The organism is Candidatus Neomicrothrix sp. (genome assembly GCF_035329545.1).
Taxonomy (GTDB): Bacteria; Actinomycetota; Acidimicrobiia; order Acidimicrobiales; family Microtrichaceae; genus Microthrix; species Microthrix subdominans.
This window is the reverse complement of sequence record NZ_DAOLGP010000030.1, coordinates 1-48305: the sequence shown is the minus strand read 5'-3', so window position 1 is coordinate 48305 and position 48305 is coordinate 1. Positions and strand designations below refer to the sequence as shown.

General features: G+C 65.5%; 39 protein-coding genes. 13 read left to right on the top strand and 26 right to left on the bottom strand.

Going from position 1 to position 48305, the window contains the following annotated elements; all coding sequences use genetic code 11:
- The first annotated feature begins 56 nt into the window (after positions 1–56).
- The 3 genes from PKD89_RS14885 to PKD89_RS14875 are packed head-to-tail and all read left to right on the top strand — an operon-like array spanning position 57 to position 3143.
- Positions 57–545, top strand: coding sequence for a cytidine deaminase (locus tag PKD89_RS14885; protein ID WP_289010497.1), 489 nt, complete (start codon positions 57–59; stop codon positions 543–545).
- A 29-nt stretch (positions 546–574) separates the two neighbouring features.
- Positions 575–1435: a phytanoyl-CoA dioxygenase family protein gene (locus tag PKD89_RS14880; RefSeq protein WP_289010496.1), complete on the top strand. Its 861-nt coding sequence runs from the start codon at positions 575–577 to the stop codon at positions 1433–1435.
- Entirely contained in the window at positions 1422–3143 is a 1722-nt protein-coding gene (locus tag PKD89_RS14875) for a hypothetical protein (protein WP_289010495.1), read from the top strand. Before PKD89_RS14880 ends, PKD89_RS14875 begins: the two co-directional genes overlap by 14 nt.
- A gap of 4 nt (positions 3144–3147) precedes the next feature.
- Here PKD89_RS14875 and PKD89_RS14870 read toward each other — a convergent pair whose 3' ends face one another.
- Positions 3148–4098, bottom strand: a complete 951-nt coding sequence (locus PKD89_RS14870; protein WP_289010494.1) for a hypothetical protein — start codon at positions 4096–4098, stop codon at positions 3148–3150.
- Positions 4095–5954, bottom strand: coding sequence for a glycosyltransferase family 39 protein (locus tag PKD89_RS14865; RefSeq protein WP_289010493.1), 1860 nt, complete (start codon positions 5952–5954; stop codon positions 4095–4097). The genes PKD89_RS14870 and PKD89_RS14865 overlap by 4 nt, the downstream gene beginning before the upstream one ends.
- 70 nt (positions 5955–6024) lie before the next feature.
- Here PKD89_RS14865 and PKD89_RS14860 point away from each other — a divergent pair, with 70 nt between their 5' ends.
- Together PKD89_RS14860 and PKD89_RS14855 are read left to right on the top strand one after the other, a co-directional pair.
- Positions 6025–7911, top strand: a complete 1887-nt coding sequence (locus PKD89_RS14860) for a hypothetical protein (protein WP_289010492.1) — start codon at positions 6025–6027, stop codon at positions 7909–7911.
- Positions 7912–7982: 71 nt separating this feature from the next.
- Positions 7983–8684 (top strand): hypothetical protein, encoded by a 702-nt coding sequence (locus PKD89_RS14855; RefSeq protein ID WP_287378398.1) that lies wholly within the window; start codon positions 7983–7985, stop codon positions 8682–8684.
- Here the strand turns inward: PKD89_RS14855 and PKD89_RS14850 are convergent.
- Together PKD89_RS14850 and PKD89_RS14845 are read right to left on the bottom strand one after the other, a co-directional pair.
- Positions 8681–9235, bottom strand: coding sequence for a hypothetical protein (locus PKD89_RS14850; protein WP_289010491.1), 555 nt, complete (start codon positions 9233–9235; stop codon positions 8681–8683). The two genes, PKD89_RS14855 and PKD89_RS14850, sit on opposite strands and share 4 nt — an antisense overlap.
- Entirely contained in the window at positions 9208–9609 is a 402-nt protein-coding gene (locus PKD89_RS14845) for a hypothetical protein (RefSeq protein ID WP_289010490.1), read from the bottom strand. The genes PKD89_RS14850 and PKD89_RS14845 overlap by 28 nt, the downstream gene beginning before the upstream one ends.
- An 82-nt stretch (positions 9610–9691) precedes the next feature.
- Here PKD89_RS14845 and PKD89_RS14840 point away from each other — a divergent pair, with 82 nt between their 5' ends.
- Positions 9692–11281: a recombinase family protein gene (locus PKD89_RS14840; protein WP_289010489.1), complete on the top strand. Its 1590-nt coding sequence runs from the start codon at positions 9692–9694 to the stop codon at positions 11279–11281.
- A gap of 62 nt (positions 11282–11343) precedes the next feature.
- On the opposite strand, the gene PKD89_RS14835 is transcribed toward PKD89_RS14840, so the two are convergent.
- Together PKD89_RS14835 and PKD89_RS14830 are read right to left on the bottom strand one after the other, a co-directional pair.
- Complete coding sequence (locus PKD89_RS14835; protein WP_289010488.1) at positions 11344–12234, bottom strand: hypothetical protein; 891 nt, start codon at positions 12232–12234, stop codon at positions 11344–11346.
- 168 nt (positions 12235–12402) lie between these two features.
- Positions 12403–12957 (bottom strand): recombinase family protein, encoded by a 555-nt coding sequence (locus tag PKD89_RS14830; protein ID WP_289010498.1) that lies wholly within the window; start codon positions 12955–12957, stop codon positions 12403–12405.
- Positions 12958–13610: 653 nt separating this feature from the next.
- On the opposite strand from PKD89_RS14830, the gene PKD89_RS14825 reads away from it, so the two are divergent.
- From PKD89_RS14825 to PKD89_RS14810, 4 genes are all read left to right on the top strand, one after another.
- Positions 13611–15587, top strand: a complete 1977-nt coding sequence (locus PKD89_RS14825) for a type I restriction-modification system subunit M (RefSeq protein WP_289010487.1) — start codon at positions 13611–13613, stop codon at positions 15585–15587.
- Positions 15584–16786: a restriction endonuclease subunit S gene (locus PKD89_RS14820; protein WP_289010486.1), complete on the top strand. Its 1203-nt coding sequence runs from the start codon at positions 15584–15586 to the stop codon at positions 16784–16786. The genes PKD89_RS14825 and PKD89_RS14820 overlap by 4 nt, the downstream gene beginning before the upstream one ends.
- Positions 16787–16790: 4 nt before the next feature.
- The gene (locus PKD89_RS14815; protein ID WP_289010485.1) at positions 16791–19790 is read left to right on the top strand and encodes a type I restriction endonuclease subunit R; all 3000 of its coding nucleotides are present in this window, start codon (positions 16791–16793) and stop codon (positions 19788–19790) included.
- 730 nt (positions 19791–20520) lie between these two features.
- Positions 20521–20772: a hypothetical protein gene (locus PKD89_RS14810; protein ID WP_289010484.1), complete on the top strand. Its 252-nt coding sequence runs from the start codon at positions 20521–20523 to the stop codon at positions 20770–20772.
- A gap of 52 nt (positions 20773–20824) precedes the next feature.
- Here the strand turns inward: PKD89_RS14810 and istB are convergent, their stop codons facing one another.
- The 3 genes from istB to PKD89_RS14795 are packed head-to-tail and all read right to left on the bottom strand — an operon-like array spanning position 20825 to position 23105.
- The gene (gene istB / locus PKD89_RS14805) at positions 20825–21607 is read right to left on the bottom strand and encodes an IS21-like element helper ATPase IstB (protein WP_289010483.1); all 783 of its coding nucleotides are present in this window, start codon (positions 21605–21607) and stop codon (positions 20825–20827) included.
- Positions 21604–21822, bottom strand: a complete 219-nt coding sequence (locus PKD89_RS14800) for a hypothetical protein (protein ID WP_287390560.1) — start codon at positions 21820–21822, stop codon at positions 21604–21606. The genes istB and PKD89_RS14800 overlap by 4 nt, the downstream gene beginning before the upstream one ends.
- Positions 21822–23105 (bottom strand): Mu transposase domain-containing protein, encoded by a 1284-nt coding sequence (locus PKD89_RS14795; protein ID WP_324332514.1) that lies wholly within the window; start codon positions 23103–23105, stop codon positions 21822–21824. Before PKD89_RS14795 ends, PKD89_RS14800 begins: the two co-directional genes overlap by 1 nt.
- A 459-nt stretch (positions 23106–23564) precedes the next feature.
- Between PKD89_RS14795 and PKD89_RS14790 the strand changes: the two genes are divergently transcribed.
- Entirely contained in the window at positions 23565–24164 is a 600-nt protein-coding gene (locus PKD89_RS14790) for an antirestriction protein ArdA (protein ID WP_289010481.1), read from the top strand.
- 281 nt (positions 24165–24445) lie between these two features.
- Positions 24446–25792 (top strand): hypothetical protein, encoded by a 1347-nt coding sequence (locus PKD89_RS14785; RefSeq protein ID WP_289010480.1) that lies wholly within the window; start codon positions 24446–24448, stop codon positions 25790–25792.
- Positions 25793–25965: 173 nt separating this feature from the next.
- On the opposite strand, the gene PKD89_RS14780 is transcribed toward PKD89_RS14785, so the two are convergent.
- From PKD89_RS14780 to PKD89_RS14700, 17 genes are all read right to left on the bottom strand, one after another.
- Entirely contained in the window at positions 25966–27624 is a 1659-nt protein-coding gene (locus tag PKD89_RS14780) for a hypothetical protein (RefSeq protein WP_289010479.1), read from the bottom strand.
- A gap of 275 nt (positions 27625–27899) precedes the next feature.
- Positions 27900–28466 (bottom strand): MobC family plasmid mobilization relaxosome protein, encoded by a 567-nt coding sequence (locus PKD89_RS14775; RefSeq protein ID WP_289010478.1) that lies wholly within the window; start codon positions 28464–28466, stop codon positions 27900–27902.
- A gap of 323 nt (positions 28467–28789) precedes the next feature.
- The gene (locus tag PKD89_RS14770; protein ID WP_289010477.1) at positions 28790–29065 is read right to left on the bottom strand and encodes a hypothetical protein; all 276 of its coding nucleotides are present in this window, start codon (positions 29063–29065) and stop codon (positions 28790–28792) included.
- The gene (locus tag PKD89_RS14765) at positions 29058–29273 is read right to left on the bottom strand and encodes a hypothetical protein (protein WP_289010476.1); all 216 of its coding nucleotides are present in this window, start codon (positions 29271–29273) and stop codon (positions 29058–29060) included. The genes PKD89_RS14770 and PKD89_RS14765 overlap by 8 nt, the downstream gene beginning before the upstream one ends.
- A 152-nt stretch (positions 29274–29425) precedes the next feature.
- The gene (locus tag PKD89_RS14760; RefSeq protein WP_289010475.1) at positions 29426–32071 is read right to left on the bottom strand and encodes a hypothetical protein; all 2646 of its coding nucleotides are present in this window, start codon (positions 32069–32071) and stop codon (positions 29426–29428) included.
- A 359-nt stretch (positions 32072–32430) separates the two neighbouring features.
- Positions 32431–32736, bottom strand: a complete 306-nt coding sequence (locus tag PKD89_RS14755; RefSeq protein ID WP_289010474.1) for a helix-turn-helix domain-containing protein — start codon at positions 32734–32736, stop codon at positions 32431–32433.
- Positions 32737–33786: 1050 nt separating this feature from the next.
- Positions 33787–34593 carry a hypothetical protein gene (locus tag PKD89_RS14750; RefSeq protein ID WP_324332513.1) on the bottom strand — a complete coding sequence of 269 codons (807 nt, stop codon included), beginning with the start codon at positions 34591–34593 and terminating at the stop codon, positions 33787–33789.
- 838 nt (positions 34594–35431) lie between these two features.
- Positions 35432–36529 (bottom strand): redox-regulated ATPase YchF, encoded by a 1098-nt coding sequence (gene ychF / locus PKD89_RS14745; RefSeq protein ID WP_289010472.1) that lies wholly within the window; start codon positions 36527–36529, stop codon positions 35432–35434.
- Positions 36530–36625: 96 nt separating this feature from the next.
- Positions 36626–37660 (bottom strand): GNAT family N-acetyltransferase, encoded by a 1035-nt coding sequence (locus tag PKD89_RS14740; RefSeq protein ID WP_287378405.1) that lies wholly within the window; start codon positions 37658–37660, stop codon positions 36626–36628.
- A gap of 337 nt (positions 37661–37997) precedes the next feature.
- Positions 37998–39248: an HNH endonuclease signature motif containing protein gene (locus PKD89_RS14735; RefSeq protein ID WP_289010471.1), complete on the bottom strand. Its 1251-nt coding sequence runs from the start codon at positions 39246–39248 to the stop codon at positions 37998–38000.
- Positions 39249–39511: 263 nt separating this feature from the next.
- Positions 39512–41161: an MFS transporter gene (locus tag PKD89_RS14730; protein ID WP_289010470.1), complete on the bottom strand. Its 1650-nt coding sequence runs from the start codon at positions 41159–41161 to the stop codon at positions 39512–39514.
- A 64-nt stretch (positions 41162–41225) separates the two neighbouring features.
- Positions 41226–41783, bottom strand: coding sequence for a MarR family transcriptional regulator (locus PKD89_RS14725; protein WP_287378411.1), 558 nt, complete (start codon positions 41781–41783; stop codon positions 41226–41228).
- A 117-nt stretch (positions 41784–41900) separates the two neighbouring features.
- A complete protein-coding gene (locus PKD89_RS14720) occupies positions 41901–43385 on the bottom strand; it encodes an ABC transporter substrate-binding protein (RefSeq protein WP_289010469.1) in 1485 nt (494 codons plus the stop codon).
- A 13-nt stretch (positions 43386–43398) separates the two neighbouring features.
- Complete coding sequence (locus PKD89_RS14715) at positions 43399–44340, bottom strand: carbohydrate ABC transporter permease (protein ID WP_289010468.1); 942 nt, start codon at positions 44338–44340, stop codon at positions 43399–43401.
- Positions 44333–45247, bottom strand: coding sequence for a carbohydrate ABC transporter permease (locus PKD89_RS14710; protein ID WP_289010467.1), 915 nt, complete (start codon positions 45245–45247; stop codon positions 44333–44335). The genes PKD89_RS14715 and PKD89_RS14710 overlap by 8 nt, the downstream gene beginning before the upstream one ends.
- Before the next feature lie 43 nt (positions 45248–45290).
- Positions 45291–46496 carry an ABC transporter ATP-binding protein gene (locus tag PKD89_RS14705; protein WP_289010466.1) on the bottom strand — a complete coding sequence of 402 codons (1206 nt, stop codon included), beginning with the start codon at positions 46494–46496 and terminating at the stop codon, positions 45291–45293.
- Positions 46497–46642: 146 nt separating this feature from the next.
- Positions 46643–47344 (bottom strand): queuosine precursor transporter, encoded by a 702-nt coding sequence (locus PKD89_RS14700; RefSeq protein ID WP_289010465.1) that lies wholly within the window; start codon positions 47342–47344, stop codon positions 46643–46645.
- 460 nt (positions 47345–47804) lie between these two features.
- Here PKD89_RS14700 and PKD89_RS14695 point away from each other — a divergent pair.
- Positions 47805–48305, top strand: a 501-nt coding sequence (locus PKD89_RS14695; protein WP_289010464.1) for a fibrinogen-like YCDxxxxGGGW domain-containing protein, incomplete at its 3' end; no start/stop codon positions are given.

The window sequence follows — 48305 nt, the reverse complement described above, 5'->3', positions numbered from 1 at the left end:
TGACACAGTCGAAGCCCAATGACACAGTCGAAGCCCAATGACACAGTCGAAGCCCAATGACACAGTCGAAGCCCCATGAACACGGCCGAAGCCCGGTGAGCGACGGTGCGGCCGGGTCGTGGGATCGGCTGATCGCTGCGGCGGTCGAGGCCACCGAGCGCAGCTACGCGCCGTACTCGGGCGTGCGCGTCGGCGCCTCCGCCGAAACGGCCGACGGCCGCATGCTCGTCGGCTCCAACACCGAGTGCGCGTCGATCGGCCTGTCGCTGTGCGCCGAGTGCGCGGTGATCAGCGACCTGGCCCGCACCGGTGGGGGCCGGCTGCGGCGACTGGTGGCCGTCGGCGCCGACGGGGTGCCCCTGCCCCCCTGCGGCCGCTGCCGCCAGCTGATCGCCGAGTTTACCGACGGGCTGATCGTCATGCTGGCCGATGGGCCCCACCCGATCGACGACCTGTTGCCCTGGGGCTTCGGCCCGGCCGACGTCGCCCGGCTTGCCGACGGCACCGGCGAGGACGACGGCCGCCACGCCGCGACGTCGACCTGAGGCGCGGTCCAGCTGGCAGACTGCCCGCCATGACCCCTACTCCGACGTCGACGGCACGGCGGGATCGCTTGGACCGTGACGGCTACCTGGTCGTCGAGGACTTCTTCTCCCGAGAGGAGGCGACGGCGCTCGTCGATCGCGCCACCGAACTGGTCGTCGCCTTCCAACCGGACGAATCGACCAAATCGATCTTCTCCACCAACGAACAGACCCGCACCTCCGACGACTACTTCCTGGCCTCGGGAGATCGGATCAGCTTCTTCTTCGAGCCGGAGGCCTTCGATGCCGACGGTGGGCTGCGGGTGCCCCTCGATCGGGCGATCAACAAGTTTGGCCACGCCCAGCACGACCTCGATCCCGTCTTCGACGACTTCAGCCGCCACCCCCGCATGGCCGAGCTGGCCGATTCGCTGAGGGTGGGCGGCCATGCGCTCATCCAGTCGATGCTCATCTTCAAACAGCCCGGCATCGGCGGCGAGGTGTCCTCGCACACCGACCACACCTTCTTGTGGACCGAACCCCAGTCGGTCGTCGGGTTCTGGTTTGCCCTCGAGGATGCCACGCTGGACAACGGCTGCCTGTGGGCGCTGCCCGGCGGGCACCGCAGGGCACCGGCCAGGCGGTTCCGGCGGGCCTCGCAGGGCGGCACCACGATGCAGGTGCTCGGCCCCGAGCCCGCACCCGGCGAGGGGTTCATACCCCTGGAGGTCGAGGCCGGCACGTTGATCGTGCTCGACGGGCTGTTGCCGCACTACAGCGAGGCCAACCGGTCGCAGCGCCGCCGGGCGGCCTACACCCTTCACGCCATCGATCCGGGCGCCGAGTACCCGGCCGACAACTGGCTGCAGCGGGGCCACCTGCCCCTGCGGGGGTTCCGTGACCGACGCTGAGCCGCCGACGGGGAACGCCAGCGGCGGGTGGACGCTGCCCCGTGAGGCAGGCTGGCTGATCGCCGGATTTGCTGCCCTCATCCCGGCCTGGGGCCTGCGAGGCGCACCGGGTCCCCTGTACGAGGAGGGCTTCAACGTGTTGCACGCCGAGCTGGTGCTCGGCGGGCAGACCCCCGGCGTGGACTTCCACGCCCTGTACGGTCCGCTCGGCCCCTGGCTGATGGCCGGCTGGTTCAAGCTGGTCGGCCCCTCGATCGGCGCACAGCGCGTGATCGGTGCGCTGTTGTTGATCGCCATCGTCCTCGGCGTCCGACAGCTGCTTCGACCGTGGGGACGCAACGTGGCCACCGTCGCTGCCGTGGTCACGTCGATCGTCGTGTACGCCCAAGGCAGCCTGATGGCGGTGTCCTGGTGGTACGGCTACGCCGCAGTGATCTGGGGTGTGCTGTTGGTCAGGAGCGCCGGGCCGGCAACGAGCCCCGAAGAGGGCGACGTGCGGCCCACCCCCTGGGAAACCGTCCGGCTCGTCGCCGGCGGACTGTTGTTCGGGCTCGCGCTTGGAGCCCGGGTCGATCTCGCGCTCGCCGTGGCAGCCGCCGGGGGCGCCGCGCTGTGGGCACACCACGACCGGACCGCGTTCCGAGGCGTCCTAGGAAGGGTCGCCGCAGGTGGGGCCGTCGGCCTCATACCCCTGGCCGCCTACACCTGGATTGCCGGACCGGGCCGGGCGTGGCGGGTGCTCGTGGTCGATCCGGTGTTCACGCTCCGGCCCTACCGAACCCTGCCGCCACCCTCGTTCTTCGAGCTCCAGGGGTTGAATCGCAGCCTGCGCCTGGCCCCCGATTGGCCGCTGCCCGCTCCGGGCCTGGCGACCCAGCTGGCGTTGTGGTTCTGGATCTCGGTGGCCGCCGTCGCGTTGTTGGTGACGGTCGCAGCCATCTTCCGCCGGGAACAACCCGCCCTGGTTCCGGTGGCTGCGCTCGCACTCGCGACGTTGCCCCAGCTCCTGCAGCGACCCGATCCTGGCCACCTGGTGCTCGTCACCGCCATCCCGCTGGCGGCGCTGCCGGTCAGTTGCAGCCTTGCGGTCGGACTGTGGCGACGGCGCCGTGCCGGGGCGACGGGCGGCACCGCGCCCGGAAGCGTCCCGGCCAGGCCGATGGGGTCCATCGGACCCGCATGGTTGGCCCTGACCCCGGCAATCGTGATCCTGTTGATTCCCGCCCTCACCCTCGGCCCCTGGCTGCGGGCGGTCACGGGTGAGCCCGGCCGATCGGCGACCGACGTCACCGTTGGCGACCGGTCGCTGCTGGTGCCGACCAGCCTCGGTCCCCCGATCCAGCAGGTCGTCACCGAGTTGGCAGCTCGAGCCCAGCCGGGCGACCTGATGATCGTGGCACCGGGCGATCTGACGCGCGCCTACAACAACTGGACGGCGCTGTACACCTTGTTCCCCGAGCTCACGGTGGGCACGTACCACTCCGAGATGGACCCAGGTTTCACCAACGTGAAGGGATCGACCCTGCCCGACGAGTTGGCACGGGCCGACTGGGTGCTGGTCTCGCCGGCGCTGCCGCAGTTGCGGGAGGACAACCGATCCGCCGAGGCGGGCGACCCTGCTGCGCAGCGAGTGTTCAACCGGCGGTTCTGCCCGGTGGTCGAAACCCAGGTGCTGTCGCTGTGGGGCGTCTGCCCCACCGAGGGCTGACCGATCACAGAGCGTCGAAGTCCAGCAGCTCGAACGTGTCGAAGTTGATCTCCTCGGTGGCCACGATCTCGGGGTTGGCCACGTAGGTCAGAAACAGCGGAGCGGGCCGAATTCTTTTGGGTAACGGGGTTCCCACCATGGCGACATCCGCGTTGAGCCCGACGTGGATCACCGCGGGGGTGCGGTGCGCGCGGGCCAACGAGGCCACGGCCGACGGGCCCAGCCGGATCGGCCGGTCGGATCGCTCCCTCGCCCACACCTTCAGCAACGCCACGACGGGAATGCCCGCTGCCTTGCGGACCGTGCTGACCACCCAGAACCTCGGATGTTCCGAGATGGTCAGGGCCGTGCCGGGAAAGCCAAGGCGCCAGCGCAACAGCTCGGCATTCCACCCGTAGCGAACGCCAAAACGGGACGCCACATCGGCGTCGGCGGCCAGACGTTCGGGCAGCTCTCCGCCGAGCAACTCGGGCGTCACCGCCCGGTGAGTCCACGCTGGGTCGGGACGCCCGGCACTCAACAACGCGCGCACCGGCAGCTGCGCGACCACCTTGCCGCCTAGTCGTGTCGTGGCCCTCATCGACGCTTCGTTGGTCACGCCGTAGTAGGCCAGCGAGCCGGCGGCGAACCCCCACGTGAGCATCTTGAGGGAGAGGTCCGCGTACACCCCGGTCCCGCGTAGACGGGCGGCGGCCGAACTGTTCACCGACAACGTCGCAGGCAGCGTGTTGTTCAGGGCGGTGCGCATCGGCAGCCACAGAAAGGCCTGGTGAGCCACGATCTCGCCATCGATCCGGGCCTGTACGCAGATGGGCGTCTGCGGCGCCGCCCCATACATCTGCTTCAGGTAGGCCGTGGTCTCGAACCTCGGCGCGTCCAGCACGGAGTGCAGGAACGGCGCCAACTCCCCCAGCAGGGCGTCGTCCGGCGGATCGATGGTGATGCGTGCCTTCATCGGTCCCTCACGGTCTCGTTGGCATCATCGTCCGTGCCCTCGCCCTGTAGGGGTCCCAGAACCGACAGCGTGGGTTGACGCTGCGACCACCAGCGGACCAACGGCACGGCGACCAGAACGCAGGCCACCACATCCAGTCCCAGCCGATACCGAGGGATGCCCAGCGAAGCCGCAATCACGAGGACCACCAGCACCGTCACGGCGGCGAAGGGCCAGATCGGTCGTCGCCCTCGAAGCTGGACGGCGCCCAGCACCGCGACCGGGGCCATCACCCACCAGCTGATCACGCCAGCCCACGCCTGCCACGATTCGCGTCCCTCGACCAGCGTTTCCAGCTGCGCCGTTTGATTCGGCCTGTAGACACCCATGGCCCGCCCGACCCGTGCCGCCCCCAGCAATGGAAGGTCGTCCATCCGCTCGCCGTAGTAGCGCAGCGCGCGGGCGGTTGCCCCGGCGTCCAGCTCCACCTCGCTGAAGCCGGAAACCGGGTTGGCGTGGACCAGCAGATGCTGACCCGGTTCCAAGATCAGGTCCGGGTCGACCACCGGCTTGTCGTCCACCCAAATTCCGACCCCTCGCGAGCCATCGGGCAGGAACCCGGAGAGTTTGTCGTACTCGGCTCGAACCAGCTCCACGCTGGCAACCGGCGTGGTCGCGGTGCGCTCCGGGCGTTCCATGGCGTGGCTGAGCACCGGGTTGTCGGGGTCCATCACCGCCTCGGCGTATCCGGGCACCAACACCAGATCGTCCACCGCCTCGGTCAGCGGTATGCGCTCGGAGATCGTCGTCTCGGGCGTGCACAGGGTCCAGAACCCCTTGAACTCCCCGTAGGTCACCTTGTCGCACGCCCCGCTCCACAGCACCGATCCACCGCCGATCGAAACCCCCGTGCCCCCCTTGAACCGGGCGTTGTTCAGCGCCGACCATCCGACGAGCGGCACCGCCACGATTGCCAGCGACAACCCGGCCAGCAACAGTCGCCTGCCGAGCGACGGGGTCCGCGCCGCCATCACCAACCCGGCCAGCAACAGCGCCGCCAGAGCGACACCCTCCAGTCGGGTGAACGACAACACAAGCATCGCCCCTCCAAGTTGGACGAAGCGCAGCGGCTCGGGCCGGTCGGCCGCTCGAAGGGTGGCCAACAGCACCAACGGCAGTGCGACCACGTAGAGGGTCTCGACGTTCATCATGGTGGCGTTCACCCACACCGCCGGCACGACCGCTGCCAGGAATGCCGCTACCAACCCAGTGCGCTCGTCCACCAGCCGTCGGCCCAGGAGGCCCACGATCGGGATCGCTCCCAAGGCCAAAGCCGACAGGGCAACCCTCGCCAGCAGCGAGGGGTTGCCGGCGAGCAGCGACACCACCACCAGGATGGGAACGGCCACCTCGGCGACTCGTCGCACCGGTTGAGCCACCCGGTGCCGGATGAACCAGGCGACCAACGCACCCACGACGAGGAAGATCAGCGCACGTACCAGCAGTGGACGCTCGCCCAGCCAGAGCACGCCGGCCAGGTAGGTGACCACCGCTGGGGGTTTGCCGACGAACGGTGCCGAGATTCCTCCGGCCAGTTCGTAGGCGATGGGGCTGGCCAGGCCATTGCCCCAGGCCATCAGCCGGGCCATGACGAAGACGCCCGCCGCGTCCCCGCCGATGGAGAAGCAGCCCGTCTGGCCCCGCGCCGGCGGACACAGCGGCCGAAACACCATCAGGTCCAACAGCACGATCGCCGAGCCCACCGCCGTGATCCACGCCAGTCCCTGACGAAATCCGCTGCTGAGCGGCAGCTCGGCCGGGCACGACTCACGGTCGAGCGTCTCGGCTTGGAGGAGTTCCTCGTTGGTTGAGGTCACGATGACCGAAGTATAGGAAGCCTCATCGATCCGACCGGGGCGTCTGGGCGACGGACTCTATGATCGCTCGGTGACCAAATTGGACGGGGCCGGCGACACTCAGGCCGGGACGCCAGGGCACTCCTCCGGCGGGGTCGCTCGTTCGCCGCAACCCCCCCAGGCGCCTGCGTTGACGCGCTCGCAGCGAACGGTGGCAGCAATCTGGGCGGTCGGGCTGGCGATCCGTCTCTGGGACGTTTTCGGTTATCGCCCGACTTGCGCGCCCGGCTCGTCCATCGGCGTGCTCGGGGCGTCGTGCTACACCCTCAAGGGCGATGCAGCCGGCTTCTTCGGAGCGGCGCACCTCGTTCGGCTCGGCGAGGTGGGCATGAACCCGTTGCTCTACAACGTCTCCGGAGGGCGGCTGGTCGCCACCGCGTCCAAGCCGCCGTTGGGGGTTGCCTGGCTGGCGCTGGTGGGGTGGCTGGGCGATTCTCCGTGGCTGGGCCAGACCATCGTCTCGGTGCTGCTGGTCGGTGTGATTGCGCTGACGGTCAGGCACTTCTGGGGCCGAACCCGAGCGTTGATCGTCGTCGAGATCGGCACGGTCCTCTATGTGGCGCTGAGGCTTCTCGACGGCACCACCGTCGCATCAGCCCGGTTCTACTCGGTGCTGCTGGGCTCGATGGCGGTGCCGCTGATGGCGGCCGTCGGTCGGCGCGCCGCCCCCGATGGGTGGGGTGGTCGGGTCGGCATCGTCACGGCAGCGATCGTGGCAATCCACCCCGCTATCTGGGTGGGCGACTCGATGCTGAACAACGAGACCGTGCTCGTCGTGGTCCTGCCGCTGTTCCTGTTGGCCTGCTACCGGGCGTTGGACATGCCGGGCCGAAACACCTCGGTGACGTTGGCGATTACCTTCGTCCTGGTCGTCCTGACCAGGGTGGAACTCGCCGGCCTCGGGGTCTTCGTGCTGCCGTTCGTGTGGCTGCGGGCCTCGCCCGACTGGCGGACCCGGCTCCACAGCGCGCTGGCCTTCGGCGTGACCGCCGTGGTGCTGGTCGGCGTCTACTCCGGCTGGAATCGGCTCCGACTCGGAGGTGGCTCCCCCGGTCCCAGTTCGGTGGTGGGCTACGTGCTGAACGCCGGAAGCTGCGACCCGGTGTTTGTCGGGGACTACAAGGGCCTGTGGTACCCCTGTTGGTTCAATCCCCAGACGGCGACGGCCATCGAAGGCGACACTCGCGTCGCCGACGTGGTCGATCGGCTGGTCGGCAAACCCGGCTACACCGATCAGCTCACCGATCCCGAAGTGGGTGCCGTGGGACTGGCCGAGGACCCACCCCCGGTCGAGCTCTTCGACGGCTTTGAGCGCCTCGAGGACATCCAGCCGACGTTGACGGCCAACTACGGGATGCTCCCGAACGGCTCGGCCGGGGTCGGAGTGTGGGTGAACGACCAACCTGTGATCGACCCCGATACCCCGGTCGAGCCCGGCGACGAGATTCGGTTCCGGTTCAACTTCTACTTCCTGATGACCGACGAGGCCCTCACCGCCGACACGCTGACGCCACCAACCTTGAAGTACATACGCGACCATGTGGACGGCCTCTCAACGGTCATGGCCGCCCGCCTTGGCAGGATCACCGGCGTCTATCGAACCAGCGAGACGATGGCTGCCGACCAACTGCTGGAGGACCACGGATGGCTGCCGTCCCGGCTCGGCTTCATCGGCCTGTGGTTGCAGACGCCGTTCGCGATCGCCGGCGCGGTCGTGTTGTTTCGCAGGCGCCGCCCACTGGCTCCACTCGTCGGGCCGATTCTCAACGTCGCCCTGGTGACCATGGTGGTGTTCGGGCTCAGCCGGTACCGACTGAGCGCCGACCTCACCATTGCGATACTCGCAGCGGTCGGCCTGATCGCCGCAAGCCATCGCTTCGGCCCCAACCGGGAGACCTCCTCCCGACCCGACAACTAACCTGAGCGCCTCGCTCGCCGGTTTGAGTCGAAACCCCCGGCATATCGCAGGCGCCCCTAGGAGCACGAACCATGTCCAAAGAAGCTCGCCTCATTGCGGCCGTCGTCGCAGTGGTCATCGTGATCGTCGGGGCGTTGGTGGTCTTCGGGGGCGACGACGACGCGGAGGTGCAGGCCTCCGACACGAGCGCAGCGGCCGGGAGCGCTGCCACCTCCACCTCCACCTCGGCCCCGGACGCATCGCAGGCTCCCGAAGCATCGACCACCACCGCCGCCGCGTCACCGACAACCGCTGCCGTGCCCGATACCAAGGCCCCCGCCCCCGAAGCTCCCGTGGAAACGGTGGCACCCGGCTCGGTGAGCGTCAGCAACACCGCGCCCTGGCAGATACGCCTCTCCGCCAGCACGGTTCGCAACCGCTTCGACGCAGCCGAGTCCAGCGACGACCTGTGCACGCAACTCGTCGCGCTCACCTCGCTGCCCGATCTCAACTCCCTCCCCAGCCAGTCCAAGGACGACCTGGCGGAGTACTTCACCAGATGGCAGGCGTTGGCCGCGAAGACCGCTCCCACCACCGAGGGCACGCTGGCCCAGCGTCTTCGGGCCGCCCAGGATGCGATGCTGACCGTCGAGCAGACCGTCAACGACAACGGTGGCACGTTCACCGAGGCCGCTGTCGACAAGCTCCTTGGCGAAGACAGCAGCGAGCTCACCCAGCTGTTGGCCCTCTTTGTTTTGGCCGGCGACCAGTGCCCGACCCCCGCCGACGCCTAACGGTCCCCTCCCAACGACAGCACCAGGTCGTATACCCGGCGCTTGGGCACTCCGAAGTCGGCGGCCACCGCCTTGGCCGTCCGCGACGGCGATTCCCCGCGCTCCAGGGCGGCCTCGATGGCGCCGAGCAGCTGGGCGTCGGTCGCTTCGGTGGGTGCCTCGGCCTCGATGACCAGCCATCCGGCCTCGTCCCCATCGGCAGGCGGCTCGGACCGCAGCTCGGTCACGATGCCGAGTTGCCACCCATGCATCACCTCGGCGGCATCGCCCGGGTCGAGGCGCAGGTCGCCGTGCGGGTCGGCGACCCAGGCGGCGCCGGTGTTCGCGTTCAGCCGGTCGAGGACGGCGCCGAGGCCACCCGGGCTGACGGCGAGCACGGCGGTCATCGAGCGGTCGAGGACGGCCAGGTCTGCCCCGGGGTCGAGGAGCACGGCGAAGCGGGCGCTGTCCAGGCCGGATCCGGCCAACGCCGCCAGCGCCCGCTCCATCCGTTGACGCTCCCGATCACCCTCCGACCGGCGGCTCACGCTGCGGCCGATCCGCTGGGGCATCCCCACTCGATGTCCAACGGCGACCCTGGGGCCAGCCCGAGGCGGTCGGCCGCCAACGGGTGAAGCTCCAACGTGCACGGCGCAGCCCACGACCACCGGCCCACCTTGCCGGGGTTCAACACGTCGACGCCCCGCACCCGCAGCCCGCAGGGCCGGCCTCGGCGCGCTCCTCGCCGGGTGACCCCAGCGGTCACGACGGCAATCGGACCGTCCATGCCGAAGGTGTGTACCTGCGGGGTGCGCCCCAACCACAATGCCGTCGGCACTTCAACGTCGTTGAGCAGCCCAGGCAGCGCGAGCAACCCTCGGGCCCTCCCCCACGGCCCGCCGGCCCGACGCAGCAACAGGTGTGCTCCGGTTGCGGTGATGGCCACGCCGGCCACCCGCTCACACGTTGAAGCGAAACTCCATCTCGTTCCGAATCCACGCAACCTCTGGCTGGTAGCCTTTACTGCCATGAGCGACCAACCTATCCACGCCGCCATCTACCTGCGGATCAGTCTCGATCGTGAGATGGACGGGTTGGCCATCGAACGCCAGCGCAAGGACTGCGAAGCCATCGCTAGCCAGAAGGGCTGGGATGTTGTCGACGAGTACGTCGACCAATCCAAGAGCGCCACCAGCAAAACGAAGAAACGCCCCGCGTACGACAAGCTGGTCAGCGATTACGCAGCTGGCAAGTTCTCCGCGATCATCTGTTGGGACCTCGACAGGCTCACGCGCCAACCTCGTCAGTTGGAGGACTGGATCGACGCCGCCGAGGATCGCGGGCTCCTGCTCGTGACGGCCAACGGCGAGGCTGACCTCACGACTGATGGCGGGCGAATGTACTCCCGGATCAAGGCTGCTGTTGCCAAGAGCGAAGTGGAACGCAAGTCCGCTCGACAAACTCGGGCACATCGCCAGCGGGCAGAACAGGGTCGGCCGCCCAAAGGCGTACGCCCTCTCGGCTACGGCCTCAACGGAGACGTGATCCCACACGAGGGGAAGGCCGTCAAGGCGATATACACGGCGTTCGCCAATGGCTCAACGCTTCGTTCAATCACAGCTGCGCTGTCGAGCCGACACATCGCGAAGAGCAAGAACGAAGGAAACAGTGAAGAGGCTCAACACGAACCAAACCTCGCCGCCGTGCCTGCCCTCCCCCGACAAACCCGCACTCTCACCGAGGAGCGCAACAGAAGGCGGAGCCAAGAGAACAAGACTCGTCGCTCAAATGACCAGTTGGAGATCCGTGCTGTCCCAGACGACGGCCCCTGGTCTCCCAGCACTGTTCTCGGCATCCTGCGAAACCCACGCTACGCAGGCTTCAGCACCTACACCCAGACGAACCCATCCTCCGCGAAGAATGCGGGAAAGCGCCGCTCTTGGAGTGCATCGATACTCAGAAACGACGTCGGCGAGCCGGTGCGCGGGCAGTGGACCGCCATCGTGGACGAGGACCTGTGGTGGACCGTTCAGGAAAAGCTAGACGACCCGCAGCGCATCACCAACCGCAAGGGCACCGAGCGCCGCCACCTCGGTAGCGGATTATTCCTGTGCGGCATCTGCGTCAAACCAGTACGAACACACTCCCGGCGCTACCGCTGCGCAGGCCACGTCATGCGCAGTCGCGAGCAGGTCGACCGCTTTGTGCTGGACACCGTCCGTGACCGCCTTGCGAAACCCGACCTTCAGAATCTCCTACCTGCCAACGACGAGCCCAGGCTGAAAGCCATTAAGAACGAGATCAGCACTCAGCGGGGGAAGGTCGCACGGGCACAGCGTGACTACGACGACGAGGTGATCGAAGGAAAGGATCTGAAACGTATTCGCGAGCGCGCCGAAGCCGAGATTACAAAGCTCGACGTCGAGCGCGCTCGGCTGACAGCTAGTTCTGCGACCAGCCAGACACTTAACGCCGCCGACCCCGTGGCGGCGTTCGACGCCGCCGACCTCGGCGTACAACGGGATGTGATTGACATCCTGGTGGAGGTACGGCTCTATCCGCATCCGCGGGGCGTGAAGGAGTTCAACCCCGCAACCGTCGCGATCACTTTGCGGTAGCGCACCCGACCCCCCTCTGGCGAGACGCCATCGGAGCAGCCTTCAACGAGCGGTGTCTGGCTTTACGCGGGTGGGGTCTCCGAAAGGGGCATCTTCGCGGCTCCATCGGTCAACGGCTCCGTAGGCAGGCCGCGAGCCACCCGTATGATGTCAACAATCAGCTCGCGGTGGGTCTTGATGTCGGCTGGCCCCAGCTGTAAGCGGTACTTCTTCCATCGCCTGTCATAGACAAGTGTCGGGATCCCTGCTTCCTCCAGGCGCGTATCCAGTTCCTCTGTTCGATCGATCCGAGCTTCCAGGGCCATGAACTTCTTCCGTGGCCTGAACGTAATGAAGTTGTCCGCCACACCATCGCGCTGTAGCCCGATGTAGTACTTGTTGTATTTCAACGACAGTCCTGGGCCTTGATCGTTGATCCGTTCAAGCAGCTGGTCAGCCATCTTCAGGATTGGCGGAGCGCTCTTCTGCAGCCAGTAACCGCGATCTGTTTCCTGCCCCGGTTCGTCCTCCTCTTCCGGGGCTGGCAAAGCGAGGTCCAGCACTTTCGTCGCGTGAAGGGTGAGCACTCCCTCCACTTCCAAGGCGCTCATCTGGACGGCGATGAGCGGGATGGCTTGGTTGAACAAGTTGATGACGTTGAGGAAGCGCCCGGTGATCTCCTCCGCGACGATCACCGCGATGTGCTCGTACTGCGGGAACCGCCGCCGCTCGTTGTCCCAGTACTCCAGCGTGCGAATGATATGGCTTTCGTCAGTAGCTCCAAGCTGGATCTCGACTTCGAATCGCGTGCCACTCTCCGGATCGAAGAGCAGAACGTCGAGGCGGCCGGCCCTGGGCTGGCGACGCTCCACGTCCTTGACATCCAGATCCCCGAGTCCCAAAAGGGCCACGTCGCTGACGATTTGCTGCTGCAGCCACGCCTCGTTGAAAGCGGGGTGGGCCTTCAGACTCACACGGGTGGACTTTCGATACTCCACTGCAGACTCCCATTTCGTGCACCAGACTGCCCCACCGGGCGCTCGAACCCACGCTAGGCCAGGGACCCGAGCCGGGATGCCAAACGTCGCGATTTGAGAAGCCCTCGTCGTCCGGCGCTAGCGGATCCACCTCATGGTCACCGCTCAGGCTTTCACTTCGGCATACTTGCCGGTGCCACTCAGAGCCGCGTAGAGCGTCTGCCTCGACACCCCGAGGTCCCGAGCGATCTTCGCCTTCGGCACGTCCGCCTCGATCCGCTCCCGGGCGTGAGCGATCTGCTCAGGCGTGAGCTTCAAGGCACGCTCGTAGACGCCGTTCCGTTTCGCGATGGCGATACCCTCAGCCTGGCGCTCCCGGATCGTGGCCCTTTCGAGCTGGGCGACCGCAGCCAGGATCGTCAACATGAACTCGCCCTGCGGGGTGTCGGTGTTCAGCGCCGGGTTGTCCACAAACTCGAGGGCGACCCCCTTCGCCTGGAACTGCTCGATGAGATCGAGGAGGTCCCTCGTTGACCGAGCGAGCCGATCCGGCGACTTCACCCGTACCTTGTCGCCGTCGCGAACGTAGGCCAACAATTCCTTCAGCTGCGCCCGGTCATCGACATTCTTGCCGGAGACCTTCTCCGAGAACAAACGGCCGACATCGCTCAACACCTCGACTTGCCGTGCCTCGTTCTGGTCGGCGGCGCTTACGCGCACATACCCGACGATCTGGCCCTTTTGTCCACTCACCTCTAGACCCCTCTACGTTTCTGTCCAATAATACCTCAACCACACCCTGTTAGACAGCAGATAGTACAGGCACCAGAGTGTCCGCTCAGGTACACCCTGACGGACGTGGTCGCATTATGTTTGACTAGGGAGACCGTCAGTCGAAGATTTGGAGTCACCATGAAAGAAGAAAACACGGACAGAGGCTCGGGCCCAGAGGAAGTTCCCACCGAGGACTCTGCAGACGAGGGCAGCGGGATAACCATTCACTCCGAACAGGTTCAATCTGCCGAAGAACTGGCTGGGCACTTGGACTGGATGTTCGAGGTGGGGGAACCCCTTTAGCTGACGCGAACTGTCGTTGCTGGCGTTCGACGAGACCGTAACAAGGCCCGCAGCTTTCAACGTCGTAGCCTGCCTCAGCATCAGCTCAGTCGCTTCGGCATTACGTCTGGCGGCTTCTGCCAACGAGCGCACCCCCACACAGCGAAGTGGCCCTGCCAGCCATGTCGAGCACAGGGCTTCTGTTCAGAAACCTGGGGTTCATCGGTGCCCCGATCCGCAGGCCGATGCGCTGGGCTGACGGTCGCCCCTGGCTGGCACATATGGTGAGCCCAACGCTCCACCAATGAAGGGAAGTCATGGCTCCGGTCGGTTTTTCGGACAAAGTCACGTTCGTCTGGAGGGTCGCCGACAAGCTCCGAGGCACGTTTAAGCCGCACGAGTACGGCTCGGTGATGCTCCCCCTGCTGGTCTTGCGGCGGATGGACGCAGTGTTGGCCCCGACCCGGGAGGCGGTCCTGGACCAAGCGGTTGCTCTGGGTGTGCTCAAGGGTGACCGCAAGACCCTCGGCAAGAGCGTCGATGAGGGTGTGGACCTGATGCTCAAGCGGACGGCGGGCCAGCGGTTCTACAGCTTGTCGCCGTTGACGTTCACCGCGATGCTCCAAAACGACAAGGAGCTCGCCGAGCAGCTCGCCAGCTACATCCGGCGCCTGTCCAAGGACGCCTATGTCGTCATGGAGGCGTACAACGTCGACGACAAGATCGCCCGAATGGACCGCGCCGGCATCCTCTACGGCGTCCTTGCGGACTTCGCCGACCTCGATCTGCGCCCGAACGCAGTGAGCAACGAGACGATGGGCTACATCTTCGAGGAACTCCTGCGGAAGTTCTCCGAGATGAGCAACGAGACCGCTGGTGAGCACTACACCCCCCGAGAGGTCATCGACCTCATGGTCGCCCTCCTCCTGCACGGCGAAACCTCCGCAGAGCTGACCAAGAACCCCAAACCGGTGCGCACCGTCTACGACCCTGCCGCCGGCACGGGCGGCATGCTCACCGGCGCCCTCCACGGGATCACCGCCGCCAACGACGGAGCGACGGTCAAGGTCTACGGGCAGGAACTCAACGACGAGACCTGGGCGATCGCCCAGTCGGACCTGATGATGCAGGACACCGACCCCAAGCAAATGGCCAGCGGCAACTCTCTGACCCAAGACGCCTTTCAGGGCCAGCACTTCGACTTCATCCTGGCCAACCCGCCCTACGGCGTCGACTGGAAATCGTACGCCCAGCCGATCAAGGACGAGCACGAGAAGCAGGGCTTCCACGGCCGTTTCGGCGCGGGTCTCCCCCGCGTCTCGGACGGATCCTTCCTCTTCCTGCAACACATGCTGGCGAAGATGAAGCCCAGTGGTTCGCGCGTGGGCATAGTCCTGTCCGGCTCGCCCCTCTTCTCCGGAGCGGCAGGATCCGGTGAGTCGGAGATCCGACGCTGGATCCTCGAGAACGACTGGCTCGAGGGGATCGTCGCCCTACCCGACCAGATGTTCTACAACACCGGCATCTCCACCTACGTCTGGATCCTCACCAACAAGACGGGGGAGGACGACGCCGGCCTGGTGCGCCTGGTCGATGCTCGCGAGATGGGGACCAAGATGCGTAAGTCCCTGGGGGACAAGCGCAAGGAGCTCACCCATGACGCGATCACCCGAATCACCCAGCTGTACGGCGATGCAATCGGCGAGGACGCTGACGAGTTGAAGGTGAAGGTGCTGTGCCGCGAGGAGTTCTGCTTCCAACAGATCACCGTCGAACGCCCCTTGCACCGACGGTGGGAGGTCACCCCCGAGGCAATCGCGATCGAGCCCTTCGACGCATACGCGCACCTGGTCGGCCAGCGCTTCGCGACGGAGAGGGCGCTACTTACCGAAGTGTCTGAGCTGAAGCCAGCGCAACGGAGGACCTTTGCGAAGGCGTGCGCGATCACCGATCCAGAATCGCCGATCATCACGAAGAAGGCCGGCAAGCCCGAACCCGACCCCGAGCTGCGAGATCAGGAGAACGTGCCGCTGCCCAAGGGCTTCTTCGACCTCGACGATGCCGAACGCGACGACGTTCTGCGCAAGTCGGCCGAGACCCACCTCACCTCCGAGGTCCACCCCTACGTACCGGACGCCTGGATCGACCACGCCAAGACAAAGGTCGGGGTCGAGATCCCATTCACCAGCCAGTTCTACGTGTATGAACCGCCCCGACCGGTCGAGGAGATCGCCAACGAGATCAAGGAACTGGAATCTCAGATCCAGAACTGGATGAAAGACCTTCTCTCGTGAGCTGGCTGGATGACCTGCCCGACGACTGGTCGCGGATCAACCCGCGACGCCATTTTCGTGATAGGCGTGAGCCATCCCTTCCCGACGACCGTCACTTGACTCCGTCACAGCATTACGGCGTGCTTCCGCAGGACGAGTACATGGCGCGCACGGGATCGCGGGTGGTCCTGAACCTGACTGGCTCGGACAACATGAAGCACGTTGAACCAGGGGATGCGATTGCGCACTTGCGGAGCTTCCAGGGCGGGTTGGAAACGTCCGCACTAGCGGGGAAGGTCAGCACGGCGTACACGGTGATTGAGCCGCTAGACGGTATCGACCCCGATTTCTACCGCTGGGTCTTCAAGTCTTCAGCGTTCGTGAGTGCGCTGGCAGCTGGCGTTCAACAGCTAAGAGATGGGCAGTCAATCAGGTTCGCCGACTTTGCGAAGGTTGACCTACCCCGACCCCCGATTGATGAGCAGAGACGGATCGCTGACTTCCTCAACGACAGAGTCGCCCGGCTCGATTGGATCATCGAGGCCAGACACGCGCAGATGGTTCTGATCGTGGAGAGGGTTGAAGGACTGATTGCGCGTGAACTGTCGCCGCTGTCGCCGCTCGATGCCCATCAGGAAAAACACTCTCTTCGAGTTCCTCAGTCGTGGTCGACGCCGCGCCTGTCGTACATTGTTAATATTGGGAGCGGCTCCGGTATCACGTCTGAAGAAATCGAGCCACAGGGAAATTTTCCTGTTTATGGGGCGAACGGCGTGCGAGGTTTCGCCTCGTCATTCACTCATGCTAACGATCGAATCTTGGTTGGGCGCCAGGGTGCGTTGTGTGGCAACGTCACCCTGGCGGGGGGTCCCTTTTGGGCGTCGGAGCATGCGCTGGTCTGCGAGCCGCTAGTGCCCTTCGACATGAACTGGATGTTGGAAGTCTTGCGCTCCATGAACCTAAGACAATATTCGCGGAGCGCTGCACAGCCGGGAATCAATGCCAGCCTTGTCGGGTCAATGAGAGTTCCTTGGGTAGACATTGGTCATCAACAGGTGCTGGGGCAACGTAGCTCTGCATGGCACGACGGAGGCGCTACTGCCCGCAAACAAGGTGTCCAGTCAGTTGAGCTTCTGGCAGAGTACAAGACATCGCTCATCACGGCCGCGGTGAAGGGCGAACTGGACGTGACGACTGCTGGTTCCAACATTCCGGGATGAACAAATGAGCAATACGACTGAAGCGACTTTCGAGGGCAACATTGAGGCCCACCTGGCCTCCCACGGTTGGACGAGGGTGCCCTCCTCGTCCTATGAACGGGAGCTGGGGTTGTTCCCCGAAGAGGTCATCGCCTGGGTGCAGATGTCGCAACCGAAAGCGTGGAAGCAACTCGTCACCCGCCATGGCGGAGAGACCACCGCCAGGCAACGGTTCGTCAAAGTCGTCGCTGATGCGATCGATCACCGAGGAACGATCAGCGTCCTGCGGGGCAGGGTCAAGGACTCCGGTGTCACGGTGCGCATGTGCGCTTTCAAGCCGGCCAACACCCTCACACCAGAATTGGCTGACCAGTACGCCGCCAACCGCCTCGGTGTCATCCGGCAGCTGCACCACTCCGAGTCCAACCCGGGGTCATCACTCGACCTGACGTTGGCCGTCAACGGCATCCCCGTGGCGACGGCGGAGTTAAAGAACCCGTTGACGGGGCAGGGTCTTGAGCATGCAATGGCCCAATACCGCACTGACCGGAACCCGCATGACCGGATCTTCGCCAAACGCACCTTGGTCCACTTCGCGGTCGACCCGCACCAGGTCGCGATGACCACAAGCTTGGCAGGGCAAGACACGCGCTTCCTGCCCTTCAACCAGGGCTCCGCAGGTGCCGGACATCCCGGCACGTCGGGCAACCCGCCAAGTGGCGGGTACGACACGGCGTACCTGTGGGAGCAGGTGTGGGAACGCGGGGCCTGGCTGGAGCTGATCGAAAACTTCATCCACACCGAGGATGACCGGGTGATCTTCCCGCGTTTCCACCAATGGCACGCAGTCCGCTCGATTCTGGCCGCAACGTACGCGGCCGGCGCCGGAACCGACCGGCTGGTTATGCACTCGGCAGGATCGGGGAAGTCCAACACCATCGCATGGACGGCCCACTCCCTCTCCCGATTGCACGACGTTGCGGACCAGCCGATCTTCGACAAAGTCGTCGTCGTCACCGACCGCAGGATCCTGGACAAACAGCTCCAGGACACCGTCGCCGGACTAGACCACACTCCCGGCACAATCGTGAGCGTCGACAAGCACTCCAGCCAACTCAAGGAAGCCCTGGAAGGCCACGGGGCTCGCATCATCATCACAACCCTGCAGAAGTTCCCCGAGGTCGTGAAGGCAGCCGCGAAAGAGGCCGCCGACGGCGAGACGAAGGACGTAGCCGGGCGGAACTTCGCTGTCATCGTCGACGAGGCGCACTCCTCGACCTCGGGTGACTCCGTCAAGCAACTGAAAAAGGTCTTGTCCAGCGGCGAAGACGCCCTCACCGAGGCAGAAGCACTCGAAGCGGAAGCCGGGGCAGCTGCTTCGCCAGATGATGCGTTGTTGGAGTCGGCGCGCAACCGAGGGAAGCAGAAGAACCTGTCCTTCTTCGCCTTCACCGCCACCCCGAAACCCAAGACACTCGAGACATTCGGGCAGGCCAGTGGGGAAGGCACCCGGGTGCCCTTTCACACCTACTCAATGCGCCAGGCCATCGACGAGGGCTTTATCCTCGACGTGCTCGCGAATTACACGACGTATGCGACGTACTACAAACTCGCCACGAGCAGCCCGCTCCAGGACCCCGAGGTCGACTCGTCGAAGGGACGTGCTGCACTGGCGCGGTTCGCCTCCCTGCACCCATACATGATGGACGCCAAGGCCGAGGTCATCGTCGAGCACTTCCGGCAAAAGACCGCCCCGAAGATCGAAGGCTGTGCCAAGGCCATGGTCGTCACCCGCTCCCGGCTGCACGCAGTCCGCACGAAGCAAGCCATCGACAAGTACATCCGGCGCAAGGGCTACGACCAAGGCGCCCACCCTCTTCGCACGCTCGTGGCATTCTCAGGGACGCTGACCGATCCCGACGCGCCTGAGTTGGCATACACAGAGCAGATGCTCAACGGATTCTCCGAGACGCAGCTGCCCAAACGCTTCCGCGAGGACTTCCAAGTGCTCGTGGTCGCCGAGAAGTACCAGACCGGGTTCGACGAACCTCTGCTGCACACGATGTACGTCGATAAGAAACTCGCCGGAGTCAAGGCGGTGCAGACCCTCTCTCGCCTCAACCGCATCCACCCCGGCAAACAGGACACTTTCGTGCTCGACTTCGCGAACACGACCGAAGAAATCCAAGATGCGTTCGCCGACTTCTACGAGGAATCGATCGCCCAACCGACCGACCCAAACGTGCTCTACACATTGGAGCACGACCTGATGTCGGCCGGCGTGCTGTCCCCCGACGAAATGACGGCCCTGGCCGGAGCCGTGCTGTCCAACGACCCAACGCAGCAGTCACAGATCTACGCCAACCTCAACCCAGCCATCGGCCGGTTCATCTCCCTCCCGGAGGACGAGCAGGAAGACTTCCGCGGAAAGCTGACCGGCTACTGTCGCGCGTACGCCTTCGTCGCCCAGGTCATGCCGTGGACCGACGCCGAACTCGAGCGACTCTTCCTCTACGGGAAGCTCCTGCTCACCGAACTGCCCGCCCCTGACACCGACCCGATGCCGCAGCTGAGCAAGTCCGTGCTGCTCAGCCACCTGCGCCTAGCCATCACCAATGAAGGGAGCCTCGCTCTTGAGGCGTCCGAGGACCCGGGTGTCGCGTTGCCCGGCGAGGGGAAGGGCTCGGCAACGGAGCCAGTCCTTGACAAGCTGTCCGAGCTCATCGAGGTGATGAACGAGAAGTACGGCGCCAACCTCGACGAGAGTGACAAGATCTGGATCGATCAGCAGTGGACCGCCGTCATGGAAGATGACGACCTCAATGTGGTCGCGAATCACAATGACCGCGGCCAATACGACCTTGTCCTCACGGAGAAGGTCCAGGACGTTCTCCTCGACCGACACGAAAAGAACGGGGAGCTGACGACCCAGTTCTTCGTCAACCTGGACTTCCGGCAGATGCTGCTGGGGTATCTCGGTGGAACCTACGACGAGTTCAGGAAACAGGCCGACGTGACGCAGTGATCTGCCGAGCTTGACGACTGTAAGGGGCCACATTAGGGAGGCGTGACGTGCTCGTGGCCCCGGCGCCGGGCGAAACGATCAGGAGGAGTCAAGATGGGCTTTCAAGCAAAATTCGGTGGAACGTGCGCTAGTTGCCACAATCCCATCGAGCCGGGTCATGACATCAACACCTTTGGTATGACCGGGTCGAGCCAAGTCCCGCGTTACGAGCACGCCGATTGTCGTCCGCACCTCGACGTCACATGCAGCATCTGTGGCGACAAGTGGGCTACCTGCGGGTGCCCATAAACGGAGACGTAACTGCCACAAAGCAGATGTCAAGAATCATGTGGCAGTTCCACCTGTGGTGAACGCTTTCCCCGAGCCTTTTCCGATGTAAAGCGTTGAGCCCGATGGGGCTCATGTGTGGTCAGCTCGGCCGCTCGTTGCCAACGCATCCTCATTCGGGAACGTCGGTGCTGGGCGGGCAGCGGCCCCACCCTGGAGCCTGGGTCCCGTCCAGCTCGGCCAGTTTCAGCCGGTGCTGTTGCACCCGTGGGCGGAGCGTCAAGGGGCGCTCCGACATGCTCCGCTGCGCTCATCCCAACCTGACCAAGAGCTTCGCTCCCCGTGTCTGCGCTCCATGCCCTTGACCCACCGCCCACGAGCGCACCTGGTCGACGGTGGTCGAGGCGCCGTTCTGGACGCCTCGACCGTCCCGAACCCTCAGTACCGCCAGGAGCCACCCGACATGGGCCGATCACTCGCAGACCTCGCATCACTCGCCACCGATCCCGAGCTCGACCCGTTCGAGCGCATGTGCCACGCCGCAACCCTCACCAACCGAGCACACGCCGCCACCGCCGATCTCGCCCGGACGTGTGCCGCCCGGGGCGAGCAGACCCTGGAGGACCTGGGCAACGTGCTGGCCATGTCGGCCGAGGACGTAGGTCGCTTGGTCAGCCGAGAGCACATTCATCGAGGTGGTGCTCCCGCTCACTGAAATTCCCCAGTGTTGCTCGACGAAGTTCCTCACCCTGCCGGGTGGGTGAAGGCTAGTCGGGTGCTCCTTTGGTGAGGGTTTGGGTGCGGGCTTTGTGGGTGCGGAGCCGGTAGCTGTCGCCGTTGATGGTGATGGGGACGCAGCGATGGAGGAGCCGGTCGAGGAGGGCTGCTGCGATGGTGGTGTCGGCGAAGATGTGGCCCCAGTCAGTCACGCCCCGATTTGTTGTCAAAATGATGGAGCCGTTGAGGTAGCGCTGGGAGATGACTTGGAAGAGGGCGTTGGCGTCTTCGGCTGGCATGGGGAGGTAGCCGAGTTCGTCAACGATGAGGACGGTGGGTCCTTTGAAGAAGCGCATGGTGTTGGCCCAGCGTCCTTCGATGGCTGCTTTGCGGCAGCGGGCGGCGAGGTCGGCTGCGGTGGTGTAGTAGGTGCGGTAGCCGGCTTCGGCGGCTTTGTGACCGAGGCCGATGGCGAGGTGGGTTTTCCCGACGCCGGGTGGGCCGATGAGCATGATGTTGGTGGCGTCGTTGGTGTAGCGGCAGGTGGCGAGGTCTCGGATGAGTGCCTCGTCGATGGAGGGTTGGGCTGCGAAGTCGAAGTCTTCGATGCGCCATGGGGCCGGAAAGTTCGCGAACCGCATCCTGCCTTTGAGACGTCGTTCCTCGGTCGCTTCGACTTCGGTCCCGAGGAGTTGTTCGAGGAACTCGGTGTGGGACTGACCGGTTTTGGTGGCGTGGTCGAGCGCTGCCGGCAACGCCTCAGCGGTCGCTCCAAGGTTGAGGTAGGCGAGGTGGGACCTGAGTTGTTGGTAGGGGCTGGTAGTGGTGTTCATTGGTTGTTCTCCCAGTAGTTGAGTCGGGCGATTGCGTGTCCGAGGGTGTCGAGGAATCGGTCGGGCTGGTCACCGGCGAACAGGGTGAAGTCGGCCCAGACTTCGGGGTTGGCTTGGTGGAGCCAGTCGATGATCACCCGGTTGAGGAGCCGGATGTCTTCGATGTCGTCGGTGGGGATCGTGACCATGGGGGTGCCGGTGAAGTCGAAGCCCATCAGCTGGCCTCCCCGCCCTCGATGACACGCTGGTAGACGGCGAGGTCGATCACCGGGCTGGCAGCTGCCTGGTCGCCGACGATCTCTGCTGCGATCGCCAACGCGGCGTCAGAGGGTGGCCGGTTCGGTTTCGTAGGACAGGGCCGGTCGCTGTTGAACTCACCGAGCACGACCTTCTCCAACGCTGCGGTGTGCTCCGGGAGGCGGACGGTCCGGTGTGCGCCTCGTGGTGCGACCCGATGGGACACGACCAGGCTGCCGGCTGGGGACACGATGTCGAGGGTGTCGGACCCGAAACGCCAGCGGACACCAACGTCTGTGCCGACGAGGCCTGGTGGGGTCGAGTAGTGGTTGCCCCACACCGACACCAGCGCGTTGTCGGCGACTTTGCGGGTCACGGTCACGTCGGCTGGATAGGCGACCGGTGGCAAACCAAGGAGCTGTTCGGTGGCGGCGAGTTCGGCGACGGTGCTGGTGGTGCCATGCCGGCGGCGAAGGTCACCAACGTTGACCGAGAAGTCGTCGAGGGACACCTGTGCGGCCTCGAGGCTGTCGATGCGGGCGGTGCGCCACCAACGTTGGGTGATGAACTTGATCGTTGCCTCAACGACGCCTTTGCGGTTCCCGTGCCTCGGTGGGCACGGGTCAACACCGGCGCCGTAATGCTTCGCCACAGGGACGAAGGATCGCTGGACCCGAGCCGAGCCGGGGACGATCACCGTGGCCATCCGATCAACACGCCACCGTTTCGGGGTGCCACCCAACCGGCTCAGGATCTCGTGGATCCCGACGATCAGATGGGCCTGATCGTCACTGTCGGAGCACCAGGCCCTGAACTTGCCCGAATGGGACAGGGCGCCGACGAGGACGTAGAGCTTCGTGCCCCACGGGGTGTCGCCCAGCTCGAGCCAGTCCCACTGAATCTCTTCACCCGGCGGATGGTCAATGTCGACATGGGCGCGGCCTTTCGACGACGCGCACGCCTCACAATGCGGACGCAGATCCCGGGCCCGTAGGGCCCGGGTGAACGTCGGATAGGAACGTTCGAACCCCAACTCTGCGACCTCGACGAACAGAACGGTCGCCCACACATGCGGGTCATCGGTGAACCGCTGACGGACGTAGGGTTCGAACTGGTCGAACGGATCGACGGTTGTCTTCTGGCGGACGCCGGGCTGGCGTTCACCGTTCAAGTAGGCCTTGACCGTTTTGCGGTCGTGGCCAACATGGCGGGCAATGGCCGAGATCGACCACCCCCGCTTCCTCAGTGCTGTGATCTCCATGTCTTCCTCTGGTGTCAACATCAGAGCCGGGGTTCCTCTCGATTGCAGGTGTGGTCTTGGTCGACCACCAGCATTGAGAGGAACCCCACCCCTACGGATGGATACTCAGAGGGTGAGGAAATTCAGTAAGCAACTCCGGGGAGATTTACGTGAGCGTGGGCAGTGGCACCGGCTGAACGCCTGCGAGCACCCCGAGCGTGGCGCCGCTCGGGCGGTACCTACCCGATCCCCAACGTGGACACCGGAGCGCCTGGCCACTGAGCGCCACCTTCGAGCCCAATCCTGGCCCACTTCCGGACCCAACGTGACCATCAGCGCGACGTGGCCACGAAACGCCCAGGCCGGGCCCAATCCTGGCCCACTTCCGGCCCCAGCGTGACCACCGCAGTAGCTCTCGCCACAGCCGCCAGAGGCGGCTCGGGAACGGCGGTGACGTCTCTATAGCGAAAGGTCGTTCCCATGTCAGCCACGAACACCACCTGCGAAACCTCGAACTTCTCGATTGGTTCCGCTCCGACCGTCTGGGTTGGCGGCACCCCCAGCGTATGGATTGGATGCCTGTCGCATTTCAACGCCGGCGCCCTTGTTGGGGACTGGTTTGACGCCATCGACGCCGACGAGGTGACCGTCGCCGACGTCCACCGTGGCTCGGGTCGCGACGGTTCTCACTGCGAAGAACTGTGGGTGTTCGACCACGAGGGCATCCCCGTATCCGGGGAGATGAGCCCGCACGAGGCCGCCGAGTGGGCCAGGGCCCTCACCGGCGTGGATGAGCACCTGCGCCCAGCGCTGCGCCAGTGGGTCGCCTCTGGGGACTACGTCGCCGAAGGGACCGGTGACATGCCGTCCATCCCCGACTTCGAGGACCGCTACTGTGGCGAATGGAACTCCTTCCGGGAGTACTCCGAGCAGCTGGCTGACGACATCGGCCTGCTGAATGACGCACCCGAGGAGCTCGCCCGGTACTTCAACTGGGACGCCTGGACCCGGGATCTCGCCTTCGACTTCACCACCGCACCCGCCCAGGCCGGCGGCGTCTTCGTCTTTCGAAGTCTTTGAAGACGAGGACGACTGCACCGTGCGCAGAATCCAGCGTTCGTTGCCACGCCAGGTGCTTGGTTGGTGGGTGCTGACACGACTCTCACCCGGAAAACCTCACCCCATACGAACCTGGATGAATCGGAGACCCTGCTGCCCTATCCGCCACCAGGCTCAAGACCGGGAAACGGCTGGCGAACTCCAGCGGGGCCTCCGAGGTGCACAGGACGGGCCGTGCCCGTGGATGGCCGTAGGCAACCCGTACAGCCGCTACCAAGCAGGCGACTGCCGAGCGCGCTCCGATGACCGGTGACGAGCGATGGTCGCTACCGGTGATCATCCCTCCATCCCGGCGACTTGAACGGCGAACAGAAGAACACCATAATTCGGCGCCGTCCCTCCTAATCCGCCCCCACAACCAACACGATCTAAAGGAGATGCGCCGGGTTGACCGGCGCCACCAGACCATGCGCCAGACCAAACTCGCCACCACGCTTGCAGCCCTAGGCTCAGTAGCCGTTCTCGCGCTCACCGGATGCTCAAGCGAAGCGGCTGACGACAGCAATACCAACGACCCACCGGCTCGGGATATCCAGGCTGAGAGGGAAGCCGCAGAAGGCGCCACCACGACCGAGACCGCCCAATCGTCCGTCGAGGACTTCGCTGTCGGCGAGCCCTTCGGCGATGCCGCATGGGCGGTCAAGTTCGAAGATGCGACGGCGGAGGTGAACATTCGTTCAGATCGGCTCATCGTTTACACGTCAAACACTATTCGGGCGTACACCCCCGATGGCAAAGAGGACTGGTCGCGCGAAGTTCCCGGTGACACTGAGGTCTGGGTGCTCGACGAGACAGTCGCGACTCTTGAGGAAGTCACGAGCGAAGGATCGGGGCTTGACCAGGACCAAACAGCCGAGAGGATAACTCTGCTGTCGCAGAAGGACGGCTCTGTAGTCGCCGAAAAGGACGTCGCCCGCCACTCCACCAGTGTCGATAGGTACGGCGTGATCGTTTTCGGTTCTCAGGACGTTTTCGATGATGAGCAGTCAGCGCTCACCGAGGATGGACGGACTATCGACCATGAGCCTCAAGACTCCGACTCGGAGGGGGGACCAGTTTCCGTAGGTGGAACACCGATTGATCCGTCTCTCAAACCGAGCACGGCGTTCTTAGCGAATATTCTCGCAATAGATCGCAAGCAGGGGCTATCGGTTCTCGAGCTGACCCCATTGCCTTACGGAGAGTCGGCGCCCCCCATTTACGTCGTGGATACCAAGACCGGCCAGGTCGTCTACGAACTTCAGTGCCCCGACCTCCTATCCACGGGGGAGATGATCGCTCGCAACAGCCCCAACGGCAGGTACGGGGTCGCAGGCCCCTTTTGGATGTCAGGGACCGAGGGAAAGTGCTTTGGTGGAGGCGACGGTCAGAAGACGATCGAGTTCAGTGCTGTCGATGACAACGGCACTGCCTACGGCGAGACCGACGAAGGGGAATTGGTGGTCATCACTAAGGGTGGCGAGCCTGAAGTCTCCGACGCACCTGTGCCAATTGGGGTTATGGACGGCAACATTGCTATTCACATCGACGGAGAGAAGGGGGCAGGCTTTTGGTTCGATTCGACAATCACCGCTAATCCCATCAAATAGCCTGCTCGGATCACCGAACACCTGAAACAACCGCGGGCCGTGCACCTGAAGAAGAGTAGGAGCTGGCGGTAGCTGCCTGCTCCACAACACCGCGCCACACTGAGGACCCCCTGGGCATCAGCCTCGGGGGTCCTTCTTTTCACGACCATGCCACTCACCAGAAGCTCCCATCGTCACGCTCCGAGCTCAGGCTCGTCTTCGTTCTCCGTCTGATCGCCGTGGTCGTCACGCAGTTCAGGTAGCCTGCGCAGCCGTTCTCCTGCATCGGTCTTCGACTTCTTCCGTTCCGGCTCGACGGTCGCCTGCGCCTCCTGCAGCTCGACGGCACTCTTCTGTTGCTCGGCCTGCTCGTCGTCCCCGTGGACCTCTGACGGGCGCGAGACGCCGTCGGAGTGCTCCTCCAGCTCTTCGGTGGTGTCAGGTTCATTCAACGACCCAGAAGCCTCCTGAGGCGCTTCCTGGGCTCGCTGCTCGGACTGCTCGATCCGACGGCGGAGTTCGCGCTCGCCGGCGGTCTGCGGCTTGCCGAGGGCCTGCCACGACGCTATGGCAGCAACCACCGTCTCCTCGTCCAAGCCAGACGACATCATGTCGTTCCTGCTGGCCTCGCGGTCGCCGTACTTGGCGAGCATGTCGTTGATGATCACAAGATCGGCCAACTTGGGGTCCGGCTTCGCGATTGCCGCCTCCGGGGAGTCCCGTATGTCGAGGTTCCCTTCGGGCCGACGCTGCCCCTCCTTCGTCGGGCCCTTTGCCTCGAACGTCGCTGTGGGCGTGGCCTGGGTCTGACTCTTGGTCTTCTCGGTCTCCCAGTCATCCATCCAGCGGTGCAGCACATCTTGATCGCCGGGGCGATCGCGCACCCTGCCTCGCTCCAGCAGGAGTTCCGCCACCGTCGTGTTCTCCTCGCTCGCCCAGTCGCCGAGCCAAGCATCCAAACGCTCTTCTTGCACCATCCGGGCGACGGTGTCCCGAGCCTGGGTGAGTTCCTGGTCGGTCGTCACCGTCAGGGGCTTCGGTGCGCCCGCGGCCGGCGGCTCAGGCCGCCGCGCACGTGGCAGCCCGGCGGCAATGGCATCGGCCTGCGAGACCACGTTGTCGTACATGTAGAGCTCACCGAGCGTCGCCCCCGTCACGTTCGTCGCCATGCTGGCGACCCGGTAGCTCAGATGGCGCACTTTCGGCGCCTTACCGCGGTGCCAGCCGGGCTCGATGACCTCAACACCGCCCTCGGCCATGACCGTCTTGAAACCGTCGAGATCCACGCAACGAGGGTCATCCATCGCCGCCCAGAAGGCCTCCCGAATGCGATCGTGGTTGCTCACCTCGCCCTTGGATGCCTTTCGGCGATCCGTCGTCGACCGCTTCTCGCTCTTCTGCTCCCGCACTGGAGGAAGCCTTTGTGTCAGCCCCCATTCCGCTCCTCGCTCGGCGATCCAGGCATCTTGGCGTTCACGAACACGGTTGATATCGGTCAGCGCACCGCTCACCTTCGATCCTGGCTCCCAGACCTTGCCGTCGACTTCCATCCGCGCAAACACAACGGCGTTGCCGACACCGTGAACATGGAACTTGCCACGCTTCTCGCCGCTCTCCTGATCCGGCGTCATGCCATCGCCGTCGGCCTGTCCCACCAGCTTCATCTGAAGTCCCGGGTAGAGCTCGCGAAACATCGTCGTCAGACCCCTGAATGCACGGGCGACCTGCTCTGGGTCGTCCGGGTTCACCTCGTCGAGTCCAAGGGACACGATGTAGTGCACGGCCTCGTTCTCCTTGACTACCGCCCCCTCACGGCGGACATGAGTCGCCTCCTCCTCCTCGTCCGTCGCCACCACCCAATACCGTCGACCGCTAGGCCGGCTACGACGCACGTAGACGGCCAACTCGCCATCGTCGGGGAGGACGTACTTGGCGGGCGACTTCCGCTTCGCACCCTGCTTGCCGTGGCGATGGCGGTGAGCCGCAAACTCCCTTACAGCTGTCTCCACTCGACAGTGCTGCCCTGCAGTGTGCAGGACACGCTCTTTGGTGGCGTTCGGCTTTTGTTTGGTGGTGTAGGCCAACAGCCGAGCCGCCTCGGGCGTGCTACCTATCGTTCCAATCGGCATCAGAGGGCTCTCCACATCTTCGCTGCCCGGTCACCATCACGGTGTGCATCTCGATTGAGCCGAGATTCGATCCGCTCAAGTGCCCGCTGCATCCCGGCCAGCGCCTCAGCCGGGACTCGATCCCCAGCGTTCGCCACACGCGCGAGCTGGTTCACGTTGTTCCCGATCTTCTGGAACTGGAACGCCACATCGGAGTGCGAATCAGCGTTGGCTTGCAAGGCACCCCGAACGCTCACCATCACCTCTTCGGGGACATCCACCCGGAGCGCGTCATGTCGAGTCCTGGACGCCTGGTACTGCTCACCGCGCAGGACCGCCGCTGCGATCCTGACCGTCTCGCGGACCGCCTCTGGACCTGATCCCGAGCCAAGCTGCTCCCTCACGTAAGCGAGGTCGCCGGCATCGTCTGTCGTCATGCGGACGGTGACGACCTTGTCCTTCGTGTGACGCTGCTGGCTTCGCCCAGCTGCGTACCCGACCGACTCCGAGCCGGCCAACCCAGCGTTCTCCATGTAATCGTCCGTCGCTCTCATCGGGCGCTCCCTGTTCGCTCGTTGTTCGCTCACTGTGGTCTCCGGGTGTCGCGGAACCTGCCTGTCTAAGCGTTGGCCCCAAGCTCCTTGCGGAGCCTGGGGCCAACCTGCTTGCCCCCTGGCTCCAAGCCCTCGGCAAGCAATCCGACCGAAATCATTCTCGCTTCGCTCGAACGATTCGGTCGGCACGTTCGGTCGTGGTCGCTGTCGCTCTCCTCCCTCTCTTGGCTAGCCAGGGGCTCCGCCCCTTGGATCCCCGGAGAGGCTCTCAGGCGTTCTTCAACCAAGAGGTCGGGCACGGCTAGGCCCCGTCCACCTATCGGTGGAGAAGGGCCGTAGCCGTGCAGTGACAAGCCCTACAGGTCCAGCGACTCGCGAAGCGCTGCGAGCCGCTTGCGCTCACACACGTCGCCATCAATCTCACCGACGTCGAACCTCAAGTAGAGGTCCTCGACCAGATCCATCCGCAGCCCGTCGCGCTGTGTCAGCGCCTTCGCCTTCAGCGCATCGGCCCTGGCCATAGCCTCGGCGAGTTGCTCCTCGGTGGTCTTCGGCCGGCGCCTCTTCGGCACCGGCTTCCACGGCTCCGTAGCCATCCGTACCGCCGGGGCGGCGCTGGTCTCGTCACTCATAGGTCACTCCAAACGCCCCCAGTAAGAGCCGCATACGCGTCTCTTGCAACTGCTGCAGCCTGGCAATCCGTTCCCTCAGGATCTCGGTCTGCTGCTCCAGTTCGTCCAGCAGTTCCGATGCACTCTCTGGGCCCGAATCGGGCCTAGCTACCGTTGCATTGGCGGTCATGTTGTTGCTCCTTGCGGTGGTGGTGGTGTTGGTCAGCACGTCACAGACGGGCTCGGGTGTTCTTGGTCATGCTTCGTCGAAGTCGCCGTCAGGGCCCCAGCCGCGATGGGCACGGCTGGCTGACGGCACATGAGACAGCGGTAGTTCGATGTGGGTTACGGGAGTTCGCCCCTGGGAGGGCGTGTCAATAGTCAGTAGGGCAGGCGATCCGCATCGGTCGGACGATCGCCAGTGGCCATCGTGCGCATCCGATCGAGATAGGGGTCGAGGACGTCCAGCGGGAGCATCTGCGCCTGGCGCTCAGGACGCCTGGCGTTGTCCCAGTCCCCGCGGGACACCGTCCCGAGCCCCCACTCAGCCAGCCAATTGAGACGCTCAGCGACGCTGAGCGAGCGGTCAGCCAACGTCGGGATCGTAATGACGCCCTGACGGTGCGCCATCACGATGCTTGTAAGCACGGCCCGCTGCGGAGTCACGATACGACGGCCCTTGCCATGGGCGAACCGAACGGCCCAGTCGCGCCATTCAGCCACGGTGCGCAGGCACCCCGTCCTTGCCACCTCACGCGCGATCTGCCGAGCCCGCAAGCAGTCCTCGACACGTTCCCACGGCTCGGTTTCGAAGGTAGCCATCTCGTAGTGGGTGCCATCGGGCAGGGGCACCTGCCTGGGGGTCATGGAGTTAACGACGGGCCTGCGCTTGAGGTCGTAGTCCATCGAAACCGCGCGCTCGACCCTAGACGGGATGAAGTCCTTTCGGTCCTCCCTGCGGGACAGCTCCTGGAAGCTCGGGAAACGCGTGTACCCGTTCGGCACCCGGCCGCTACGAGCCACAACAGCGCCCAACAGAAGCTCACGATCCTCGGCGCTGTCAGGCACGACGCCCTTCGGCATCTTCAGCCCGTTGTGAGCGCACACGCCACCGAGAGAGAGCGACACGTTCCCGCGAGTCGTGAAGTTCACGAGATCTTCCTGGGCATGCTTCACCTCCCAAATAGTCGGCTCCCCGGTCAGAGCAACACGCGCCTCGCTCAGATCCTTGGCGAGGCCGTACATGTCGAGCGCGTTAATCACCTCGACGGTCTGATCGGTGATAAAGCCGTCAGTAGTGACCGAGTAGACGTAGCCGCCCCGCTCGTCGATCTGGTTCATCGCCGCGTGCAACTGAGCACGCACGAGACTCGTCGTCATCGCGGCCTGGTACGGGCTAGTGATCGCCGAACCACCCACGTTCTCCATCTCCTGCGCGCGGGCATCCCAAGACCGCTGCTCGGCAACGTTCTGGGCTGTCTTCCCATAGACGGAGTTGACGCCGGTCTTGAGGATCATCTCTTCGAGAGAACCCTTGCCGAACAACCGCTTGGCAGTGTTGCGGTCGTCGATCAATACCTTCACACCATGGCGCAGTGAAAGACTCGGGCCGCCGTCCGGACCGGCCAACACGCGTCCGTGGTACCCGATCTGGCAGTAGACCTCAGCACCGAGACGCAGAGCGAGCCACAGCTCGGGGCCGCACACCCAAGCACCGGCCGTGCCCTCGGACGTAAGTGAGTAGACAAGCGTCCCGTCGGCCCGGATGGGCAGGCAGGGATGGAGCACGTCGCGGGGGAACGTGAAGGACACGAAGGCGACGAACGGAGTCGTCGGCGTCGGCACGTCCTGGGAGGTGAGGGGTCGCTCATGCACGACCTCCTCGATCGCGCCTGCCTCCCAGTCCAGGTCACGCACCAAAGACATCGCCGTCGGGTAGGCGTTCTGGGCGTCGATGTCCACGGTCGGCTGCAGGTAGAACCCAGGCATCGGACAAGAGTTCAGGCCACCGTGGTAACCGCGAGCGAAAGCCGCCGAGAGCTGCGCCGCTGCGCCATCGAGCGGGTTACGACCCCGCTTGGCGTAGTAGCTCAGGCGATCGCCTTCCTCAACGGCCTCGACGCCCTCATCCTCGTCCACCAGACCTGCGAAACGGCGACGGAACTCGGCGGCACTGGACGCGCCCAAGTAGGCGCTCCCCGAGTCGACCAGGGCAGCAGCAGCACCACTACTCAGGGTGATCGGCGGCACCACGCCATCGCCCCACAGGCGTGTCAGGTACTCGACGACGATCACCGCGTCGTTGATGCCGTACTCGAGAAACTCCGGCAGGTGCTCCCGGCGGTAGTCGCTCATGCGGTCAATCCACCCATCCGGCACCTTCAGTTTCGGCACCCCGCTTGCGTCGCCGAGAACTGCGAGCGACTTCTCTCCGGCAGGTGCCTGCGACATGGTGTCGCGCACCGACACCGACAGGCTTTGCCACCACCAGCCGGACGAGTCACTGCGCTGCATACGGAACGGAAGCAGCGTCACGAGACCACCCGCCGCCGACGTCAGCGAGACGAGGTGGTCCAGCTCGCGTCCCTGACCGCCGATGCGGAACGTCGTCATGTCCGCCGAGCCGTAGTGACACGCCAGCACGATGCGCACCCCCAGCTTCGCAAGCGCCTCGCGGCGCTCCTTCAAGTCCTCAGACCAGAACTCCGGGCGGGCCACGCCGCGCGGCCCGACCTCGGCGGGCACGAGAGGCGAGCGCCACAGCTGAGCGTCCTCAACCACGCCCCACAGCGCCGTATGCAGCGAGATGCGCTGCCGTGAACCCCGCATCGGCAGGATGACGACCTCGACCATCACGGACGGGTCGATCGGATCCGGCACAGCGAACTGGTAGGAGTCGATGACCCGCGCGCCATCCACGGTCGTGAACTCGGTGTCGAAACCCACGACGATCCCGGCGCGCCCGGTGCCCATCGCCTTCACCGACGGCAGGTTGCCGAACGCCGTCGACGGGGCCGACACGCCCACAGCAACCCCTCCCTGCGATGGCGCCGCTGTGCCACGGTCACACGGTCGTAACTCGGGGGTCCCCATAGGGGCTAATGACCGTGACCGACGGTCTCCTCGGCTATGAGCCGAATCGCCGGTTTCAATCGCGTCGGAATCACACGGCAGTTCGGGGGTGCCGTGTTCCGCGGCCTTGCTCAGCGGCTCGTTTGCTCCGACCGGCGAGGCCACCGTCGGTACCCCGGCTGGCCGCGTCGTCGAGCACCGCTGACGCCGCCGTGTGAACACATCGAAGACGGCCTCCGAGTTTCCTACGCGCCCAGGGCGCGCGTCGGCGAGGTCGACGATCTCGCGGTGGGCCCACCCGGGCGCTACGGCGCTCATGACGCACCGCCCAACCGGGCCGCGAGCCGCCTTACTTGGTCGGCGGTCAGCCGAGGGGCAGTCCCGATGATCCGCTCAATGGCGGCCTCACGGTCCTCGAAGGCCGCTGATCGTTTCGGGGCGGCAAGCGCGTCAAGATCAACGCGCAGCACCTTGATGCGGCTTCCGATCTTGACGGCAGGAAGCCGATCGTCAGCGATGTACCTACGCAGGGTGCTATAGGCGCCGTAGCCAAGGGCCACCGCTTCTTGCAACGTCAGATAATGGGTGCCGCTTGACGTCGGCGGCTTGTAATAACTCAATGGTCGCTCCAGAGACAGGCACGCAATGCGTGCTCTCGTCTCTGGCCGACACACTCACAGGTGGCGATCTAGGTCACGCCCGTGTTGCCAGATGGGGTCCTGCCGCAGTCTCTCCCACTGCTGACGCATACCCCGCCCATTTTTACAGTCCTGCCTCGTGCCGTGCTGTACTAGAAACCACGGCGCTTAGCGTTGAGGTGGGCTACCTCGGACGTTCTCCGAAGGGGCTTGCGAGACCCCACATCGTCCCGTCTAGTCGGGTTGACCTTCTCCAAAGGGGCTCGGTCAGCGTCCCCACATGCAACGTCTCGCATTTCCGAGACAACGCCCGATCCAAAAGGCGCGGATAGTTGATTTGATGTCACCATATTACCACCACTGACAAGCCCAAGCAAGTCAGAGCGCTAACACGGTCTAGGTGCGCCGACTAAGAATCGAGTGCACAGGAGCGTGGTCTTCACGCAGCCCTCGAGGGGGAGGGAGGGGGGGACGCCCCCCGGTTCTCTCGCTACCCGACCAAATGATCGTGCATGTCATTGGACTGGCAAAAACACGAATGTGATTGCGAAGGCAATAATCAACGACAAAAGGAGGCGCCGTCCTGTCGATGCCAACGGGTTGGGACCGCGGAAGACCTTCAGGCCTAGACCCGCCCAGATCCAATGAGCCCTCTTCGTGACCTCCACCGGGTCGCTACCTGGTTCCCTCCACGGCCTACAGAGATCAGGCTTGAACTCGCAGAAGCCCTTGGCCACTAGCCGACCCGGTCGTCCCGGCCGGGACACGGAGCTGATGCTCCATCAACGCCCACCACCGCCCCTCCGCCCGAGACGTGACGGGCTGACGGCTAACAGGACGACAGGTCAGCGGGATCTCATTGCCGTAGGACAGTATCCCGAGCCGGCCTCTCAACCTCTTCAACTTTCACCCACGAAGCCGAACCCGGTTGGTCGACTGATGGTCACCCCCAAACTACCGTTGGGGCAGCAGTAGCGGGCGGCGAACAGGTTCGACGCAGCGGGATCACGAGTGTTCTTCAAATCACTTCTCTCAGTCACCTATGAGCTGTTCCGCCATCTTTTCAACGTACTCGTCGAAGCTGCCCAAATACGCTGCCTCACTAACCTGATCGGGCGGTGCAAGTTCCCGCATGTCATTGAGTAACTCTGCTAGGCCATCCAGCTTCTCCGCCACCGTCACAACCTCAAGTGGCGGATGATGATGGAGTGACTCGTCTGAGAATTTTGTCATATCTTCGAGTGTTGCCCGGACCCGACCAAACTCCTCGACCCTACCTACATGGTTAACTCTATATTCCAATGCGGCTTGGAGCTGGTTCTTCCGCTTGCCATTCTTAACAGAATAGGGGCTACCCTTGGTCAATGGACTGTCGGCTACCTGGCTCGAATAGAGCGCATCAGCCAACTGCTCAAAGAGTCGACGAGTGGACAAACCTGCCTGAGCAGCCTGCTCCCCTGTACGAGCTTGCGAAATCGCCAAGACTAAAGCATGAAGCGTTTCCACCGAACGCGGGGCAACAAAGACCATCCAATTCAGCACCGAGGCGATCAACCAAGGGTCCTCAAATTGATTGACAATCTCGATTTGCAAGGCGATATCTCCGCCCATGTAGTTCTTGTCAAAGACCGAATCCATGGTAAGCAAACTTTCGAGCTTCATGTCGACGGTACATCCCGCGTTCCTCAATCTTTCCATGTCGCCATGGAGATCTACCCAGGCAAATGCGGGGTCCCTGCTACCGCACTTCACATCGGGGAGATTCTCACAATACGCATCGGGGTCGACACTCATGGAGCACATGGAGGGTTCATCGCCCGGGCAATACAGCTGATCCATTCCTAGGTACAGTAGTCTTAAACAACTGGCGGCAACCCGATAGTCTAGGACTAGTGATCCATGGAGGTTCTTCAGCAGGAGAACTTCAGATGAATTAATTACTGTTGCGCGCGGGAACACCGCATCGGAGAACTCGCCTACTATGGCGCTCACCATCCCCTCGGAACACCCCGCCATGAGAAGCGCTGCAAATGTGTTGCTCGATGCCGATATCCACTCCCGCTCAGCCCTTCCACCATCGAGCCAGAGATTCGGGTCGGGCAGCAAGACCGTACCGGACCTGATGGTGAATTCTTCGTGTTCCGACGAATGCTTAAGGATACGGCACAGAGTATCCGCTTGCCGCTCCAGGAACCCAGGGTTCCCATCCTCCGGCAAGCAAACTGCCACTCTCACATACCCTCCCTCATACGCTGATGATTAGAATACAGGTACCCGCTCGACCCTACGACTCGCTGGTCAAATCCCATACTACTGACCCAAGACAACCTGGCTCGGTCCTGGAGAGTCGGTTAAAGGAGTCGAGTAAGTCCATCGTGACAAGCACGGCCCGTCAAAGGTTGTTCGACGGCGAGCGAGCCACCGCGTTTTCCCGGCAGGCGTTTGGCGGCTTCACGAGAGCCTGCCGGCCTCCAACCTTGGCTGGCGGCCGGATCACGGGCCTACTGGCCAAATATGACTCGGGTCTCCCACGTCACTGATCCGCAAGACGGGCTGGTCACCAGTGTCCCTCATGAGTTTGGGAGCGGGGCCTCCAGGCTGAACGGGCGGCGACGATTCCGAGCGTTAGGCCGCCAGCCTCGCCGAACGCCATCTCGGGACACCGCTCAGCCAAGAACTAGCCCCCCTTGCCGCCAGAGGTTACTCCGAAGCGGAACTCCATGACATCACCGTCCACCACCTTGTAGTCCTTGCCCTCGATGCGCAGCGTGCCCTCGTCGCGTGCCTTCGACCACGATCCGGCCGCCAGCAGCACGTCCCACTGAATCGTCTCGGCACGAATGAAGCCGCGCTCGAAGTCGGTGTGGATCACGCCGGCGGCCTGCGGTGCGGTCGAGCCCGCCCGGAACGTCCACGCGCGGCTCTCCTTTTCGCCGGTGGTGAAGAAGGTGCGCAGCCCCAGCAGCTGGTAGGCGGTGTGCAAAAAAGTGGGCAGCGCCCCTTCGCCGAGGCCCAGCGCGTCCAGCATCTCGACGCGGTCCTCGGCGTCCAGCATGGCCGCCTCGGCCTCGAGCTGGATCGACAGACCGATCACCGGCGCCGTGTCGCCCACCAGCTCTCGCACCCCGGCCAGGTGGGCGTCGGGTTCCTCCAGCTGGTCCTCGCCCAGGTTGACCAACACGATCACCGGCTTGGAGGTGAGCAATTGCTCGGCCTTGAGCAGCGCCAGCGTGTCGTCGCCCAGGCCGGCCCGCCACACCGGGGTACCTGCGCCCAGCACGTCGATCGCCGCCTCCATCGCCGCCACCTCGGGCGCCAGCACCGGGTTGGATCGCGCGGCCTTGCGGCGCTTGTCGATGTGCTTCTCCATCGCCTCCAGGTCGGCCGTGATCAGCTCGAGCTCCAGGATCTCCAGCTGCTCGGCCGGATCGGAGGAGCCGGGCACGTCGGTGTCCTCGAAGGCCCGCAGCACGAACACGGTCGCGTCCACCTCCCGGATGTGGGCCAGGAAGCGGTTGCCCAGCCCCTCGCCCTGGGAGGCGCCCTTCACCAGGCCGGCGATGTCGACGAACTGCACGGCGGTGGGGATGACGTTCTTGGACTTGCTCATCTCAGCCAGCGCATCGAGGCGGCTGTCGAGCACCTTGGCCACGCCGACGTTGGGGTCAACCGTGGCGAAGGCATAGGGCGCCGCGAGGGCGCCGCCCCCGGCGAGTGCGTTGTACAGCGACGACTTGCCCGCATTGGGGAGTCCGACGAATCCGAAGCGTTCCATGAGGGGCGGCAGCCTACCGGAGCCCGCTTTGGCGTCCCATGGGCACCGCAGCCCGGGGTCGATCACCGGCCGTGTTGGCCGTCGGCAAACGACGGCCTACAGCACGTCGAAGTCCAACAGCTCGAAGCTGTCGAAGCGCAGGTCGCTGGTGCCGATGCGACGGGGCACCGCCTTGAAGCACAGGTGCAGCGGCGAGGGCAGGTAGCGCTGGGGTACCAGCGCCCCGAACACCCGCACGTCGGAGTTCATGCCGACGTACAGCGCCAAGGGCGTGCGGTGGTGCGCGCACACCTCGCCGACCATCGCCGGGGTAAACCATGCCTTTCGCAGTCCGTCGGCCCGGCGCCGCTCGCCCCGTACGAGCACCTTCATGAGCACCGCCACCCTGACGCCCCGCCAGGTGGTGGTGGTCGACACCGCCACCATGTCGTCGGCCACGTGCAGGGTGTAGGTGCTCAGCGGGCTGGCCAACCGCCAGCGCAGCACGTCGAGGTGCCACCACAGCCGCACGCCCCGCCGAGGGGCCAGGTCGGTGTCGGCCAGCAGCTCCCCCAGCCGGTCGCTCTCCAGCAGCGCCCGGTCCACCGTGTGATGGCTGAACCGCGCCTTGGTCCACGGCGTCGGGCCCAACACCTTGGTGGGCAGTTCGGCCTCGGTGACCACCCCAAAGGCTTCCAGGGCCTGGCGGGACTGATCGTTCATCACCCCGTAGATGCCCGCCTGGTCGAACCCCTCGATCATCAGCCACGCCTGGAGGCACATGCGCAGAAACGCACCCTCGCGCTGCGCGTCGGGCACCGAGGCGACGTTGGCGATCAGCCACATGTCGAGGGTGCCGTCAACGGTTCGCAGCCGCCGGGGCGCACCGGCCAGGTGGCTGATCGCCCGGCCGTCGCGCCGGACGATGCCGCTGAAGGTCTCCCCGAAGGGGCACTGGGTGTAGAACCAGCGCAGGTAGTCGAGGGTCTCGAAGCGGGGCACGTCAAAGGCCGAGGCCAGCACCCGACGAATCTCTTCGAGGTCCTCGGGTCGGGTCAGCACCGACTCGGTGTGCTCGTCGCCGTCGTGGACGACCGCGTCGACGTCGTACCACCAGCCGGGCGGAACCCTCAGTGGGCTCGGCTCGATCATCGGATCATGTCATTCTCGTCAGAGGCGGGGTCGTCGCGTCGCAATCGTTCGCCGGGCCAGGGTGCACGCCCCGAAGCTACCGCCCGGTCAGCTTTGGGGGGTTGGCCCCGCGGGCGGTAGCCTCTCCGGATGTCTCAGCGGACCCAACGCAAGAAGAAGAACGCCCGGAAGAAGAAGGCCAACCACGGCCGCAAGCCCAACCTGGGCCGCAACTGATCCTGGAGTAGCTCGCCGTACGGCCCTTGTCGCTGTTTGAGCAGAGCAACCCAGACTGCGCCGACGAGTGCTCCTCGGGGCACTTTTCTGCGTTGTGGGGCGAGTTTGCCCCCGGCTCCCGTCACCGTGCCCCCCGAACATGGCGGGCACGGTGACACGCGGCGCACCGCAGCTGCAGACCATCGACCACCGTCTGGTTGCTGATCGAGAAGTCGGGAACGTGGTCGTACTCGAGCAGGTCGCTGCCCCCGCAGTCGACGCAGCGGCGGTCGCGTTCCTTCACCACCCGCTTCTGTCGGGCGGACGGGTGCCGTCGACGGGCCGAGGCGTTCAGCGGGGTGCCCTCGGCGTTGTGGATCAGCGCCCGCACCCACGACTGGGGCAATGCCCGCATCACGGCCTGGCGCGTCACCGGGGTGCCGTCATCCATCGTCGTCCCGTCACCGCGAACGTGCAGGATCACCTCGGCGCTCAGCTGAGCTCCCCCGCCGCACATCACGGCGACCAGGGCGTCGGCTCGTTGCTGGGCCAGCGTGGGGTGGATCACCTGCTCGGCGGCCTGGCGCTCGGGCCACCCGGCCATTGCGATGGCGCCGACGACGTCGGAATGGCCGACGATGTCGGAGCCGCCCCCGTTGGAGCCCACGCGATCAACCGAGTCCTGCCGGGCGCGCATCACTGCGGCATCGATCACCGCCATCACGCCGCCGGCGACATCGGGGGGCAGGCGAAGCGTGCCGGTTGCCTGGCCGTCCGGCTCGACCCTCCAGCTGAGGCTACGGGACTCCCGATGTCGCTCGTCGCGCACGTCTTCGGTCTCTTCACGACGGGACCATGTCGCCAGCGCCGCACCCAGCGCGCCGGCGTTCACCGAACAGGCCAGGTCGATCAGCTCGCGCTCGTTCTCCATCGTCGCCACCCGCACCAGGATCCGTACCTTGGCATAGGACAGCTCGCGCCGAGCCAGCGCCTCATCGAGCATCGGCAACCGCCGGAGCGCTCGCCCGACGGCGATCCACTCCCGGGCCGTTCGCACCGAGATGTCCAACCGCTGGCTGATCCACCGGGCCGCCGACGAGCTGCCGTCGCCGAACCACTCCGAGGTGCCGGCAAACTCCGCGGCCAAGCGCACCAGGTCGTGATGGCGCTCCGACGCACGCCATCCCACCTCGACCAGGCGTTCGCCCAGCGTGGTTCCCGCTGCGCCGACGCGTCGGGGGGTCGGTCGGTGCGCCGCCGAGCCAACCAGTTCCAATGTCGGCGCCCGGGTCGAGTCGTGAACGAGCTCGAGAGCCGGTCGGTTGGGTCGTTCGGGTGCTGGTGTGGGACGTATTGGTGTCGTGTGTCCGGGCGCCGAGTGTTCGGGTGTCATCGCCGTGCCTCCTTCCACCGGCGTCGCAGCGCTCAGCCGGCGGGTCGTCATCTGCGGGAGGAAGGCCCGAACCGAGGCCGACGACGGCGCCCACACCACCCGGGAGCGACGAGGCGGAGCTCGCCGATTCCGGGTCCTGAGCGGTTTCGATTCACGATAACGAGGGACTGTGACGTTCCAGCCGCGCACCTCTACGCCGACCGAACTTGCCCCAAACGGCTGGGCTCGCTGCTTTGGGACGATGAAGGGCCAGCAGGTGACCGCTATCCATCCCAGACGTGATCGCCCGTCGGACCCGTGCGGTGCGCTGAGGGGATGCTTTGACCCACGAGCGGGGCGGGCTCCGCATCGGGGGCGTGACGCGAGGCGGCAGCGGCGTGGGCTGCTGAGCGCTCCTTGCTGGGGCTGAACACGAAGGCCACGGTGACGGCGGCAGTGAGAGCGAGCAACGCCGAAATGGTGTTGGCGATGTTGAAGGCGCCGGTGAAGGCCACGCCGGCGCGGTCGGCCAACTCGGCTCCGCCCCCCGGCAGGGACCGGGCGATCTGGCTGGCGGCCCCAACCGAGTCCTTCGCCGCCGCCGCCTGCTCGGGGCCCAACCCCAGATCGTCGATGCGCAGGTTGGCCTGATAGGCGCTGGCGATGATGCTGCCCAGCACGGCGATGCCCAGGGCGCCACCAAACTCGCGCGTGGTGTCGTTGACCGCCGACCCCACCCCAGCCTTGGCATCGGGCACCGCGCTCATGATGTTTCCGGTCGCAGGGGCTGCCGTGATGCCCATCCCGGTGCCCAACAGCACGTACGCGGCACCGAGGGGCAGGTACGGCCACGACGGCGCAGCAAACGCCAGGACGGCGAACCCGGAGGAGATGAACGTGAAGCCGACGGCGATCACCGGGCCGCTGCCGAAGCGTTCGCTCAGCGACGAGCTGCGGGGGGCGACGAGCACCTGCATGATCGCCACCGGCACGGCGGCAAGACCGGCGAACAGTGGCGAGTCTCCCCGCACGAACTGCAGGTACAGGGTGTTGAGAAAGAAGAAGCCGATCATCGCAAAGAACGTCACGGTGACGACGCCGCTGCCGACCGAGAAGCGGCGGTCGGCGAACAACTCGAGGGGCAGCATCGGGTGGCGGGCGTGGCGCTCTCGCACCACAAAGCCCACCAGGGTCACCGCCGCCACTGCGAACCCGACGAGCACCTCGGGGCTCGACCAGCCCAGGTTGGGCCCCTCGATGATGCCGAAGACCAACGCGGTGATGCCGACGAGCGACAGTGCGGTACCCGGCAGGTCGAGCGGCGTGTTGTGCGTGTCGCGGGACCTCGGGGCCAGCACGGCGATCGACCCCGCCAACACGATGACGATCGGGATGTTCACCAGCAGGGCGGCCCCCCACCAGAACCATTCGAGGAGGGCGCCGGAGACGATCGGACCGATCGCCGCCCCGGCACCGGCGAAACCGGCCCAGATGGCGATCGCCCGGCGACGCTCCTTGGGCGGAAACACGGTGACGACCAGCGACAGCGTGGCGGGCATGACGAAGGCGGCACCGGCACCCATCGTGGCCCGCCCGGCGATCACCTGGGCCGGGGTAGAGCCCAGGCCGCCCACCGTTGCGCCGACCGCAAAAACGGCCAGGCCGAACAGCAGCGCGTTGCGGCGGCCGAAGCGGTCACCCAGTGCTCCGGCGGTCAGCAGCAACCCGGCGAACACCAGCGCATAGGAGTCGATGATCCACTGCAGCGCCGAGTTGCTGGCGTCGAGCGACTCCTGGAGGGTGGGCAGCGCAACGTTCAGACCGGACACCGACATCACCACGACGGTGAGGGACGCTGCCATCACCCCGAGAATCCACCAACGGCGTTCGTGGATCTCGGGGATCTCGTAGAGGGGGATGGAATTGTCGGTCACGGGGTGTCCTTCGGACGGGTTTGGTTGGGAGGACCGGTCCGGGTCCTCGTGCGTTCGGTGGCGTTCACGACGGCTCGGCGAGGGCGGGCGAACACAGCAGCGCCCGCAGTGCAGCCTCGACCGGAGCGCGCACGTTGGCATCGCCCAGCTCGGCGGCGACCAGTTGGGTTTCGGCCTCGACGATCACCTGGTAGGCGTCGTCGAGCAGCCGCGTTCCATCGTCGGTGAGCACGATGTGGGCAGCCCGCCGGTCGGCCGGGTTCGCCGTTCGGTTCAGCAGGTTGCGCGCTTCGAGTCGATCGAGGCGCTTGGTCATCCCACCGGCGGTGATCATCACCGCGTGGCAGATCTCGGACGCCGTAATCGGCCCGGAGCGGCGCACCGTGGCCAGCACGTCGAACTCGCCAACGGTCAGCTCGAACGGTGCGAGCAACCTGGCCCGGGCCTCTTCCAAGCGGGCCGCCAGCCGCAGCACGCGTCCGGTGACCGCCAAGCCGCCCAGGTCGAGTTCGGGCTTGAGAGCGACAACCTGATCGATCAGCTCGTCGAGGTGATCACGACCCGGCGGCAGCTTGCCGGGTCGCCCCACTTGCTCAAGTTGCGTGGTGTGCTCGGGTATCACCCGGGCACGTTACCCGATGTACTTTCCCACGAAACTGTTTCCCGGCAAACCACCCGGCTCGGCGGTACCGTCGTGCCGGGACAGCACCGCACCAACATCGGCGCCGCGGCGCCGGCCTCAGCCGTAGTACTGCTCGAGTTCGGCGTTCATCTGCTCGTTGGCCTTGTTCAGCGCGTCCTCGGGCGATGCGCCTGAGCGGGCGGTGGACTCCATCGTCTTCTGCATGATGTCGGTGTACTCGGGATAGGGCCCGATCAGCGGTCCGGGCCGCTTGGGATCGATCAGCGCCATCTGCTCGTAACCCACCTTGAGCAGCTGACCGGCCCGGTCCTCCTTCCAGAACTTCTGGATCCGGGGGTCGTCGGCGACATCGCCGATCACCGGCAGGTACGAGCCGACGAGATGCCAGGCGACCACCTGATCGGGCTGCGACATGAAACCGAGGTACTTGGCCGCTGCGGCCTGTTGCACCTTGGGCACCCGGTTGGAGATGCCGAAGTAGCCCCCGGACACCCGCACGCCGCCGGGTTGGTCGAGGCCCGGGAACGGGGTGGCGGCCGGGTCGAGTCCGCCGGTGTCGACCGAGGAGGCATCCTGCCCGCCGGTGTCCAGGTCGCCGCCGAGGAACGCCTTGATCGACGTGGAGGCGGTCGACGTCTCGATCAACATCGACGATTTTTCCTGGGCCACGTTGAGGTATTGGTTGATCTGCCCCGGGGTGTTCGAGATCGGGTCGGCCAACCCGTCGGCCACCATGTCCTGGATCCACTGCAGCGTCTCGACACCGGCCTCGTTGTTCAGGTTGGCCTCCGTGACTGCGCCAGATCTTCCGTTGTCGGGCAGGACGATGTCCTCGCCGACCCCGTTCACCCAGCAGGTGAAGAACCACGGGTCCAGCTTCAGCGCCAAGGGCTTTTCGATGCCCGACGCCTTCAGCTTCTCGGCGGCGCTGCGCACCTCGGCCAACGTCTGCGGTGGCGAGTCGACGTCCAGGCCCGCCTCGCGGAAGTGGCTGCGGTTATAGAACATGATCGGCCCGGAGACGTTGACGTAGCCGGGGTAGAAGACGCCGTCGACCGTGTAGGCGCTGCGGACGGCGGGCTGCACCGAGTCGAGGTCGAAACCCACCTCCTCGGCACATGCTTCGGCGGGAAACAGCGTGCCGGTGTCGATGATCGTGCGGATCGTCGTGTCCTCGAGGTACACGACGGCGGGCACGCCTTCGCCGCTGGCTGCGGCGGCGTTGTACTTGCGGAACACCTCGGAGTAGTCGGCGCCCTGGTTCTGCAGGGTGACGTTCACCTCGTCCTGGCTGTCGTTGAACGCCTGGGTGACCTCCTCAAGCGCCTTGGCGGGCTCAGCACCCAAGGCGTGCCACACGACGATGTTGGTGACGCCGGTGGCCTTGTCCAGCTCGCCCATCGGGCAGTCGGGCAGGTTGTCGGCGGACACGTCGTCACCCTCGAGGGCCTCGATCGTCGGGGGCGGCCCGCAAGCGACGGCGGTGGTGCCCGCCAGCACGGCGACGCCCACCAACCCGGCCCGCAGCCGGCCGGGGCGTTTGGCGCCCGGTCGTCCATTCGATCGCCTTGACGGTGTCACATGCATCTCGTTCTCACCCCTTGACCGCACCGGCGGTCAATCCTCGCACGATCGCTCGCTGGAACACGATCAACAGCGCAAAGATCGGCAGCGCCGCCAGGACGGCACCGGCCACCCCGACGTTGAGCTGCTGGATGTTTTGGGCCGCAAGGCGTTTCAGCGCGATCTGCAGCGTCTGGTGGCTTTCCTGCTCGGTGACCACCCGGGGCCACAGGTACTGGTTCCAGGACGACAGGAAGGCGAGCAGGCCGACCGAGGCGACGACGGGCGCCGCCAACGGCACGGCGATGCGGGTCATGAACCGGAAGTGGCCGTAGCCGTCGAGAAAGGCGGCTTCGCGCAGTTCGTTGGGGATGCCGAGGAACCCCTGGCGCAGGAGGAAGGTGCCCAGCGCCGAAGCGAGGAACGGCGCCACCAGGCCTTGCAGCGTGTCGATCCAGCCCCACTGACGGATCGTGAGGGAGTTGGCCACGAAGGTCACCTCGAGGGGCAGCATCAGGGTGGCGACGAACAGCACGAACAGCAGCTTCTTAAACGGGAAGCGCAGGAACACGAAGGCGTAGGCGGCCAGCACGGCGGTGATGACCTGGGTCACCGTGATCACCGCCGACATGGCGAAGCTCCAGAACGTGGCCGCCGAAAGGTTGCCGCCGTTCCACGCCCGGCTGAACACGTCCCACTCCGCCTCGACCGGCCAGGGCGGGTTGCCGGCCCGCGCATAGGCCGCCGGGTCGGACAGCGCCCGCATCACCGACATGTACAGCGGGTACAGGATGACCAGCGCCAACAGGGTGAGGAACAGGTACCAGCCCAGCTTCTTCAGCTGGGCGCCGGCTGGGGCCGCCACCACCGGCGCCGGGCCGGACGGGGCGATCACCCCGGACCGGGCGGAGGTGAACCCGGTGCCGACGGTCGCTGCATCGGTGGTTGTGTGGGTCGGAGCTACGTCAGTCACGGTTCATCCCCCGTTCCAGTAACAGGAACTGCCCCAGCCCGATGATCAGCGTGATGCCGAACAGGCCCACCGCCATCACCGAGCCGTCGGTGATGTTGGTCGGGTCGAGCTTCTGGGCGATCGTGTACACCAGGGTCGAGGTGCTGCCCTCCGGGCCGCCTCCGGTGATGATGTCGGGCAGAGCAAACTCCTGCATACCGAAGATGGTGAGGGCGACGACCAGGAAGGTGAGCACCGGCGTCAGGGCCGGCAGGGTCACTTTGAAGAAGCGGCCGATGGCGCCGTATCCGTCGATCATCGCCGCCTCGGTCAGCTCGTCGGGCACCGCCTGCAGCCCAGCGAGCACGATGACGAAGCTGAGGCCGAGGTTCTTCCACACGGCGACCAGCGCCAGGGCGGGCAACGCAGTGCCGGGGTTGGACAGCCAGTCCACCTTGAACACGCCGACCGCGGGGTTGATCAGGCCGAAGAACAGCACGGCGGCCACAGCAACCGAGGTGGCGATCGTCGAGCTGAAGATCGTCTGATAGATCTTCATGCCCTTCAGACGTCGGTGGGCGGCCACCGCCAGCAGCGTGCCCAAAATCAGGCCGGCGGGCACGGTCAGCAGCACGAACTGCACCGAGATCCACAGCCCGTCGAGAAACTCCGATGAGGTGAGCACATCGACGTAGTGGCTGAAACCGACGCGCTCGTAGAACGAGCCTCGTTGGCGACTGTCGTAGAAGCCCCACGACACCAGGCGGGCGAACGGGAAGTAGAAGAACAGGCCGAAGATCACCAGCGACGGCGCCAGGAAGGCGGCGGCCAGGCCAGTCTCCCGCAGGCTGTGGCCAAACAGGCCACTGCGCCTGACGCCCTCGGGCGCCGTGTCGTCCTTGGCGTCGGCGTCTGGCAGGACCCCCATCAGCGAGGCTCCCCGGCGACCCGCCGCGTCCCGGTGGTGCGACTCACAGGTGCACCCCGGTGTCGGCGTCGAACAGCTGCACCGCACCTGGCTGGGGCGTGGCCCGGATGATCTCGCCGTTGCGGGCGTCGACGCGGCCGGCGGCCCGCAGGATCACGCGGCGGCGGGTGGCACCCACCTGTTCAGGATCGTCGCTGTCGACCACGGCGTCGCCCACCAGCGAGGTCGTGCCGGCGTCGTTGCTGTCCCCGTCGTCGGCGGCGTCCCGCGCCGAGCGCTGGGCGGCCCCTACATCGACCAGGTCGGCGGTGATCAGGCTCTCGTAGCCCAACCATTCGACCGCCTTGACCTCCATGGTCAGACCGTCGTCGGACAGGACGAGGTGCTCGGGTCGGATACCGACGACCACCGGTGCGCCGGCCTCCAGTTTGTGGGTGGCGTCAAGCTTGGCGCCTGCCACTTCGACACCCTCGGAGGTGGCCACGCCGTCCATCAGGTTCATGGGCGGAGTACCGATGAACCCGGCGACGAAGGTATTGGCGGGCCGGTCGTACACGTCGTCGGGGGTGCCCACCTGGTGGAGCGCGCCGTTGGCCATGATGGCGACGCGATCGGCCATCGTCATCGCCTCGATCTGGTCGTGCGTGACGTAGACGACCGTGCCGCCGAGGCGCTCGTGCAGGTCGATCAGCTCGGCGCGGGTCTGGGCCCGCAGCTTGGCGTCCAGGTTCGACAACGGCTCGTCCATCAACAGCACCTTGGCCCGGGCGACGATGGCCCGGGCGAGGGCCACCCGCTGGCGCTGGCCGCCGGACAGGGCGCCGGGCTTGCGGTCGAGGTAGTCCTCCAGGTCGAGCATTCGGGCCGCTTCGATCACCCGCGCGTCGCGCTCCTCGCTGCTCAGCCGGCGGGGGTCGCCGCCGCCGTCGGGCGGAACGTCCTTGGCCTTCAGCGGCGACTCGATGTTCTTGCGCACCGTCAGGTTGGGATACAGCGCATAGCTCTGGAACACCATCGCGATGCCGCGCTTGCGGGGGTCGACGTGGTTGACCACCTCGCCGTCGATGCTCAGGGCGCCTTCGGTGATCGACTCCAATCCGGCGATCATGCGCAGGGCGGTGGACTTACCGCAGCCCGACGGGCCCAACAGCACCATGAATTCGCCCTCGACGATGTCGAGGGACATTGCGTCCACCGCCGTCGTCTTTCCGAAGCGTTTGGTGACCTGGTCGAAGCGAACCGTTGACACGCCGCCAACCTAGACGCTGGGCATCCCCGCGTGACGGTTCACTTGCGAGGCGCCGGTCCGGCCGCCGCACCGGCCGACGGCGCCCCTCCCAGCCGGTCGCACCAGCGTTGGCGCAACGGCGAAACCCGCTCCCTGACCGAGACGGTTCATTCCCGGCCGACCCACCGGTCGCGCACGGTGTAGATCAGTGGGGTCGAAGCCAGGGCGGTCACCCCCTTGATGGCGATGTTGGCCCAGATGATCGACCACACGACGGCGCCGGGGATCCGGCCGGCAAAAGCAATCACCGCAAAGATCACCGAATCGAGCGGGACCGACACCGAATTGGAGCTGATCACCCGACCCCACTGGTGGCGTGCCCCGAAGCGTGCCACCCAGGCCCGGTACACCTCGGTGTCGACCAGCTCGGCGATCAACTGGGCGATGATCGACGCCGCGATGATGCGCAGCACCGGGTTGAGCACGTTGGCAAACTCGCTCTGGGCCGCTCCGGTGGTCGCCGGATCGCCGGGCAGGACGGCTGCCGCCCACAGCCCCAGTGCCAGCAGCGCGTTGAACCCGGCGGTGGCCACCACCGTCGTGCGGGCCACAGCGGTGCCGCCCGCCTTGTGCACGACGTCGCGCAGGGTGAAGGTCAGCGGGTAGGTGAGCGTGCCGGCGTCCACCGCCCAGCCGCCGAGCGACAAGATGCGCACCGACATGACGTTGGCCATCAGGGAGGTGGCCACGTAGGCGCCGCCGACCACCATCAGCACCATCACCGCACGCTCGCTGTACATCGTTGTTGCGTCGACATCGGTCCGACCGACGGCGACGGCACTGTCCACCCGTGGGTTGATCGTGCCCATCGCGGCAGCGTAGATGCGTTCGGCGAATCGATCCTCAGCCCATCTCGCTGGGGCCCACGTCGAATCTCACTCCGCCACCCGCTGCCCTTCTTCCCCGGGCACCACAAACCGGCCACCGATTTCTTTGCCTGGCGGACCTGCGTACGCCCTCCCGCTCGGGGCGAGGCACCTTTGCCAGGGTGAGCCGGAACGCCTAGCGTCCGCGCGATGAAGCCCTCGATGGACTGGGGGTTTCTCACGACCTCAACCGTTCGGTGGGCGTCGCTGCGGGGCACAACTCAGGCGGAATTTCATGGCTATTGGCGGGCTCATGTCCAGCGGACCTTCTTCATCGGGCCGACCCTCGGGCAGTCGTCTTCGGGCGACGTCACTCAAGCGGGCCGGCATCACCGCCTTCCTGGTGGCCGCAGTGCTCGGCCCAAGTGCGGCCTGCGCTCCAGATGAGACGGTCCCTCCCCCGGTGACCGAGCCCACTGACCCGCCCGTCGACCCGCAGCCTGCTCAACCTGGTGATGGCACGACGGCGGAGACGGCGGGTGCTTCGTGCTGGGGGGTCAAGCAGAAGTTCTCGCAGTCGGCCACCGGTGTGTATTGGTTGCGCACCAGCACGCTGGTCGCTCCCGAGAAGTTCACCTGTGACATGACCACCGATGGTGGCGGCTGGGCGTTGGTCGGCGTGGGCCGGGAGGGATGGAACTGGTCGCCCGCGGCACAGGGCAACGTCGCCCGGTTGTTGACCGACCCAAACGGTCAGGCGTCCCAGGCCCCGGTGCACCTCTCGGCTGACAAGGTCAACGGGCTGCTCGATGGCGGTGCTGCGTCCCAGTTGCCCGACGGTATTCGCCTCCGCCGGTCCGCCAACGCTGCCGGCACGTCGTGGCAGGAGGTCCGCTGGAATCTTGCCACTGCCGAACCGTGGTCGTGGCACTTCTCCGCCGGCAAGCCACTGGCCAAGATGACG

Excerpts from the sequence above, each read along its gene's own strand:
- PKD89_RS14885 (WP_289010497.1), top strand. The coding sequence starts at position 57 with ATGACACAGTCGAAGCCCCATGAACACGGCCGAAGCCCGGTGAGCGAC.
- PKD89_RS14880 (WP_289010496.1), top strand. The coding sequence starts at position 575 with ATGACCCCTACTCCGACGTCGACGGCACGGCGGGATCGCTTGGACCGT.
- PKD89_RS14870 (WP_289010494.1), bottom strand. The coding sequence starts at position 4,098 with ATGAAGGCACGCATCACCATCGATCCGCCGGACGACGCCCTGCTGGGG.
- PKD89_RS14855 (WP_287378398.1), top strand. The coding sequence starts at position 7,983 with ATGTCCAAAGAAGCTCGCCTCATTGCGGCCGTCGTCGCAGTGGTCATC.
- PKD89_RS14850 (WP_289010491.1), bottom strand. The coding sequence starts at position 9,235 with ATGCCCCAGCGGATCGGCCGCAGCGTGAGCCGCCGGTCGGAGGGTGAT.
- PKD89_RS14840 (WP_289010489.1), top strand. The coding sequence starts at position 9,692 with ATGAGCGACCAACCTATCCACGCCGCCATCTACCTGCGGATCAGTCTC.
- PKD89_RS14825 (WP_289010487.1), top strand. The coding sequence starts at position 13,611 with ATGGCTCCGGTCGGTTTTTCGGACAAAGTCACGTTCGTCTGGAGGGTC.
- PKD89_RS14815 (WP_289010485.1), top strand. The coding sequence starts at position 16,791 with ATGAGCAATACGACTGAAGCGACTTTCGAGGGCAACATTGAGGCCCAC.
- PKD89_RS14810 (WP_289010484.1), top strand. The coding sequence starts at position 20,521 with ATGGGCCGATCACTCGCAGACCTCGCATCACTCGCCACCGATCCCGAG.
- istB (WP_289010483.1), bottom strand. The coding sequence starts at position 21,607 with ATGAACACCACTACCAGCCCCTACCAACAACTCAGGTCCCACCTCGCC.
- PKD89_RS14800 (WP_287390560.1), bottom strand. The coding sequence starts at position 21,822 with ATGGGCTTCGACTTCACCGGCACCCCCATGGTCACGATCCCCACCGAC.
- PKD89_RS14795 (WP_324332514.1), bottom strand. The coding sequence starts at position 23,105 with ATGGAGATCACAGCACTGAGGAAGCGGGGGTGGTCGATCTCGGCCATT.
- PKD89_RS14790 (WP_289010481.1), top strand. The coding sequence starts at position 23,565 with ATGTCAGCCACGAACACCACCTGCGAAACCTCGAACTTCTCGATTGGT.
- PKD89_RS14785 (WP_289010480.1), top strand. The coding sequence starts at position 24,446 with ATGACCGGTGACGAGCGATGGTCGCTACCGGTGATCATCCCTCCATCC.
- PKD89_RS14770 (WP_289010477.1), bottom strand. The coding sequence starts at position 29,065 with ATGAGTGACGAGACCAGCGCCGCCCCGGCGGTACGGATGGCTACGGAG.
- PKD89_RS14750 (WP_324332513.1), bottom strand. The coding sequence starts at position 34,593 with ATGGATCAGCTGTATTGCCCGGGCGATGAACCCTCCATGTGCTCCATG.
- ychF (WP_289010472.1), bottom strand. The coding sequence starts at position 36,529 with ATGGAACGCTTCGGATTCGTCGGACTCCCCAATGCGGGCAAGTCGTCG.
- PKD89_RS14740 (WP_287378405.1), bottom strand. The coding sequence starts at position 37,660 with ATGATCGAGCCGAGCCCACTGAGGGTTCCGCCCGGCTGGTGGTACGAC.
- PKD89_RS14735 (WP_289010471.1), bottom strand. The coding sequence starts at position 39,248 with ATGACACCCGAACACTCGGCGCCCGGACACACGACACCAATACGTCCC.
- PKD89_RS14710 (WP_289010467.1), bottom strand. The coding sequence starts at position 45,247 with ATGGGGGTCCTGCCAGACGCCGACGCCAAGGACGACACGGCGCCCGAG.
- PKD89_RS14700 (WP_289010465.1), bottom strand. The coding sequence starts at position 47,344 with ATGGGCACGATCAACCCACGGGTGGACAGTGCCGTCGCCGTCGGTCGG.